This window comes from Kitasatospora sp. NPDC059160, assembly GCF_042755465.1.
Lineage (GTDB): Bacteria > Actinomycetota > Actinomycetes > Streptomycetales > Streptomycetaceae > Kitasatospora.
Window position 1 is genome coordinate 1 of record NZ_JBHZCN010000081.1, and the last position, 44345, is coordinate 44345.

The window sequence follows — 44345 nt, forward strand, 5'->3', positions numbered from 1 at the left end:
CCGGGGCGGGTGCCGCGGTCGCCGCGGTTGTGGCTGTTGCCCCCGGTGTTGTCGCCGGGGGGGGGGCGGGCCGCGGCGGGGGGGGCGCCCGGCCCGGTGCCGTGCCCGGCTCAGTCGGGCAGGTGCGGGGGCGCCGGTCAGGGCTTGAGGACGAGGCGGATGGGGTTGCCTTCCTTGCGCTCCAGGGCCTGGACGGCGCGGGCGGCGTCGGCGAGCGGGAAGGTGCCGCTGACCGAGCGGGCGAAGTCGAGGCGGCCGCCGCGGACCAGGTCGACCAGGTCGATGACGTCCTGGCCGTCGGAGCCGTAGTGGCCGAGGATTTGCTGGCGCAGGTAGCTGACCATGGTGCCCTTGGTGATGGTCAGCGGCTTGTCGGTGAGGCCGACCAGGACCAGGCGGCCGCGTTCGCCGAGGGCGGCCACGGCCTGTTCGCGGACGGCGGCGACACCGGCGAAGTCGAAGGCGGCGGCGAGGGGACGGCCGGCGGTGGCCGTGCGCAGGCGGTCGGCGAATCGGGGGTCGGTGGGGTCGAGGGCGGCGTCGGCGCCGAAGGCGAGGGCGCGCTCGCGGGCGGCGGGGAGCGGGTCGACGGCGACGATCGGGAAGGCGCCGATGGCGCGCAGCAGTTGGACGCCGTGGGCGCCGAGTCCCCCGACGCCCCAGACGCCGACCGGCTCGGCGGGTCGGACGGCGCCGGTGCCGGTGATGGCGGCCCAGGGGGTGGAGACCGCGTCGGGGATGAAGCAGGCCTGCTCGAAGGGGAGTTCGTCGGGTATCGGGACGAGCGTGGTGGCGGTGGCGAGGGCGTACTCGGCCCAGCCGCCGTCGTAGTCCACGCCGCGGGTGTGCACCCGGCCGTTGCGGGTCTCGCCGGCCTGGAGCAGCACCCGGTCGCCGACGGCGGCGGTGGTGACGCCCTCGCCGAGGGTGTGCACGGTGCCCGCGACCTCGTGGCCGAGGGTGACCTTGTCCCCGTCGAGGAGGAAGGGCTTGAGGGTGCCGTCGATGAGGTGGACGTCGGAGAGGCAGACGCCCGCGGCCTCGACCTTGATCAGCACCTCGCCCGGGCCGGGGGTCGGGACGGGCACCTCCTCGACGGCGAACGCGCCCTTGGTGACGTCGAGGCGGCCGGCGAGCATCGTGGCGGTCATCGGGACTTCCCTTCTGCCGGGGGTGGCGGGGCCGGGGGAGTGCTCCGTCATCCCAAACTTGCTTGTTGGCCAACAAGCAAGTTCAACCCTAGCATGGTGCCATGCCCACGCACGATGACCCGGACACCCGCGCGACCGCTCCGCAGGGGCCCCCGCCCCGCCGCACCCAGGCCGAACGGCGCGCCCACGCCGAGGCGGCGCTGATCGCCGCCGCCGCCCGGCTGATCGCCGAGCACGGCAGCACCGGGGTCACCCTGGCCAGGGTGGGGGAGGAGGCGGGTTTCAGCCGGGGGCTGGCCACCCACTACTTCGGCTCCAAGGCCGCGCTGCTCGCCCGGCTGCAGGAGGAGGCGCTGGCCGAGGCGATGGCGGCGGCCGCGCCCGAGCGCAGTGGCGCCGGGGCGGCGGAGGAGCTGTGCCGCTTCGCCCGGGGCGTGCTGGAGGGCGTGCGGCACCCGACCGACCTGGGCCGGGCCTTCGTGGTGCTGGGGGCCGAGGCGCTGGCGGGCACCTCCGAACTGACGCCGGCGGTGGCGGAGCTGGACGCCCGGACGCGCGGCTGGGTGGCGGACGTGGTCGGCCAGGGCCTGGCGGACGGGGAGCTGCGGGCCGGGGCGGGCGCAGGGGTGGAGGTCGGAGCCGGGGTCGGTCCCGGCGCAGGGGTGGATGCCGGGGCCTTCGCGTTCGCCTTCGTGGGACTGCTCAAGGGGCTGGTGGTGCAGGCGGCGGCCGCGCCGGAGGCCTTCGACGTGGCGACGGCGACGGTGGAGGCGGAGCGCTGGATCCGCTTGGCGCTCGGCGCGGCCTGAGGGCCGGCGGGGCTTTCGACGGAACTGCCGGCGGAACGGACTACCGCCCGGAGCGGCTGCGGGCCGGGGGCGTCGCGATGCGGACCCGGGTGGTGGCAGGCGCCTGCTCCAGGTCGTCCAGCTGGGCGAGGATGGTGGCGCGCAGCTCGTCGTCGTCCTCGAACCGGTGGTCCTGGAAGAGGGTGTAGCCCGTCCACATCAGGTTGGCGCACACCCGGGCCGGCACCCGGCCGGTCTGCGCGCCCATGCCGACCAGGGCCACCGACCGGATGCTGTCCGGCACGAGCAGGTTCTGCCGGTGGACGGCCTGGAAGGCGGCGGCGCAGGCGAGGGCGACGTTCAAGGTCTCGCTCACGTTCTGCGAGGAGGTCTGCATCGTGGGCGCCGAGATCAGGAACTTCGGGTTGACCGCACCGGAGGGCACGCAGACCGCGCTGCCCACCGGCAGCGTGCCCGCGTGGGCGCTGCGTATCCTCCGCTGCACCTTCAGCTGGATGCCCGCCCCCAGGTGGCGCTTGATCGCGGCGTCCGCCCCGCCGTCCATCCGGCCCTTGGAATTGGTCGGGCTGACCCAGGCGTCGACCTGCTCGGTGAGGATCGAGCCCTGCCGGATCTCGATGCCGGGGGTGTCGGCGAAGGCGGCCCGCCAGGACTCGACCACCGAGGCGTTGAGGTCCGTCAGTACCACCCTGAGCGGGGACTGCGCGCGGTCCGTCGTCATGCGGCAACTCCTTTCGTACGGGGAGGGGTTCTCCCTGTCGTTCTCCGTGTCGTTCTCCCGGTCGAATCCGACGCTAGCGGGTGCCACTGACAATCCGTCCGGGGCCGTTCGGGCTGGTGGAGCGCCGGGTGGACCGTCGGGTGGAGCGACGGGTCGGAATGTCGGTGCGGGCTGTTAGGAAGGTGTCGTCCGCCGGAGAGCTGACGGACCGTCATTCGACGCCTTTCCGTGACCCGACCAGCCCGGAGTACCACCATGAGCGCTGCCGACACCTCCGCCACCGACCAGCCCGGAACGAACGACCCGAACGACCCGTTGGCCCTCGCGGAGCTGTTCCGGGGCGGCGGCGAGCCGTGGCTCCCGGTGCTCAAGCCGGTGATCGAGGCGCAGCCCGGTGCGGCCTCGTTCATCGGCCCGGAGCGCGGGTCGGAGGTCGTGCCGGTCCGCGAACTGACCTTCCAGGCGCTCAAGCCGCACGCCCCGCACCGGTGGAAGGTGGTGGTCTTCGGGCAGAACCCGTACCCGCGCCCGGAGAGCGCCACCGGCATCGCGATGTTCGACAACGCCTTCCACGACTGGAAGGACAGCCAGTTCGGCCGGGTGATCAGCATTCGCTGCATCATCAAGGCCGCGGCGATGTGGAAGTACGGCATACCCAAGAAGACGCCGATCGCGGACATCCGCGCGCTGTTGAAGAAGGAGGAGACGGTCCAGCCGCCGGAGTGGTTCCAGGCGATGCTGACCCAGGGCGTGCTGCTGCTGAACGCGGCGCTGACCGCCAGCGCGGACGGCGCGATGGGCCCGGAGCAGCACACCGGGTTCTGGCGGCCGGTGGCCGAGCGGATCGTGGAGGAGATCCTGCGGGCCAAGCAGCAGGCGGGGGAGGAGGACCGGGGGGTGGTCTTCGCCTGGTGGGGTGCGCACGCGCGCAGCTTGAAGAGCGTGGTGCAGCGGTTGGAGAAGAAGTACCCGGGGGTCGAGGTCCGGCACATCGACCACGCCAACCCGGCGGCCCAGGGCGACATCTTCTGCGACAACGAGCACTTCGCCGCGGTGAACGCCGCGCTCGCCTCGCTCGGCGCGGACGGGATCGACTGGCTGCCGAGCAAGGGCTGGGACGCCGCCGCGGCCGCGGCCGGGGGCGCCGACGGCGGTGTCGCCGAGCGGATGGGCGCGTTCATCGCGTCCACCATGGAGCTGCACCAGCTGTACCTGGACCGGCTCGCCGGGGTGAAGGACGAGGGTCTCGATCTCCCGGCCATCAGCGGGGTGTTCGACACGCCGCTGATGGACTTCCGGGAGGCGGTGGCCCCGGTGGCCGAACTGCTGCGCGGGCTGGACCGGCACGTCACGTCGTCGCACGAGTTCGGCAGGCGGCGGGCGGACGAATGGGCGGCGGAGCGCGCGGCCGGGCAGGTGGCCGGTCGGGCGGACGGGCGCGGGGGCCCGGGGGTGCCCGACGGGCTGTCCGCGGACGCGATCGCCGCGCTGTACCTGTACACCTGCGAGTCGGCGTTCTACCGGGAGATCAACGCGGTGCTGCGCTCCCCGGACCGGGCCCGGCTGGTGCCGTACCTGCCGTACCTGCGGCTGCTGTTCGGGGCGGTGTCGCAGCTGCCGGTGCGGACGGAGCCGCTCTGGCGCGGGGTGGCCCTGGACCTGCGCAAGCAGTACCCGCTGGGGCGGACGGTGACGTGGTGGGGGGTGTCCTCCTGCACCTCCGAGCCGGGCGTGGCGAAGTCCTTCCTGGGCAGCCGGGGCAAGCGGACGCTGTTCGAGGTGCGGCCGCTGCGCGCCACGGGCATCCAGCGGTTCTCGGCGTTCACGGGGGAGGAGGAGTACATCCTGCTGCCCGGCACCCAGTTGGAGGTCACGGACGTGCAGGTTCAGCGCGGCGGGCTGTGCACCGTGACGCTGACCGAGGTCGCGGGGGCGCCGCTGGTGTCCTGAGCCCGTGGCCCGGACGCCCCGGACGCCCCGGACGCCCCGGACAACCCGGACGGCCCCGACGCCCCGGCGCGCCAACGCCCGTTCGCCGAGCGGCCGTCCGGGCGGTCGGGTTCGTGGACCGACCGCCCGGGCGGCGGGGGCCCTCGCCCGGTCCGGTCCGGCCCCCGCCCGGTCGGCGCCCGCCTGCCGCCGGGCCGTGCCGTACGGGGCGCCGCCGGATAAGCCAATGGGAGTTCCCCGCGAGTTGCGCCCCGATTCCCGGGCGCGGTGGGCGGGTTGTCGAATCGACCCATTCGGGAGGGGGCGCTGCCGCCCGCTGGCCGGTTATCGCCAACTATTGAGCGTGCTCACTCAGCTGAGGTACAGTCATCAGCGGTTGATCGGCACACTATTCATCATCCTCGATGGCAGAACCGACCAGGCGGCACGACCGGCCTCCGCAGAGCGGCGATCCAGTGACGGATCGAATGAGTTCTGACATCTTTTCCAGAAAGGCCGCTTCGGAGACCATGGACTTTCCGGACGACCTCGGGCCAAAAGCCGGACTTCCTGGATGGCGCCCGTGAACGGCCAGATACTCCCCGACAAATGGTTCGTTTCCCGAGAATTGCGTCCGGAGGCGCCGGTCAGGCTCGTCTGCTTCCCCTATGCGGGCGGCGCCACGTCCATCTACGCCCGCTGGCCGGCCGCGCTCGGCCCCGAGGTCGAGGTCGCCGCGCTGGCCCTGCCGGGCCGGGAGCGCCGCCTCGGTGAGCCCGCGGCCGTCGACGTGGAGCGGATCGCCGAGGCCGTCGCGGCCACGGCCGACCGCCCGTACGCGCTGTTCGGCCACTCGATGGGCGGCCTGCTGGCCTTCGAGGTGGTCCGGTGGCTGCGCCGGTCCGGGGCCGAACTGCCCCTCCACCTCTTCGTGTCGGGCTGCCCGCGGCCCGACCTGCCGCGGGGCGACGACATCTTCGACGGCCTGTCGGCACTGCCGGACGACGCCATGCTCCAGCGGCTGGTGCGCGGCGGTGGCCTGCCCGCCTTCGTACTGGACGAGCCGGAACTGCTGGAACTCGTCCTGCCCGTCTGCCGGGCCGACTTCGGCTGGTTGGACGCCTACGACTGCGGTGACGAACCGCCGGTGCCGGTACCGATCACCGCCTTCGTCGGCAACGAGGACGCCTCGGCCCGGCCCGAGGACGCGGCCGGCTGGGCCGCGCACACCACCGGACCGTTCGCCCGACACGTCCTGCCGGGCGGTCACTTCTTCCTCGACGACAACCTGGACGCGATCAGCCGGGCCGTTCGTGCCGGGATCGGGAGCCCCGTGGCGTGACGCCGCGGGCCCCGGCAGGGGGCCCCGAGACAGGCAGGCCCCAGTCCGCGACGGTTGGAACGACGAGGTCAGGAACTGCGATGGCGGATGGAACCACCGGGTCGGCCGGGCCCGGGGCGGAGGGGGCGCGGATCGCCCGGGCGGCCCACGGCCAGGAACTGGTCTGGCGGACCGGCCGGCGCTCCGGGGGCCTGCTGCTCCAGCACGTGGCCGACACCTTCCGGTTGGACGCCGCGGTCGACGAGGAGCAGGTCCGTTCGGCGCTGGCCGCGCTGACCGCCCGGCACACCGCGCTGCGGACCTCGGTACGGGTGCTGGACGGCGAGCTGCGGCAGGTGGTCCACCCGGGGATCGACCTGCCGGTGGAGTTCACCGACCTCAGCGGTCCGGACGACGGCAAGCGCGCCGAGCGGCTCGCCGAGATCGCCGACCAGGCTGCCGTGCTGCCCTTCGACCCGGCCCGGGCGCCGCTGTGGCGGGCCGTCGCCGTCCGGCTCGGTGAGGCGGACTGGGCGGTGGTCCTGGTCGCCCACCAACTGGTCTGCGACCCGGCCTCGTTGTTCCTGCTGAACGCCGAACTCGCCGAACTGTGCGCCGCCGAGGAGCAGGGCCGGGCCCCGGTGCTGCCGGACCGGCTGCTGGACTTCGCCGACCACGCGGACCGGCAGCACGGGCGGGACCGGTACGAGCGGGCGCGCCGGCGCGGGCGGGACCGGCGGTACGACCAGGACCGGCAGTTCGAACGGGACCGGCCGGAACCCCACGCGGACACGGCCGAGTTCTGGCGCTCCCGGCTGGCCGGACGGCCGTCCGGGCACGGCCTCCCGCTGGACCGGCCCCGCCCGGCCGTCCGCGCCTTCGCGGGCGCCGAGGTCCGCGCCGAGTTCCCGTCCGGTCTGGCGGCCGCGCTGCGGGCGGGCGCCCGCCGGCTCGGCGGGTCGCCGGCCCCGGTGCTGCTGGCCGGTTACGCGGCGCTGCTGCACCACCGCTCCGGCCGGACCGACCATCTGATCGGCGTGCCCGTCTCGGGCCGGCGCGGCCCCGAGACGCTGTCGCTGGTCGGGGCGCTGGCCGGCCAGGTGGTGCTGCGGCTGGACACCTCCGGCGACCCGTCCTTCGCCGCGCTGGTGGAGCGCGTCCGGGACGTCGCCTCGGCCGCCTGGCAGCACCAGGAGCTGCCCGTCGCGGAGTTGGCGGATCTGGCGGACCTGGAGGACCTGGAGGACCTGCAGGACGTCGCGGAGCAGGCGGAGCCGTCCGCCGGGCAGCCGCCGGGCGCGCCCGTCCACCAGCTGGCGTTCACCCTCGCCGAGGGCGAGCTCGGCGCCCCCTGCGGGTACGCCGAGGACGACCTGCTGCTCGAAGTGGCCGACCGCGCCGCCCGGTTGGTGTACGACACCGAGCTGTTCGCCCCCGCCACCGCGCGCGCCCTGCTCGACGACTACCTGGCGCTGCTCGCCGCCGGTCTCGCCGAGCCGGCCGCCCCGCTGTTCGGCCTGCCCGCGGCCGCCGCCGACCGGACACCTGCTGCCCGCCCGGCACCCGCCACCGGCCCGGCACCCGCCACCGGCCCGGCACCTGCCACCGGTCGGACCCCCGCCGCCCGCCCGGCATCCGGCGCGGGCGGGGACGGCCGGGCCGAGAGTTTCCCCACCGGCAGCCCCGGACCGGCCGGGCCGGAGGGTCCGGGCGAGGGCCGGTCCGCCCCATCGGTTCTTCTGAGGAGCACGCAATGACGGTGACCGGTCGGATCGTCGGCATCCCGAGCGAGGTGTGGCACGAGGAGGTGCTGGCACCCCAGTTCGCCTACGAGGCCGAGCACCTGCTGCGGCACTACGTGGCGATCGAGAAGGTGCTGCTGCTGGAGTACCGGCGGATGGAGCTGGTCGACGGCCCCGGCACCGCCGCGATCGCCGCCCGCCTGGACACCGTCGACCAGGACGGCATCCGGGCGAACCCGAGCGAGAACATGTCGGACATCTCCTTCGCCCTGGAACGGCACGTCGCGGCCGGCCCGGTCCCGCCGTTCGCCGCCTGGCACGCCGACCGCAGCCGCAACGACCTCCAGGTCTGCGCCCAGCTGCTGTCCGCCCGCGAGCAGGTCCGGGCGCTGGCCGCCGACCTGCTGGCCTTCGACGCGGCCGTCCGGGCGCTCGCCGCGGGCGCCGTCGAGGTGCCGATGCCCGGCTACACCCACGCCCAGGCCGCCCAGGTGATCAGCCCCGGCTTCTACCTGGCCGCGCTGTCCAGCGAGACGCTGACCGCCGTGCGCCGACTGCTGGCCGCGTACGACGAGATCGACGCCTGCCCGCTGGGCGCGGGCAGCATGGCCGGGCAGGAACTCGACTGGGACCGCTCCCGGATGGCCGGGCTGCTCGGCTTCGCCCGGCCCCAGCCGCACGCCCTGGTCGCCGTCGCCTCGCGCGGCTGGGCGCTGGCGATCGCGGCCGAGGCGGCGAACTTCGCCGTCGCGCTGAGCCGCTTCACCACCGACCTGATGGCCTGGGGCGGCAGCGCCCACGGCTTCCTCGACCTCCCGGACGAGCTGTCCGGGATCTCCGCCGCGATGCCGCAGAAGAAGAACTTCCCCGTGCTGGAGCGGATCCGCGGCCGCTGCGCGCTGGTCGCGGGCAGCGCGGCCGAACTGGCGGCGGCCCAGCGCAACACCCCGTACACCAACACCGTCGAGGTGTCCAAGGAGGCCGGCGCCCACCTGCGGGTGCAGACCGAGGCGCTGCGCTCGACCCTGCGGCTGGCGCACGCGGTGGTCACCGGGCTGGTGTTCCGCACCGACCGGATGCGGGCGGCCTGCGAGGGCGAGTTCCTCGGCGGCTTCACCCTGGCCAACCGGCTGACCCTGGACGAGGGCGTGCCCTGGCGGACGGCGCAGATCATCGCCGGGCGCTACATCAAGGCCGCGCTGGACAAGGGCCTGGCCCCGGCCGACGGGGACGCGGCGCTGCTGGCGGCGGTCGCGGAGGAGGCCGGGCACCGGCTGGCCGGGCCGCAGGCGCTGCTGGCGGCCTCGCTGAGCGTCGAGGCGGGCCTGCGCGCCAAGACCTCGGTTGGCTCGACCCACCCCGACCAGGTCCGCGCCACCCTCGCCGAACTCGATGCCGAGCAGGAGCGGTTGACCGAGTGCTGGGCGGAGCGGGCCGCGGTCGCGGGGGCGGCCGCGGACGAGGTCACGGCGCTGCTCGCGGCCCCGGCGGACTCCCCGGCGCAGCGGTGACCCCGCCCTCCGCCGCGCGCCCGCCCTCCGCCGCGCGCCCGGCCCCGGCGGCGGCCCCGTCCGCCGGCGCCGTCCCGCCGCCGCGCCGGCCGTCCTTCGCCTCCCCCCGCCCCGGCGTCGACCTGCGCACCGGCTCGGCCCGCGCCTTCGGCACCTTCGGCGAGCTGCTCCAGGGCGCCCTGCCCGGCGGCCAGGAGTTCCTGGTGACGCTGCCGGTGGACCGCTGGGCGCGGGCCCGCTTCCGGCTCGACCCGGGCGGCCCGCTGCGGGTGTTCCCCTCGCACAAGACCAAGACCCGGCGGGTGGCCGAGGCGATGCTCGCGGCCTGCGGGCGCCCGGCCGGCGGGGTGCTGCTGCTGGACGGCGACCTGCCGGTGGGCAAGGGCATGGCCAGCTCCTCGGCCGACCTGGTGGCCACCGTGCGGGCGGTCGGCGCCGCGGTGGGCCTGGACACCTCGCCCGCCGAGGTGGAGCGCTGGCTGCGCCCGATCGAGCCGACCGACGGGGTGATGCACCCCGAGGTGGTGGCCTTCGAGCACCGCGAGGTGCGGCTGCGCGAGCGCCTGGGCGGCCTGCCGGAGGCGACCGTGGTCGCGGTGGACGAGGGCGGGCTGCTGGACACGGTGGCGTTCAACCGGGTGCCGAAGGTGTTCTCCCCGGCGCAGCGCGCCGAGTACGCGGAGCTGCTGGCGGAGCTGGGTGCGGCGCTGCGGGCCGGGGACCTCGCGCGGGTGGGGGCGGTGACCACCCGCAGCGCGGTGCTGAACCAGCGCCTGGCGCCCAAGCGCAACCTGGACGCGGTGCTGGCGATCGCCGAACGGGTCGGCGCCGCCGGGGTGGTGTGCGCGCACAGCGGCACCCTGCTGGGCGTCCTGCTGGACGAGAACGACGCCGACCACGGGCCCCGGCTCGCCGCCGCCCTGGCGGCCTGTTCCACCCTGCCCGGCACCACCACCACGGTCCGGGCCCTCACCCTTCAGGACATGGAGCTTGCTGATGCGGCATGAATCGATCGTCGACGCCATCGGCCACACGCCACTGGTCCGGCTGCGGGTGCCCGCGCCGGAGGGCGTCGAGGTGTACGCGAAGCTGGAGCTGGCGAACACCTTCGCGATGAAGGACCGGGTGGCCCGGCAGGTCGTCACCGAGGCCCGCCGCTCCGGGGCCCTGCGGCCCGGGGCGCCGATCGTGGAGAGCTCCTCGGGGACGATGGCGCTCGGCCTGGCGCTGGTGGGCACCCACCTCGGGCACCCGGTGCACATCGTCACCGACCCGCGGATCGACCCGATCACCCTGGCCAAGCTGCGCACCCTGGGCTGCGAGGTGCACGTGGTGTCGGCGATGGGCGACCAGGGCTGGCAGTCGGCCCGGCTGGACCTGCTGGCCGAGCTGATGACCGGTCTGCCGGGCGCGTTCTGGCCGCAGCAGTACTCCAACCCGCAGAACCCGGCGGCCTACCGGGGCCTGGCCGAGGAGCTGGTGGACGACCTCGGCACGGTGGACGTGGTGGTGGGCTCGGTGGGCAGCGGCGGTTCGCTGTGCGGGACGTCCCGGGCCCTGCTGGAACGTTTCCCCGAGCTGACGGTGGTCGGCGTGGACGCCGTCGGCAGCGTGCTGTTCGGCCAGCCCGACGTACCGACCCGGCGCCAGTCCGGCCTCGGCAACAGCCTCTACCCGGACAACATCGACTACCGGCTGATCGACGAGGTGCACTGGCTCTCCGACGACGAGGCCTTCGACGCGACCCGGGCGCTGGCCCGGGAGCAGAAGATCTTCGCCGGGAACACCTCCGGCTCGGTCTACCGGGTGCTGACCCACCTGGCGGCGCACGCCGCGCCCGGCACCAAGCTGGTCGGCATCATGCCGGACCGCGGCGACCGCTACGTGGAGACGGTGTACGCCGCCGACGCCGTGGTGTCCGGCACCGCCGTGGTGTCCGGCACCGCCGCGGAGGCCGGCGCCGACCGGACCCCCGTGATCGCCACCGAGCCCACCCCCGTCCGCTACGGCGAGCTGGTCAGCACCTGGTCGTACGCGCGGATCTCCCGCCGGGAGCGCCCGCTGCTGTTCTTCGTGGAGTCCAACACCACCGGCACCGGCATGCTCGCGCTGACCACGGCCGTGCGGCTCGGCCTGGAGCCGGTGCTGTTCGTGGTGGACCCGGCCCGCTACCAGGGCCTGGCCGAGACCGGCGCCCGGGTGGTGGTCTGCGACACCGACGACCCGGAGGCGCTGCGCAAGGCCGCCGAGGTGGCCGCCGGCGACCGCGAGGTGGCGGGCGTGACCACGACCAGCGAGTACTACCTGGTCCAGTCGGCCGCACTGGCCGAGGGGCTGGGCGTGGCGGCCAACCCGGCGGCGGCGCTGGCCGCCTGCCGGGACAAGTCGGCGACCCGGCGCACCCTGCTGGCGCACGGGGTGCGTCAGCCCCGGTTCGCCGAGGTGCGCGACCCGGCCGAGGTCGAGGCGGCGGTCGCGGCGGTGGGCCTGCCCTGCGTGGTGAAGCCGGTGGACGAGTCCGGCTCGCACGAGGTGCTCTGGTGCGAGGACGTCGCCACCGTCGCCGAGCAGGCCCGCAAGCTGCTGGCCGTCACCCGCAACGTGCGCGGCCAGGCCAGCGCCGGGACGGTGCTGGTGGAGGAGTACCTGACCGGGCCGGAGTTCAGCGCCGAGATGTTCCGGGCGGACGGCGGGACCTCCTGCGTCGGCATCACCCAGCGCACCGTCAGCGAGCTGCCGTACTTCGTGGAGACCGGGCACCTGTTCCCGGCGGTGCTGCCCGAGGAGACGGCGGCGGCGATGGCCGACACCGCCCGGCGCGCCCTGGAGGCGGTCGGCCTGGAGCGCGGCCCGGCGCACGTCGAACTGCGGCTGACCGCCGACGGGCCGGCCGTGATCGAGATCAACGCCCGGCTGGCCGGCGGCATGATCCCGGAGCTGATCCGGCCCGCGACCGGCATCGACCTGCTGGACCAGCAGATCCGGGCCGCCGCCGGGCTGCCGTTGAACCTGACCCCGGAACGGTCCCGTTCGGCCGGGATCCGGTTCCTGATCGCCGCCGGGGAGGGCCGGCTGACGGCCGTCGAGGGCGTCGAGCGGGCGGCTGCGGTCGCCGGGGTGGAGCGGGTCACCGTGACGGCGGCCGCCGGGCGCGCGGTGCGGCCGGTCCGCGAGGCGTACGACCGGCTGGGGCACGTGATCGCGGTCGGGGACGGTCCCGAGGAGGTGGGCGAGGCGCTGGACGCCGCGCTGGCCGAGCTGACGGTCGTGGTCGAGGCCGAGTAGCCGGAGTACGAGTAGGCGGCGTACGAGGAATCGGCGTACGAGGCGTCGGAGTACGAGGAATCGGCGTACGAGGGAGGGCCGGCGGACCGCTCAGCGGCCGCCGGCCCTCCCGTCGTGGTTCAGGCCCCGGGCGTGGGCCGCGGGCCCGGGCGGCGCCGGCGCACCACGGCCGGCTCCTCGGCGGCGTCCGGCTTCGGCGTCCGGTCGACCAGGGCCGCCAGCGCCGCGATCGTCGGGTGCTCGAAGCAGGCGCTCAGCGGCAGTTCGACCCCGAGGTCGCGGTGGATCTCGGCGAGCATCCGGATCGCCGCCAACGAGTGGCCGCCGAGGACGAAGAAGTCGTCCTCGATCCCGATCCGCCCGGTCTCGAACAGCTGCTGCCAGATCGCGGCCAGCGCCCGTTCGGTGGCGGTGCCCGGCGGGGTGCGGTGGCCCTCGGCGCCCTCCTCCGGCGGGACCCGCAGCGCCTTGCGGTCGGTCTTGCCGGAGGGCAGCGTGGGCATCGCGCCGAGCACCACGAACCGGGCCGGCGTCAGGGCCTGGGGCAGCGAGCGGGTGCAGTGCGCCCGCAGTTCGGCCGGGGTGGGCCGGGCGGCCGGGTCGGCCGGGTCCGCCGGGGAGACGAAGGCGACCAGACGCGGCCCGGAGACCGCCGAACGGTCCACCACCACGGCCGCGTTGGCGACCTTGCGGTGCGCCCCGAGGACGGACTCGATCTCGCCGAGCTCGATCCGCACCCCGCGGATCTTCACCTGCCCGTCGCCGCGGCCCAGGTAGTGCAGCTCGCCGTCGGCCGTCCACCGGGCCAGGTCGCCGGTGCGGTACATCCGCTCGCCGGGCGCGCCGTACGGGCAGGGCAGGAAGCGGTCCGCGGTGAGGTCGGGGCGGCCCAGGTAGCCGCGGGCCAGGCTCGCCCCGGCGAGGTACAGCTCGCCGGTGACGCCCGGCGGGACGGGGCGCAGCGCCGCGTCCAGGACGAACAGCCGGGAGTCGGTGATCGGTTCGCCGAGCGGCGGCGCGGCCTCCGGGCGCAGCGGGCCGGACAGGGTGCCGAGCACGGTGGTCTCGGTCGGCCCGTAGGCGTTGTGCAGCCGGTGCTCGCGCCCCCACTGGGCCACCAGCTCGGGGCCGATCGCCTCGCCGCCGCTGACGATCGCGCGCAGCGCGGGGTAGTCGCGGGCGGGCAGGGCGGCCAGCGCCGTCGGGGTCAGCACGGCGTGGCTGATCCGCCGCTGTCCGAGCAGGACGGCCAGCTCCTCGCCGAGCACCGGGTGCGGGGGCGCCACCACCAGGACGGCCCGGGACCGGAAGGCCATCAGGAGTTCCATCACGTACATGTCGAAGGTGGGGGACACCTGCTGGAGCATCCGGGGCTGCTCGCCGCCCGCCGCCGCGGCGGCCGTCTCGGGCAGCAGGACGGCGCGGTGCAGCTGCTCGGCGAGCGGGGCCAGCCCGGCGTGGGTGACCACGACGCCCTTGGGCTGCCCGGTGGACCCGGAGGTGTACAGCACGTACGCGGCGTTCGCCGGGTGCACCGGAGCGGTGGCCGGGCGCTCGCCGGAGCGCTCGCCGAGCGCGTCCAGCAGGTCGGGGTCGTCCAGCAGCAGGGCCGGCGGGGCGTCGGCCGGCAGTGCGGCGGCGCCGTCCTCGTCGGTGACCACCAGCGCGGCCCCGGCGTTCGCGAGGATGAAGGACAGCCGCTCGACCGGGAACCGGACGTCCAGCGGCAGGAAGGCGCCGCCCGCCTTGGCGACGGCCAGCACGGCGAGCACCAGCTCCCCGCTGCGGGGCAGCGCGAGGGCGACGGTGCTCTCCGGTCCGACGCCGCGGGCGAGCAGTTCGGCGGCCAGCCGGTTGGCCTGCTCGTCCAGCTCGGCGTAGCTCAGGGTGAGGTCGTCGGTCTCCAGCGCGGGGGCGTCCGGCGCGGCCGCCACCGCCTGCTCGAACAGCTCGGCGAAGGTGGCCGCGCCGGGCCCGGGCAGGCCGGTGCTCCAGCTGCCGAGGACGGCCTCGCGCTCGCCGGGGAGCAGCAGCTCCCAGTGCGAGAGCGGCAGGTCGGGCTGCGCGGTGGCGGTCTCCAGGGCGAGCAGCAGCCGCTGGGCCAGGGCGGCCCCGGCGGCCTCGTCGAAGAGGTCGGCGCTGACCGTGAGCACGCCGCCGATGGTCGCGCGGGCGCGGTCCTCCGTCAGTTCCACGGTGATGTCGAACGGGGTGGCGGGGGTGCCGAGGTCGAAGGGCTCGGTGGGCAGTCCGCCGAGCGCCGGGACCGGCTCGGGCTCGCCGTTGAGGCTGGCCATCACCTGGAACAGCGGGTTGCGGCCGTGCCGGCGGGGCGGGTTGAGGGCGGTGACGATCTCGTCGAAGGGCAGGTCCATGTGGTCGTGCGCGGCCAGGTTGGTCTCCCGCACCCGGGCGATCAGGGTGCGGAAGCTCGGGTCGCCGGAGGTGTCGGCACGCAGTACGGCGGTGTTGATGAAGCAGCCGATCAGGTCGTCCAGCGCCTGGTCGGAGCGCCCCGCGGTGGGGGTGCCGAGCGGGATGTCGGTGCCGGCGCCGAGGCGGGTGAGCATCGCGGCGAGCGCGGCCTGGAGCACGATGAAGACGCTGGCGCCGTGCTCGTGGGCGGCGGCGGTGATCCGCCGGTACAGCTCGGGGCCGGCCTCCACCCGGGTGGGCAGGCCGCGGAAGGTCGGCGCGGCCGGGCGCGGGCGCGCCCCGGGCAGGGCGAGCTCCTCGGGGAGCCCGGCCAGGGTCTTGGTCCAGAACTCCAGGCTCCGGCCGAAGGGGCTGCCCGGATCCTCGGCCCGGCCCAGCTGCTGCGCCTGCCAGAGGGCGAAGTCGGCGTACTGGATCGGGAGTTCGTGCCAGCCGGGGGCCCGGTCGGCGGCCCGGGCGGTGTAGGCGGTGGCCAGGTCGCGGCAGAGCGGGGCGAGCGAGAGGCCGTCGCAGGCGATGTGGTGGACGTCCACCAGCAGCACGTGGGAGCGCGGGCCGGTGCTGAACACGTGCAGCCGCAGCGGGACTTCGGTGGTCAGGTCGAACGGGGTCTCCAGGGCGTCCCGCAGGGCCTGCTGGAGGCCGTTCGGGTGGATGGCGCTCGCCCGGACCACCTCGGCGACGGCCTCGGGCGGCTGCACCGACTGGCGCGGCGCGCCCGCGTCGGCGGGGAAGACCGTCCGCAGGATCTCGTGCCGGCGGCCGAGGTCCGCGGCGGCGGCGGCGAGCACGGCGAGGTCCAGCTCGCCCTCGATCCGCACCGCCAACGGCATGTGGTAGAAGGCCTGTTGCTGCCCCAACCGGTTGACGATCCAGATCCCGCGCTGGGCCATCGACAGCGGCAGCAGCTCGGGCCGGGGCCCGGTGGCGGCCGGGATCGCACTGCGGGCGGAGGTCTCGGCGGGGGCGGCGGCGGCCTCGTCCAGCAGCTTGGCCAGGTCGGCGAGGACCGGGGTCTTGAGGACGTGGCGGACGGACAGCTTGACCGACCACTGCCGGCGGATCCGGGCGACCAGCCGGGTGGCCAGCAGCGAGTCCCCGCCGTCGCGCAGGAAGTCGGTGTCCCGGCCGACCTGCTCGGTGCCCAGCAGCCGGGACCAGATCGCGGCCAGCGCCCGCTCGGTGGCGGTCGCGGGGGCGGCGGAGCCGTCGGTGGCCGGCCGGGCGCCCGCGGCCCGCTGCGGCGCCTCGACGGCGTCCTCGATCCGGCCGTCGGCCAGCACCCGGGCCCGGCGCCCGCTCGGCTCACCGGCCAGCAGCAGCTCGCCGTACACCCCGGTGGGCGCCCGGTTGCCGTAGCGGTCGCGGACCTCCGCCTCGGCGCCGTCCGCCTCGGCGGGGCCGTGGGCGCCCAGCGCCACCGCGCCGACGCTCGCCGCGCCCTCGGCCAGGAAGGCCTCCAGCAGGACCAGGTAGTCGGCGGCGAGCCGCTCCACCGTCTCCCGCTCGAACAGGTCGGTGGCGTAGTCGAAGGTAAAGCCGACCTCGTCCGCGGTGTAGCTCACCGCGAGCTCCAGGTCGAACTTGGCGGAGTCGTTGCGCATCTCGACGATCTCCACCGCCAGGCCCGGCAGCTGCGGCGGCGGCACCACCTGGTTGACGCTGCACATCACCTGGAACACCGGGTTGCGGGACGGGTCCCGGACCACGCCGAGCGCCTCCACCACCCGGTCGAACGGCACGTTCTGGTTCGACAGCGCCTCCGCCGCCACCGTCCGCACCTGGCCGAGCAGTTGGCGCAGGGTCGGATCGCCGGCGAGGTCCACCGGCACGGCCAGGGTGTTGGCGAAGTAGCCGATCACCGGCTCCCACTCGGCCTGCGGCCGGTTGGCCACCGGCACCCCGACGACCACCCGCTCCTCGCCGTTGTAGCGGTGCAGCAGCGTGGCGAGCACCGTCACCGCGGTGGCGAACAGCGAGGCCTCGTGCCCGGCGCCCCAGGCGGCCAGCCGCCGCTGGAGGTCGGCCGGGACGGGCACCGTGACGCTGGCGCCCTCGCCGCTGAGCAGCACCGGCCTCGGCAGGTCGGCCGGGATCCCGGCCTCCTCCGGCAGCCGGGCCAACTGCTCGCGCCAGAACGCCAGCTGGCCGCGGTAGAGCTCCACCGTGGCCGGCTCGGCCTCCCAGGCCGAGTAGTCGGCGTAGCGCACCGGCAGCGGCGCCAGGCCGGCCGCCGGGCCGCCGACCCGTTCGGTGTAGCAGGCGCCCAGCTCCTGGAAGAACAGCCCCTCCGACCAGCCGTCGGTGATCGCGTGGTGCATGGTGACGGCGAGGTGGTGGACCGGCGCCGCCCCTTCCGTACCGGAGCGGATCAGCTTCGCCCGGAACAGCGGCCGGCCGGCCAGGGCGAACGGGAGCCGGCTCTCCTCCTCGATCAGCGCGACCACGGCCGGTTCGCCGAGCTCGGTCAGGTCCCGCTGCTCCCACGGCAGTTCGTCCGGATCGAGGAGCAGCTGGAAGACCTCGTCCTCGTCGCCGGCGAAGGTGGTGCGCAGCCCCTCGTGCCGGGCCACCAGGTCGCCGACGGCCAGCCGCAGCGCCCCGGTGTCGAGCTCGCCGACCAGCCGGAGCCGGAACGGGACGTTGTAGGTGCTGTTGGGGCCGTTCAGCTGCTCCAGGAACCAGAGCCGCTTCTGCGCCAGCGACGCGGGCTCCCGCCCGTCGCCCTGGCGGGGGGCCGGGACGGCGGCGGTCGCGGGGGCGGCGGCCGCGGAGCCCGCCTCCTCCGCCAGCGCCTGGGCGAAGACGGCGTCCAGCGTGGCGCGGCCGACCGCGTCGGTGTCGTTCAAGAGACCTTCCTGGCCTTCCTGGTCGTGGGGGCGTACGGGTGCCGGGCACTGCGGTCCGACGGGGGGTCAGGCGGCGGCGGGGGCCGGGGCGGGGAGCTCGGTGGGGATGCCGGTGGCCCTGCGGACCGGGGAGAGCGCCAGCAGGACGGCGGCGATGCCGATGCCGCCGGCGCAGACCACGATCGCCCACTGGGTGCCCAGCCAGGTGCCGAGCCCGCCGCCGGCCATGGCGCCGAACGGCGTGCCGGCCATCACGATCATCCGGGTGGAGGCGTTCATCCGGCCCTGCATGGCGTCCGGGGTGATCGCCGAGCGGTAGCTGCGGATGTTGACGGCGCTGGCGATCACCAGCACGGCGTAGGCGACCTGGACGAACATCAGCATCGCGAAGGCGACGGCGGTGGGCATCACCGTCGCGGCGGGGATGACCAGTTCGACGCCGGTCATCGCCACGGTGCACCAGACCACCATCCGGCCGAAGGGCAGCAGCTTGCCCAGCCGGGCCGCGAACAGGGCGCCCATCAGCGAGCCCACGCCGGTGCCGGCCAGCAGTGCGCCGACCAGGATGCCGGGCAGGTCCAGGGTGCGGGTGATGAACACCAGGAACACCGGGTCGATCGCGATGGCGGAGAAGTTGATCAGGAAGGTGACCAGCACCAGGGTGCGCAGGGTCGCGTTGCCGAAGATGAAGGAGAGGCCCTCGCCGATCTCCTTCCACATCGAGGACGGCGGGCCGTCGGCCGGGCGCTCCGGCACCGGCTCCTTCTTGCGGATGCGCAGGGTGCAGGCCGCCGCCAGCCCGAAGGCGAAGACGTTGACCATGATGACCACCGGGCCGGTGAGCAGCTGCACCAGCAGGCCGCCGAAGGTTCGGCCGCCGATGTTGGAGACCGAACTGCTCATCTCCAGCTTGCTGTTGCCCTCGACCAGGTCCTCGCGCTCGACCAGGGCGGGCAGGATGGAGGCGTTGCCGATGTCCGAGACGGTGCTGCAGGCGCCGGTGCCGAACACCACCACCAGCAGCAGCGGGACGCTCAGCAGGTCCGCCCAGGACAGCAGCGGGACGGAGAGCAGGATCAGCGAGCGGACGGCGTCCGCCGCCACGATGATCATCTTCTTCGGCCGCCGGTCCAGCCAGACCCCGACGAACAGGCTGATCAGCAGGTAGGGCAGGAACTCGGTGGCCAGCAGCAGGCCCATCTGGAACACCGAGGCGCCCAGGCTGACCGCGGCGATCAGCGGGACGGCCACCGCCACCATGTTGGTGCCCAGCATGGAGAGCGTCTGGCCGGCCCAGAGTCTGCGGAAGTCCGCGTGGTCCCACAGTCCGTTGAGCTTCATGCCGCGGGTCCTTCCGAGGTCATCGCGCGGCCCATCAGGTCCAGCAGCGGTTGCGGGGCGGCGAGGAAGGCGTGGTGGCCGCCGTCCAGGAGGTGTGCGTGGTGCCGGGCCGCCGGGACGTACCGGCTCCAGCCGCCGAGCTGTTCCGGGCGGATCTCCACGTCGTGCTGCCAGCCGACCGCGTGCACGGCGCAGCCGAGCGGCTCGGGGGCGTCCAGCCGGTAGCGGCGCTGGGCGGCGAGGTCCTCCTCCAGCACGTCCAGGGCCACGTCGAGGAAGTCCGGGTCCATCCTGGTCCCGGCCGCCTCGGCGAGGACGTTCAGCTCGACCGCGAGGTCGTCCCGCTCCAGCCACAGCCAGCGGCCGAACGGGGCCTCGTCGGGGGCGAGTTGGGAGGACATGAAGAGCGCGGTCAGCTCCTTGCCGTGGACCCGCTCCAGTTCGAGCGCGGTGGCGAAGGCGGAGAGCGCGCCGCCGCAGTGCCCGAAGAAGCCGGTCGGGCGGTCCACCAGCGGGGCCAGCGCCGCGGCGGCGGCGGTGGCCAGGTTCTGGTAGGTGACCGGGTGCGGCTCGCGCAGGCGGTTCTCCCGCGCGGGCAGCTGCACCAGGCACACCTCGACCTCGCCGATCCGCTCGGGCCAGGCGCGGTACATCGACGCGCCGGTGCCCGAGTACGGGAAGAGGAAGATCCGTGCCGGGGCGTCCTCGGATGGGGGGCGGAACAGCCATTTGCCCGCGTCGGTCTGCATGGCGCCGTGAACTCCTTGTTCCCGTCGATTCGGTGGTGGGGCGGTGGTGCCGGGGGTGGTGCCGGTCAGCCGCCGAGCGCGGCGGCGCCGAGGACGTCCGCGACGGCCCGTACGTGCGGCTGCCGGACCAGGCCGTAGTGGTCGGTGTCGAGGCGGTGCAGCCGGAACCCGCCGGCCACCACCGCGCGCCAGGCCTCGGCGCTGCCCAGGGCCCGGCCGTCCCGGCTCTCCAGGTAGACCACGTCGCCGGGGTGGCGGCGCGGCCGGTAGGCGTGGTGCGCCCGCAGGTTGGCGGCGAAGACGCGGTGGCGCGCCTGCCAGGCCTCGCTGCCGGACTCGTCCGGCGGGGCACCGGTGAGGGCCAGGGTGTCCTGGAGCAGCGCCTCGGTGGTCCGGTCGTCGTCCAGTGCGTCGAGCTGTCCGGGCGCGGGGAAGGCGGCGTCGACCATGCAGAGCGTCACCTCCCGCCCGGCCGTGGTCAGCAGGCCCGCGGCCTCGAAGGCCAGCACCGCGCCGAAGGACCAGCCCGCCAGGTGGACCGGCCCGGCCGGGTGGTCCCGGACGATCCGGGCCACGGCGGCCGCGGCCATCTCCTCGACGGTGCTCCCGACCGGCTCGGCGCAGTCCAGCCCGGACACGGCCAGCCGCGGGTCGAGGGCGCCGGCCAGGGCCAGGTAGCCCAGGGCGCTGCCGCCGACCGGGGGGAACAGCCACAGCGGCTCGGCGGGGCCGGGGCGCAGCGCCAGCACCTCCCAGCCGTTCCCGGCCGCGGCCGGTGCTGGCGCGGTCAGCAGGGCCGCCAGGCGTTCCACCGTGTCGTGGGTGAACAGCTCGGCGACGCCCAGCCGGCGGTCGAAGTCCCGGCGCAGCCGCCCGATCAGCCGGACGGCGGCCAGCGAGTGCCCGCCGACCTGGAAGAAGCCCTCGTCGGCGCCGAAGTCCGCGGTGCCCAGCACGTCCGTCCAGGCGGCCGCGACCAGGGCCTCGGCCGGGTCGAGCGGACGGGCGGGCGCGGCGCTGCGGGCGGCCCGGCCGGGGGCCGGCAGCCGCTTGCGGTCGACCTTGCCGCTGACGGTCAGCGGCAGCTCGGCGAGCGGCTCCCAGAGCGCGGGCACCATGTGCCCGGGCAGCAGGCGCTCGGCGTGCCGGCGCAGCTCCGCGGGCGGCAGCCCGGCGCCGGGCCGGGCGGTGTAGTAGCCGATCAGCCGCTCGCCGTCGAAGGTCACCGCGGCCGAGCCGCAGTCCGGGTGCGCGGACAGCACGGCCTCGACCTCGCCGGGCTCGACCCGCATGCCGCGGACCTTCACCTGGGCGTCGCCGCGCCCCAGGTACTCGATCGCGCCGTCCGGGCGGCGCCGGGCGAGGTCGCCGGTGCGGTAGAGGCGTTCGGTGCCGCCGTCCGGCCAGGTGTGCTCGACGAAGCGCTCGGCGGTGAGGTCCGGGCGGCCGTGGTAGCCGTCGGCCAGGCCGACGCCGCCGATGTGCAGCTCGCCGGTGACGCCGACCGGGACGGGGTGGCCGGCCGGGTCGAGCAGGTGGATCCGGGTGTTGGCGATCGGCCGGCCGATCGGCACGGTGTCCGCGTCCTCGCGCACGCAGTGCCAGTACGTCACGTCGACGGCCGCCTCGGTGGGGCCGTACAGGTTCGCCAGGGCGGCCTTGGAGCGGTCCAGGAAGTCCCGCTGGAGTTCGGCCGGCAGCGCCTCGCCGCTGCACACGACCTGGCGCAGCGCGGTGGCGGCGGACAGGTCGGCGGCGTCCAGGAAGGCCCGCAGCATCGAGGGGACGAAGTGCGCCACGGTGACGGACTGCCGGGCCAGCACCTGTTCGAGGTAGCCCGGGTCCCAGTGGCCGCCGGGCTCGGCGACGACCAGCGCGGCGCCCTCGCGCAGCGGCCAGAAGAACTCCCAGACCGAGACGTCGAAGGTGTACGGCGTCTTCTGCAGCACCCGGTCCTCGGCGGTGAGCCGGAACTCCTCCTGCATCCAGTCCAGCCGGTTGGCGATCGCCCGGTGGGAGACCACCACGGCCTTGGGGCGGCCGGTGGAGCCGGAGGTGTGGATGACGTACGCCGGGTCGCCGGGCCGCACCCCGACCTCGGGGGGCGCGGCGCCGGGCGCGAGGTCGTCCGGGACGAACTCGACCCGGACGTCGGGCAGTTCGAAGCCCTCGGTGCCGGCGGCGGTGAGCACCACCCGGCAGCCGGACTCGGCCAGCAGGGCGGCGGTGCGCCCGGCCGGGTCGGCCGGGTCCAGCGGGACGTAGGCCCCGCCGGCCTTGAGCACGGCGAGCAGCGAGACCACCAGCTCCGGGGAGCGCTCCTGGACGATCCCGACGTGGTCGCCGGGCCGGACGCCGAGGGCGGCCAGCCGGTGCGCCAGGGCGTCGGCCCGGCCGTCCAGTTCGGCGTAGTCCAGCACCCGGTCGCGGAACAGCACAGCGGGGGCCTCGGGCCGCTCGGCGGCCCGGCGGGTGATCGCCTCGTGCAGCAGGTGCGGGCCGGGGCGGTCGCGCTCCGTCCGGTTCCACCCGTCCAGTTCGGCGAGTTCGGCCGGGGCCAGCAGCGGGGCGGCGGTGGGGGAGGCGGCCGGGTCGGCCAGCATGGCCCGGAGCACGGCCACGTGGTAGCCGAAGTACCGGTCGGCGTCGGCCGCGGCGATCCGGTCGGCGTCGTAGCGCAGGCCGAGCCCGATCAGGTCGGTCGAGGTGTCGCGGTAGAACTCCGAGCCGAGCAGGAAGTCGGTGGGGGTGTGGCTGTACTCGTCCAGCACCTCCACCTCGTCGGTCGGGACGTCCGACTCGTTGCGGAAGTGGGTGTAGTTGAAGAAGGTCTCGAAGGAGGCCGCGCCGGCCACCCGGCCGCGCAGCTCCGGCATCGGGAAGCGGCGGTGCGGCTGGATCGCGAGGTCCGTGGCGGCGACCTGCCGGATCAGCGCGGACCAGCTCTCGGCGGCCACCCGGCAGCGCACCGGGAGGGTGTTCAGGAACAGCCCGACCACCCGGTCCCCGTCCGGCTCGGCGATCCGGCCGTTGTAGACCGCGCCGGAGACCACGTCCTCGGAGCCGGTCAGCAGTGCGATCACCCGCAGGTGCGCGGTGAGCAGCACGATCCGCACCGGGACCTGCAGGCGGGCGGCCAGCACGCCGAGCCCGGCGGACAGTTCGGCGGGCAGCTCGCGCGGCACCACCGTCATGTCCGGTACGCCGGTGCCCGGGGCGGCCGGCACGGAGCCGAGCGCCAGGCCGTCCAGCTGCGCCTGCCAGAAGGCGAGTTGCTGCGGGTCGCGGACGGCGGCGCGCTCCAGGGCGACGAAGGAGCGGTAGTGGGCGCGGGGCGGCGGCGGCAGGGCGGCCGGGCCGTCGGCGAGCGCGGCGAGGTAGAGCGAGAGCAGCTCGCCGAACAGGATCCGCTCGCTCCAGCCGTCGATCACGGCGTGGTGGACCACCGTCCACAGCTGGACCTCGTCCTCGGCCAGCCGGGCGAGGTGGTAGCGGATCAGCGGCGGGCGCTCCCAGTCGAAGAGGTCGCGGCCCTCCCAGTCGGTGCGCTGGTCGATCAGGGCCCGCTGCTCCGCCTCCGGCAGCCCGCGCAGGTCCTCGAAGCTGACCGGCGGGTGGGCGATCCGGGCGTGCACCACCTGGAGCGGTTCGGTGAAGCCGCCGGGCGCGAAGGAGGTGCGCAACAGCTCGTGGCGCTCCAGCAGTCGGGCGACGGCGGTGCGCCAGGCCGCGGCGGAGAAGGCCACCCGCAGCTGGCTCACCAGCACGTCGTGGTACATCGCGGTGTGCGCCTGCTGGCCGCTGCGGTAGAGCATGCCGGACTGCAGGGCGGTCAGCGGGTACGCGGCGACGGCGTCGGCGGGCAGCCGGGGCCGGTCCTCGGCCGCCACCAGGTCGAACGGTCCGGTGGCGGGCGTGCCGGCGCCGGCGGGCTCGGTGGCCCGCACCAGCGGGGCCAGCTCGCGCACGGTCTGGTTGCGGAGCAGGTCGCGGACCCGGAAGCCGAGGCCGCGGGCGCCGGCCCGGGCGACGATCTGCACGCTGCTGATGGAGTCGCCGCCGAGCTCGAAGAAGTTGTCGTCGATGCCGACGGCGGGGCGGCCCAGCACCTCGGCCCAGACCTCGGTGAGCACCCGCTCGGTCTCGTCGCGCGGGGCGGTGTCGGCGGGGGCGGCCTCGGGCTGAGCGGAGGCGGCCTCGGTCTCGGGGTTGATCTCGGTGTTGGTCTCGGTGAAATCGCTTGCGGGAGAGGTCAGTTCGGCGGCTGCCGACGCGGTGTCGGAGCCGAGGAAGTCGGTCAGCGGGCGGTCCGGCTGCTCGGCGGCCAGCTCCAGCACCCGGGCGTAGCGGGCGCCGAAGTCGGCGATCCACCCGGGCGAGAAGCGGTCGGCCCGGTACTCGAACTCGGCGACCGCGCCGTCCGGGGTGCGGTTGACCTGGAGGGCGAGCTGGTACTTGGCGGTGACCGACGGCACCTCGACCGGCCGGAACTCCAACTCCCCGGCCCGGACCGGCTCGAAGAAGTCCTCGCCGACGGTGAAGGCGACCTGGAAGACCGGCGAGTGGTCCTGGTGCCGGGTCGGCCGGACGTCCTTGACCACCGTCTCGAAGGGCACCGCCTGGAGGTCCTGGGCGCGCAGCACGGCGGTGCGCACCCGTTCCACCAACTCGCGGAAGGTGCGCGGGCCGTCGAGGTCGGTGCGGACCGCGACCATGTTGACGAAGCAGCCGACGGTCCGCTGGAACTCGGTCCGGCTGCGGTTGAGCGCGGGGGTGCCCACGATGACGTCGCGCAGGCCGGTGCGGTCGGCGAGCAGCAGGTCGTAGGCCGCCAGCAGGACGGTGAACAGCGTGGTGCGCTGCTCGGTCGCGAGCGCGGCGAGCCGTTCGACGGCCGGGCCGGGCAGCGGGAGGTCGGCGGTGCCGCCGGGGGCGGTGGCGGCGGCCTCCCGGTCGGCGGCGGTGGTGCGGCCGGTGGCGCGGTGGGTCGGCCGGACGTCCCCCGGCAGTTCCAGCACGGGGAGTTCGCCGGCGAGCAGTTCGACCCAGGCGCGCCGGGCGCGTTCGCCGGCCGGGCTCTCCAGCCACTCGTCGTGCCAGAGCGAGTAGTCGCCGTACTGGTACTCGACCTCGGGCAGGTCGGGCTCGGTGCCGGTGGTGAACGCCCGGTAGTGGGCGATCAGTTCGTCGCGCACCAGCTTGGCCGACCAGCCGTCGAAGACGGCGTGGTGGCAGCAGAGCGCCACCACGTGGCTGCCGTCGGCGCAGCTGAGCACACCGGCCCGGACCAGCGGGCCGCGTTCCAGGTCGAAGGGGGCGCGGGCGGCGTGCGCCATCCGCTGTTCGCGCTCCTCCGCGTCCCGGCAGGTGGCCAGGCGCCATTCCAGCCTGGGTTCCGGATGGACGACCTGGAGGAGTCCCTGTTCGTGAATGCGGAAAGTGGTGCGCAGTGCCTCGTGCCGTGCGAGCACGGCGGTCACGGCATTCCGGAGTGCACGGATGTCGACCGGTCCCCGGACTTCCCAGAAGCACGGGATGTGAAAGGTCGGTGCGTCACCCACGGTCTGCTGTGCGAGGAAGAGTTGCTCCTGGACCTTCGACGCCGGGAACGGATCCTCGTCCGCGGCGTCCGATTGGGCGGGGAACTCGCTGTCCACGGCTCGTAGACGCCCTTTCCTCCTGGGTATGGAGACACCTCCGCGTCCCCCAGGAACGTCAGCATACAGGCGGGAAATGGCTCGGCAAGGGGCAAGATCTTGCCTCGCCCGTAAGGGATTTGACCTCTGTCATGATCGCATCGAGTAGGGTAGTCTCGCGGCATCTTGCAGTGATGAGAGCGGGGGATCAACCCATGCCCGAGCGTGTCGTTCCGATCTCGCCGCAACAGCGCAGGCTGTGGCTCCTGCACAGCCTGCATCCGCGGCTCCCGCTCTACAACGGCCCGGTGGCGCACGAGATCAGGGGGGGACTCGATGTCCCCGCACTGGAACAGTCAATCCGTGCACTGATATCCCGGCACGCCGCGCTGCGGACCGGATTTTCCGTGGTCGACGACCAGCCCGTGCAAGTGGTCGTGGACCACCTGGAGTTCAGCCTTCCCGTGCACGACCTGAGGGGGGACCCCGATTCCCTCCGGGCCCGGGTGCGGGAGGCCGCCGCGGAGCCGTTCGACCTGGAGCGCCCCGGAGTCTTCGACTTCCGACTGTTCCGGTCGGCGGACGCGGAGTGGACGCTGCTCCTGAACCTGCACCACATCGTCACCGACGGCTGGTCGAACGCGGTGATCGCCGCCGAGATCGGCCGCGGCTACGCGGAGGTGCTGGCCGGGCGCCCGCCGGTCGCGGGGGAGGCCGGGCACGACTACGCCGAGTACGGCGCCGCGCTGGCCCGGCGGCTCGCCGACGGCCTGGCGGAGCGCCAACTCTCCTACTGGGCCGATCACCTGGCCGGCGCCCCCGACCTGCTGCGACTCCCGCTGGACCGGCCCCGGCCGGCCCGCCAGCGGTTCCGCGGCGAACTGCTGGACTTCGCGCTGGACGCCGGCCTCGCCGAGCGGGTGCGGCAGACCGCGGCCCGGCACCGCACCACCGACTACGTGGTGCTGCTGGCCGCCTTCACCCTGCTGATGCACGCCTACAGCGGGGAGCGCGACGTGGTGGTGGGCGCGCCCGTCACCAACCGGGACGACTCCGCCCTCGACGAGACGATCGGATTCTTCGTCAACATCCTTCCGCTGCGCAGCCGGAGCCGGCGCGGGGAGAGCTTCTCGGAGTATCTCCAACGCTGCCGCGCCACCTTCATCGGGGGATTCCGCAACCAGTCGGTGCCTTTCGACGAAATCGTCAAGGTGACGGACAGTCAGGGTGCGGTCAGCCACTCGCCGCTGGTTCAGGCGGTATTCGGATACCACCAGGAGTCCCCGGCCCCCCTCCCGCTGGAGGGCCTGCGGACGAGCCGCTGGAACGTCCCGACCGGATTCGTCCAGACCGACCTGGAGTTCGACCTCGCACGAGCCGCGGACGGTTCCGTGGCCGGTGTCATCGCCTATGACAGCGACCTGTTCGACGAAGCCACCGTCGCCCGGCTCGGTGCGAATTACCGCGCCCTGCTGGAGGGGGCGTTGGCCGATCCGCAGGCACCGCTGGCCCGTATCGAACTGCGTTCCGCGGCGGAAATCCGGCTCGACCGGGAGGTGAACGGAACCACCGCCGAGTTCCCGGCCGACGCCTGCCTGCACGAGCTGTTCGAGGCGCAGGCGGCGCGCACCCCGGACGACGTCGCGGTGGTCTCCGAAACGGCCCGGCTCAGCTACCGCGAGCTGGACGAGCGGGCCGAGGCGCTCGCCCGGGAGCTGCGGGCGCGCGGCGTCGGCCCCGAGCACGCGGTCGGCATCTGCCTGGAGCGCTCGGCGGAGATGGTGGTGGGGCTGCTCGGCATCCTCAAGGCCGGCGGCGCCTACCTGCCGCTGGACCCGGCCAGCCCGCCGGCCCGGATCCGGCAGATCCTGGCCGACGCGGGCGCTCCGGTGCTGCTGGCGGCGCGGGCCCTGGCCGAGGAGGTCGACGCGGCCTCGGTCGGCGCGGTGACCGTCGACCCGGTGGACCTCGACCTCGCGGACCTCGACCCGGCGGACCTCGATTCCGCGGCGGTGCCCGGCGCGCCGGCCGGAGGCCCCCGTCCGCACCCCGAGAACCTGGTCTCCGTCTACTACACCTCCGGCTCCACCGGCATGCCCAAGGGCGTGGCCAGCCGGCACCGCGGCTGGGTCAACCGGATGGTCTGGATGCAGCGCAAGCACCGGTTGGCCCGGGGCGAGACGGTGCTCCACAAGACCACGCTGACCTTCGACGACGCCGCCCTGGAGATCTTCTGGCCGCTCTCGGTCGGCGGCCGGGTGGCCGTGCTCGAACCGGGCCGCCACCGGGACCCGGTGGCGGTGCTGGAGGCCGCCACCCGGTACGAGTCGGTGTACCTCCAGGTCGTCCCGAGCATGCTGAACGCGGTGCTCGACCTGGTGGAGCAGGTGCCCGAGCGGGTGCCGCCGCTGCTGCGCAACACCACCTCCAGCGGGGAGGCGCTCACCCCGTCGACGGTCGAGCGCTTCCACCGGCTGATGCCGGGCGCGCTGCACAACACCTGGGGCGCCACCGAGGTGTCCATCGACTCGACCTGCCACACCTGCGGCCCGGCCGACGGCAGCGCCACCGGAGCGGTCAACCTGGGCCGCCCGTTCGACAACAACACCGTGCACGTGCTGGACGACGAACTGCGGCCGGTACCGGTCGGCGTGGTCGGCGACCTCTACATCGGCGGCCTCGGCCTGGCCCGCGGCTACCTCAACGACCCGGCCCGCACCGCCGGTGCCTTCCTGCCCGACCCGTTCCGCCCCGGAGAGCGGCTCTACCGCACCGGCGACCAGGGCCTGCTGCACCCCGACGGCGGCTTCCGCTTCGTCGGGCGCAGCGACCACCAGGTCAAGATCCGCGGCATGCGGGTCGAACTCGGCGAGATCGAGACGGCGCTGCTCGGCCACCCGCAGGTGAAGGAGGCCGTGGTGGTGATCGCGGCGCAGGGCCCGGCGCAGCGGCTGGTGGCCTTCGTCACCGCCGTCGACCCGGCCGACCCGCCGACCCTCGACGCGGTCCGCGAACACGCCAAGGAGTGGCTGCCGCAGTACATGATCCCCGCCCAGCTGGTGGTCGAGCGGGCCTTCCCGCTGAACGCCAACGGCAAGGTGGACCGCAAGGCGCTCACGGTGCCCGAGCCGCCGGCCGGTTCGCAGGCCTCCGGCGGCGAGGCGCCGCGCACGCCCTCCGAGCAGTTCGTCGCCGGGGTGTGGCGGGAACTGCTCGGGGTGGAGCGGATCGGCGCCGAGGACGGCTTCTTCATGCTCGGCGGGCACTCGCTGATCGCCACCCGGTTCACCGCGCGGGTGCGCCAACGGCTCGGCGTGGAGTTCCCGCTCGTCACGCTCTACTCGGAGCCGACGGTCCGGGCCACGGCGCGGACGCTGGAGGAGCTGGTCGCGGAGAAGCTGGCCGCCGCCCAGGCGCAGCCGCCCACGGAGGCGCAGGCGCAGCCCGCCGGGGCCGAGCGGTGAGCGGCGGCTGGGACGCCGTGGTGGTGGGCGCCCGGGTCGCGGGCGCCGCCACCGCCCTGCTGCTGGCCCGGGCCGGCCGCAAGGTGCTGCTGATCGACCGGGCCGCCTTCCCCTCGGACACCATGTCCACCCTGTTCATCCACCAGCCGGGCGTGGCCAAGCTCTCCGAGTGGGGCGTCCTCCCGGCACTGCTGGACTCCGGCTGCCCGGTGCTGGACACCATCAGCTACGAGGTCGGCGGCGTCCGGCTGGCCGCCCCGGCGCCGGTGATGCCGGGTGCCCCGGCCGCCTTCGCCCCGCGCCGCCAGGTGCTGGACCAGCTGCTGGTCGACGCGGCCGTCAAGGCGGGCGTCGAGTTCGTCGACCGGGCCAACCTCCAGGAGCTGGTGCACTCCGACGGCCGGGTCACCGGCGTCCGCTTCCGTACCGCCACCGGTGTGCGCACCGAGTACGCCCGGCTGGTGGTCGGGGCCGACGGGATGCGCTCCCGGGTGGCCCAACTCGTGGACGCGCCAATGGAGGTGAGCGACCCGCGGGCCAGCTGCGTCTACTACACCGCCTGGACGGGCATCAGCACCGGCTTCGGCTTCCACGAGAGCCCCGGCAACTGGATCGTCCGGATCCCCACCCACGACGACATCACCCTGATCTCAACCTACTTCCCGCAGGACCGCTTCGCCGAGGTCAAGCAGGACCCGTTCCGCCACCACCTGGCGGCCGTCCGCTCCACCGCGCCGGAGCTGTACCAGCAGGTCGCCGAGGCCGACCAGGTCGAGGCGATCATCGGCACCGGCGACCAGCAGAACTACTTCCGCCGCGGGCACGGCCCCGGCTGGGTGCTGGTCGGCGACGCCGGGCACCACCTGGACACCATCAGCGCCCGCGGCATCACCAACGCCCTGCTCCAGGCCGCCTTCCTGGCCGAGGAGCTGGCGGTGGGGACGGCCGACCCGGTCCGGCTGGACGCCGCGCTCGCCCGGTTCACCCGCCGCCGGGACGAGGAGCTGACCGAGCCGTACCAGAGCACCCTGGAGCTGGCCAGGCTCACCGTGACGCCGTCCCGGCTGGAGATGCTGCGCACCATCGCGGCCTCGCCCGAGCTGACCGGCCGCTACTTCGCCGTCGTCGCGGGCATGCTCGGCATCGACGAACTCTTCGACGACGACGCGCTGTTCGACGACTTCGACGACTTCGACGACGAAGACCAGTTCTGACCCCCTTTATCAGGAGGAACCGCATGAGTCCCGCTCCACTCTCGCTCTGGGGCGGCGAGTCCCACCCGCCCTGCCTGCTGGCCGCGTTCGAGGAGCAGGCCCTCGCCACGCCCGGCGCGACCGCCGTGGTCGACGGCGAGCTCAGCCTCACCTACGGCGAGCTGCTGGCCCGGGTCAAGGGCATCGCCGACGGCCTGGCCGCCGCCGGGATCGGCCCGGAGGACCGGGTCGCCGTCACCGGCCGGCGCAGCGCCGCCGTGGTGGCCGCGCTGCTGGGCACGATGTGGGCGGGCGCCACCTACCTCCCGCTGGACAGCGAGTACCCGGCGGCGCGGCTGGCCCACATGCTCAAGGACAGCGGCGCCGGCCTGGTGCTGTACGCGGACGCGCCGCCGGAGTTCGAGGTGCCGGTGCCCGCCCTGCCGATCGCCGGCCTGCCGACCGCCGGCACGGCCGCGAAGGTGGACTGCCGCCCCGAGCTGTGGACGTACATCATCTACACCTCCGGCTCCACCGGCCTGCCCAAGGGCGTGTCCGTGCCGCACAGCTGCCTGGACGTGATGGCCGACTGGCAGCGCAGCCACTCCGTCCGCCGGGACCTGCGCACCGGCCAGTTCGCCCCGCTCAACTTCGACGTCTCCTTCCAGGAGGTGCTCGGCACCCTGGGCGGCGGCGGCACGCTCGTGGTGGTGCCGGAGGAGCTGCGGCAGGACCCCTTCGAACTGCTGGAGTGGCTGGGGGAGAACCGGATCGAGCGGCTCTTCCTGCCGTACGTCGCCCTGCAGATGCTCGCCGTGGCGGCGGCCGAGGAGGAGTCGCTGGAGCACCTGGCGCTCGCCGAGGTCAACGCGGCCGGCGAGCAGCTGGTCTGCACCCCGGACATCCGCGAGCTGTTCGCCCGGCTGCCGGGGTGTCGGCTGAACAACCACTACGGGCAGAGCGAGTCGGCGATGGTGACGGCCCACACCCTGACCGGCCCCAGCGCCTCCTGGCCCGCGCTGCCGCCGATCGGCGTGCCGCTGCCGGGCTGCGAGCTGCTGATCGACCCGCTGGACGCGGCCGAGCCGAACGTGGGCGAACTGCTGGTGGCCGGCGCGCCCTTGTCGCCCGGCTACCTCAACCAGCCGGAGCTGAACGCCAAGCGCTTCGTCACCGTCGACCCGACCCCGCAGGGGCACACCGCGGCCTTCCGCACCGGCGACCTGGTCCGGCTGGAGGACGGCGCCGTGACCTTCCTGGCCCGCCGGGACAAGGACGTCAAGATCCGCGGCTACCGGGTCAACCTGCTGGAGATCGAGGTACGGCTGCTGGACCTGCCGACCGTCTCCGCCGCGGTCTGCGTCGCCCTCGACGACGGCCAGGGCTCCCGCTCCCTGCACTGCGCGGTGACTGTCGACGCGGGCGCCGCCCCGCTGGACCCGGCCCTGGCGGCGGACGAACTCCGCCGCCACCTCCCGGACCCGTACATCCCCCGCACCTTCACCACCGTCGCCACCCTGCCCCGCACCCACAGCGGCAAGGTCGACCGCGACGCGGTGGCCCGCACGCTCGCCGAGCGGCACTGAACGTCCGACCGAGAGGAGGGGCCGTCCTGCGCTGGACGGCTCCTCCCCGGTGCCGTGACACGAGTTCCCTCAGCGGCCGGTCTCAGCCCGCGCACCTCGGCCACGTGATGGCCTGGCCCTCCGGCGTGACGAGGATCCCGAAGGCCTCCAGCCCCGGGGACCCGTCGGTCAGCCACCGTGTCAGGTGCTCCTCGATGTCGTCCCAGAGCCGGGCCGGCCCGCCCTGGCGGACGGTCCACCGGTTCCCCTCCCGGGTGAGAGCGGCCCATGCACCGGCCTCGACATCGATGATGACGGGCCGCTCCTGGCCGCCGCCGACGCCGAGCATGACCCTCTGAGCTCGGGGAGCCGCGATCTGGGAGACGAAGCGGGCCGTCCAGTCGCGCAGGACGTCGGGCCCGTGGACGGCGGCGCGCTCGTCCCCGGCGTCCAGGTCGGGCAGCATGCCGAGTCGCGGCGGCAGTTGGGGGCGGGCGAGCATGAACGAGATCTGCCCCCCGAGGAAGCCGCCGTGTGCGGTGCCGTCCTCGCTCACCGTGAGCCGGGCGAGCTCCGAGGAGTACATCCAGCCGCACACGGTGGCCAGGATGATCCCGCCCGGTCGGGTCTGCTCGATCCAGGCGGGCGGGATCGTGAGGACACCGCAGGTGGAGATGACCCGGTCGAACCGATGGCCTCCGGCGACGCCGGCCAGGGCGTCGCCGACGACGAGCTCGGGGAAGAACCCGCAAGCTCCCAACGACACGCCGGCCCGTGCGGACACCTCCGGATCGACCTCGACGGAGACGATCTTCTCCTCGCCCAGCCGGTGGCAGCCCAGCGCGGTCGAGTAGCCGGTGCCGGTGCCCGCTTCGAGAACCCGGTGGCCGTCCTCGACCCGGAGCTCCTCCCACATGCGCACCACCAGGTTCGGCATGGTGCTGGAGGACGTCGGGGTCCGCATGATCTCGCCCCGCAGGTCGCCGGGCACGATCGTCCCGGCGACCTGGGTGACCAGGGACTCGTCCCGGTAGCACTGTTCGAGCCAGCCCGGTGCGTCCGGCATGACGGGACGCCAGGCGGTCGGCGCGGAGCCGGGGACGGCGTCGAACCATCCGCCGCGCAGGAACGCCTCACGGGGCACGGCCTCCACGGCCTCGCGCCACGGCCCGGTCCTCAGGGCTCCGAGCTCGGCCAGGCTGTCGGCGAGCGCCCGGCGCAAGGGGGCGCTGTCGCCGGCGGTCCGGGTCATCCGGTCCTCCTCTCCAACAGGTCGGCCATCGCCGCGAGCATCGGCAGGCCGGTCTCGGGCTCCAGCCAGTACCACTGGCCGGACGGATTGCACTCCAGGAACCACCATCGACCCTGCCGGTCCACCGCGAAGTCGAAAGCACCGAAGACCAGCCCGAAGCGAGCGAGGTAGGTGTGCAGGGCCTCGCTGATACCGGAAGGCAGCGCGACGACGGAGTAGGTGAGCTTGCTGTAGTCGGTCCGCCAGTCCAGCAGGTCACAGTCGATCCGCACGGGAAAGACCTGGTCGCCGATGACGGTGACGCGGACGTTCGCCTGCTTGTCGATGCGCTGCTGGAACAGATGGGCGGTGCCGGCCACCGAGCCGTCGATCTCGTCCGCGGTGACCTCCGCCACCTCGACGGTGCACGAGACACCACCGACGCGGTAGAGCGGCGCGGACAACGGCTTGTGGATCACCGCACCGTGGCGCCTGATGAACTCCCTCGCGGCATCGGGCTCCGAGGTGACCAGCGTCGGTGGGACCCGGAAGCCGGCGGCGGCTGCTGCGGCGAGCCCGGAGGGCTTGAACTCGGCGTCGCCGATCCGGTGCGGGTGGTTGACGTACAGACAGCCGGGCAGGGACGCCAGGACACCGCCAAGGCCGTATCGGGCCTGGGCGACGGCGAAGCGGGCGTCCTGCCCGTCCAGCGGGAACGTGAATCCGGACGGACGCCTGTAGTACAGCGACCGGACCGCCGACAGGTCGGCGGTCCGGGAGGGCGTCGTGATCGAGCCCTCGACGCCGGCGGAGGTGATCGTGGCCGCGACCGACAAGGCATGGGGGAAGTCCCCGGAGTCGAGCCGCACGACCGGGACACCCCGGTCGTGCAGCTCGACGATCACCAAGTCGGCCGTGGGGTCGTCCTTGACGGTGACGACCAACACCGGGCCGACGGCGGTCACTGGTCTCCGTCGTTCCCCGTGTCCTGGTCGCCACCACCGGCCCCGCCACCGCTGGAACCGTCGGACGGGTTGCCGGTGTTGGTGGGCGGGTTGGTGCCGGTGCTGGTGCCGTGGCCGGGCATCTCCATCACGGCCCCGGTGGCGTCGAAGTAGCGGCCGGCCTGGGTGGCCGGGTCGATCTCCACCCGGGCGTACCCGGGCGAGAACGTTGGGTACGGTGCCATCCTGCGCACGCCCCACGGCACGGGGGTGGCGACGCCGACAGGCAGCGGACTTCCGGTGGGAAGCCGGTCGGAGTGAGCGAACATCAGGCTGTACCTCCTCGTAGATGATGCTGATGGCCGTGCTGGTGGCGCCGGGCCTCCCGACCGGCTCCGGAACGATCACCTCGGCGGGCTCCGTCGTCATGGTCACAGTCCCGGTCGGTATCGAAGTGGTGACGTTGTGTCATTTCGACTGTAGGGCGGACCAGACGGAGGTAGGACTGACCGGCAGTACGTATTGGGTGCCGTCCGGAAGGAGTGCACGCTGTGACCGGAACCCTCGCCGGGTTCGTGCTGCGCCTCTGCCGGGAGTCCGCCGGGCACACGCAGAGTGGGATGGCTGAGATTCTGGTCGTGGATCTGGCGACAGTTCAGGGCTGGGAGTCGGGCCGTCGGCCGCTGGCGAACATGAAGGCGGGGGCCCTTCTGGAACTGCGGCGCAAACTGCCCGTACTCGGTGCGGATACCGTGCTGGTGGCGCTGCTGGACCCGGCGATGGACGCGGACCGGATCATCGCCGCTGCGCTCGATCCCCCGCGTGACGCTCTGCTTCACCCGCTCGCCGGGTGGGTGCACGATCGGGCCGTGGCACACATGATCGGCTGGGCGATACAGGGAACACCACCTCCGGTGGTTTCTGCTCGGCCGCTTGCTTCTCGGCGCGGCGCGGCACCGAAGTCCCCGATGCTGACGGCCGTGGATCGGCAGCAGCTTTTCGCTCACCTGCGTCAGGTTGCCGAGGAGTCACATCGGGCCGGGACGGCAGCGCCCCTGTTGCGGCGCCAGGCCCTCTACCTCACCAGCTACGACCGGACGCCGGAGGCCCGGGCCTGGACCGCGCACACCCTCTACCGGGGTCGGGGAGTGCTGGGACTGCGGGGTTGGTCGGAACGGTGGGCGGAGGCCCGGTCCATGGCGACCGCGCTGGCGAGGCAGGGCGACCAGCAACCACTGATCGACTTCATCGAACGAGCGCTCGTCGACGACGACGAGGGCGAGGTCGCGAACCTCAACTACTGGGCGCACTGGCTCGGCGCGGGCAGCGGACAGCAGGCGGACGACCGGTTCATGGCCGATCGCAACCTGTCCGGTCTGGACCCGGTGCGCCTGTTCCGGCTGCTGGTGCGCGGCGTTGACGAGGCCCCGACCTACGCCGAGCTGTATGCGCACACCCTGTGGGCGCTGCTGCGCCTCCATCCGTGGCTGCCTCTGGCGGCTCCGGACACCGCCGGTTTGCTGGCCTCGCAGTCGGAAAGGCTGCTCGATGGCGCCGGCCCGGTCCTATCCTCAAGATCTCGGCGTGAGTTCGCCGCTGTGCACGAGCAATCCGTACGAAGGAGTACCTGATGGCAGAGGACATCACCGCCGAGGCCGCGGCCGGTACGGCGACCTTCGTGGCGGAGATGGGGGTGCTCAAGCGGGTGCGCCGTACTGGCTGGTGGCACGCCGGGGTGCGGGATCCGGAGTCGATCGCTGAGCACTCCTGGCGCACGTCGGTGATCGCGGCGGTGCTGGCGATGATGGAGGGCGCCGACCCGGCGAAGGCATCACTCCTTGCGACGTTCCACGACAGCCAGGAGACCCGGATCGGGGACATTCCGCACATCGGTCGGCGGTACCTCTCGGCGTCCCCCAACGAGACGGTCACCGCGGACCAGGTGGCGACCGCGCACCCGGCGGTGCGGGCAGGTGTGCAGCGGATCGTGGAGGAGTACGAGCAGGGTGACAGCCTGGAGGTGATCTGCGCCCACGACGCGGACAAGCTGGAGTGCCTGGTGCAGGCCGTGGAGTACCGGGAGTCCGGGTACCCCCATGTTCAGCCGTGGATCGACTCCAGCCTGGCCAAGTTGAAGACGGCGTCCGCGCAGGCCTTGGCGGAGGCGGCGTTGACCATGACGACGCTGGAGTGGCGGGAGACCTATCTGCGCTGATTCAGACAGGACGGAGGCCCGCCCCGGCGAGGCGGGCCTCTGTCGTCAGCGCAGGGAGGGGCGCTTGCTGGTGCCGCGGCGTTGGGTGACGATGGCGGCGACTGCGGCTACGGTGTCCGCCGTGATCAGGTCGGCGACCTTCAGTGCGGTGCCGAAGCGGCGGTTCAACCGGCCGACGACCTGGATGGCGGCGAGGGAGTTGCCGCCGAGGTCGCTGAACGAATCTGCGGCGCCGGGGAGTTCGGGCAGGCCCAGCACCTCGTGCCAGGTTTCGCCGACGGCGGTGCGGACGGCCGGGTCGGAGTCGGGTACCGGCGCTGCGGCCTCGGCGGCGAGGCGTTCGAGCTCCGGGCGGGCGATCTTGCCGTTCTGGTTGACCGGGAGCTCGGCGAGGGCGAACACCCGGGCCGGGACCATGCTTTCCGGCAGCCGCTCGCGCAGGTGGGCGCGGAGGTCCTCGACGGAGGCCTGGCCCGCTACGGACACGTAGGCGGCCAGCGACTGGGCGATGCCCGCCGAGTCGCGCACCGGCACCACGACGGCGTCCGCCACCGCCGGGTGCTCGCGCAGGCAGGACTGGATCTCGCCGAGCTCGATCCGCACCCCGCCGATCTTCACCTGGTGGTCGACCCGGCCGATCAGCTCCAGTTCGCCGTCCGCGCGCAGCCGGGCCAGGTCGCCGGTGCGGTAGAGCCGGGCGCCGGGGACGGCGGAGAACGGGTCGGGCAGGAAGCGCTCGGCGGTGAAGGCGGGCCGGTCCTGGTAGCCCCAGCCGACGCCGAGCCCGCCGAGGAACAGCTCGCCGAGCTGGTCCACGGCCGCCGGTGCGCCGAAGGCGTCCAGCACGTGGGCGCTCTGGTTGGTCATCGGCCGCCCGTACGGGACGGAGCGCCAGCGCGGGTCGACGGCGGCCACGTCGTAGTAGGTGCTGTCCACGGAGACCTCGGTGGCGCCGCCCAGGCTGATGAACCGGGCCTGCGGGAAGGCCGCGCGGACGGCGTCGGGCTGGGCCAGCGGGATCCAGTCCCCGCCCAGCAGGAAGGCCCGCAGCGCGCCGGTGCGGCCGGTGCCCCAGGTGCGCAGGAATTGGGCCAGCGAGGACGGGACGGAGTGCCAGACGGTGATCCCGGCGTGCTCGACCAGCTCGGCCCAGTGCTCGACGTCGTTCTCCCGGCCGCGCTCCGGCAGGACGAGCGTGGCGCCGGTCATCAGCGCGGCGAACACGTCGTACACCGTCATGTCGAAGCTCGGCGAGGAGACGCCGAGGATCCGGTCGCCGGGGCCCAGCTCGTAGCGGGCGCTGAGGTCCAGGATCATGCTGGTCCGGCCGACGTGGTCGAGCAGGGCGCCCTTCGGCTCGCCGGAGGAGCCGGAGGTGAAGATCACGTAGGCGAGGTCGCGGCCGGTCACCGGCACCGACGGCAGCGAACCGGCCGGGGCGGCCGGCAGCTCCTCGACCGGGCCGAGGACGATCAGCGGCACCCCCGTGCTGCTGTCGGCGCCGTTCGCGGCGCCCAGGGCGTCGGCGACCACCACGTCGACCCGGCCGAGGCGGTGCAGCACCTCGCGGCGGTGGGCGGGCAGCATCGGGTCCAGCGGGACGAAGGCGGCTCCGGTCTTCAAGGCCGCGTACGCCGCCACCACCAGCTCCGCGCTGCGGGTCGCGGCCACCCCGACCCGCCCGCCGACCCCCACGCCGAGGGCGGCGATCCGGGCGGCCAGGGCCTCGGCCTTGGCGTCCAGTTCGCCGTAGGTCAGGCTGAGCCCGCCCTGCACCACGGCGATCCGCTCGGGGGCCTCGGCGGCCCGCCGGGCCACCCGCTGGTGCAGGCAGACCGGTTCGGTCAGCGGCGGCCCGGGCCGGTTGACCTCGGCGACCAGCTCGCGCTCGGCGGGGGTGAGGTGGTCGACCAGGTCGATCCGCTGCCCGTCGGGGGCGGTCAGGAAGGCGGCCAGGTGCGCGGCGACCCGGTCCAGGGCGTGCGCGTCGTCCGGCCGGGCGGTGGCCCGCACGCGTAGCGTCCAGCCGCCGTCAGGGGCCGGGGTGAGGGCGAACACGGCGGGGGAGGAGTCCGGGTGGACGGACAGCTCCAACGGGCGCCCGTCCGGGAACCCCTCGCAGTGCCGGGCCAGGGCGGCCCGGCAGGCCGCCAGGGTGGGCGCGGATGATCCGGTTCCGGCCAGTTCGGCGGGCTCGATCCGCCAGGCCGTCCACTCCTGCTGCCCCTCGGCGCGGCCCCACACGGTGACCGGCCGCAGGCCGCCGTAGCGCAGCACCAGCGCGCCCAGTCCGGCGGCGAGGTCCGCGGGCGCGGCGGCCGGCAGGCCGGTCAGCGGCCCGGACTCGACGGCCTCGGGCCGGTCACCCCACAGCACCGGGAGGACGGGGTCGGCGTGCTCGGTCATGAGGAGGCTCCCTGGTGGGGTTCGTGACGGGTGTACGGGGCCGCGGCCAGCAGGTCGGAGCCGCGGGCGCCCGGGCGCTCCAGCGCGGCCCGGAGCAGGGCCTGCAGCTGTTCGGCCAGGCCGGCCGCCCAGGCCGGGTCGAAGGCCTCGGTGGAGTACTCGATGCTGAGCAGGAAGTCCGGGCCGTCCTCGATGAAGGTCACCGTGGCGTCGAAGGCGTGCCGCCCGGGATAGAGGTCGACGTCCTCGCAGCTGACACCGGGCAGCTCCGGGCGCCCGGGGGCGCTGCCGCCGGTGCGCAGCTGGAGGGTGACCTGCGCGAGCGGGTTGCGGCCCGGGCGGCGGGCCGGGGCGAGCCGGCGCACCACGGCGCCGAACGGCACCTCGTGGTCGATGGCGGCCAGGGTCGCGGCGTTCAGCCGGGCGGCGAGCTGCTCGACGGTGGGGTCGTCGGCGAGGTCCGCCCGCAGCACCACCATGTTGACGAAGTAGCCGATCAGCGGTTCGAGTTCCGGCTCGCCGCGGCCGGCGAACAGGGTGGCGAAGGCGGTGTCGGGGCGGCCGGTGCGCTCGGTCAGGGCGAGCGAGAACGCCGCGCCGAGCAGCGGGAACAGCGAGAGCCGGGCGGCCCGGGCCCGTTCGGTCAGCGCCCGGTGCAGCTCCGGGTCGAGCCGGACCACCAGCCGGTCGGCGGCGAAGGACGGGCGCCGGGGGCGGCTGCGCCCCGCCGCCAGGTCGACGGCCGGGAGGTCGCGCAGGGCGGCCTCCCAGTGGCCGAGCAGCTCCTCCAGCTCCGGCCCCTGGAAGCACTCCCGCTGCCACCGGGCGTACCGCCGGTACGGCACCGGCAGTTCGGGCAGCACCGCCTCCGGGTCCTTGCCGGCCAGCAGTGCCGCGTACCCGGCGGACAGTTCGTCGGTGAGCACCCGCAAGGACCAGCCGTCGGTGGCGATGTGATGCATCACCAGGCTGAGCACATGCTCCTCGGGGCCGAGCCGGAACAGCCGGAGCCGGAACGGCCGACCCGCCGCCAGGTCGAAGGGCTCACGCGCCTCCCGGTGCAGGGCGTCCGCCAGCTCGGCCCCGTCGGCGACCTCGCACAGCGGCAACTCGGCCTCGCCGGGCGGCAGCACCAGCTGGTACGGGTCGCCGTCGTCCGCGCGGAAGGCGGTGCGCAGCACCTCCTGCCGGCGCACCACCAGGGTCAGCGCCCCCCGCAGCAGTTCGGGCCGCAGCGGGCCGCGCAGCCGGAAGGCCAGCGGGACGTGGTAGGCGGCGGTGCCGGGTACCAGTTGCTCGAACATCCACAGCGCCTCCTGGCCGGAGGACAGTTCGTACCGCTCGGCCGGGTCGGCCGCGCCGACGGAACCGGGCATCGTGCTCCCATCGAAGTGTCGGAACGTCGGGGGCGAGGTCGGAAGGTGGCGGGGGTGGCGCGGAGCCGCCCGCAATGCCTCGGCCGCGCCGGGAGGGAGTGCGCCGGCGGGCGGGCGATCATCGGTCCAGTCTGTCAGCCGTACGCACTCTGCGGAAGATCCTCCCCGGGGGTGGGCCGGAAAGTCCCCGGAAAAGTCCAACGGGAAAGGCAGTTGGTTGTCATACCTCGGCCGGTGCGGTATCCCTTGATCTCGAACCTGTCCGGTGCATGCTCACTTCCGGGAGTCGCGAATGACCGGCACACACGTGGCCGGCGGCCTCGTCACGACGGCGGCCGTGGGCCTGGTGCGGTTGCCGTGCGACCGGTGGCTCGCCAATCATCCGACCGAACGCGGCAGTTCGCGTACGCATCCGGTTCCGGAACCGGTCCTGGAGCGATTCCTGGGCCTGGCGGAGGAACCCGGCGGCGGCGCGGACGCGGTGCTCGCGGCCGTGCTCGCGGTCCTGCTGCACCACTACGCGGGCCAGCAGGACGTCGAGTTGACGCTGGACGGGCCCGGGTCGGTGCGGATCTCGGTCGACGAGGACGCCGACCTGCGCGGGGTCCGGCAGCAGGTGGAGCGTCAAGTCGCCGGAGCGAGCGGCCCGGTGGACGGGGCCGAGGTCCCGCTGACCGTCAGGCTGGGCCAGGCCGGCCCCGGCGCCCTGCTGGAGGCCGCGTACGACCCGGCGCTGCTCGACGAGGCCACCGCCGCCCGGGTGCTGGAGCACACGGCCCGGCTGCTGGCCGCGCTGGTCGCCGACCCCGACGGAGCGGTCCGCCGGGCCCGGTTCGGCTCGCCGCAGGAGCGCGAGCGGATCCTCACCGAGTGGAACGGCGACGGCACCCGGACGCCGTACCCGGATTCGACCGTGGTGGCGGCCTTCGAGGAGCAGGCGCGGGCGACCCCGGCCGCGCCCGCGGTGGAGTTCGAGGACGAGGTGCTCAGCTACGCCGAACTCGACCGGCGGGCCGCCCTGGTGAGCCGCCGACTGACCGCGGGCGCGGGCTCCGGCTTCGTCGGGATCCACCTGGAGCGCTCGGTCGAGCTGGTGGTGGCGATCCTCGGGGTGCTCAAGGCCGGGCTCGCCTACGTGCCGCTCGATCCCGAACTCCCCGCCGACCGGGTGCGGTACATGGTCGAGGACTCCGGCGCCGCCACCGTGCTCTGCCGCCCCGAGGACGTCGAGGCGCTCGCCGGGCCCGGTGTCACCGCCCTGACCGTCCAGGAGGCCGTCCGGGAGGGCGCGCAGGCGCCGGAGGCCGGACGCCCGGAGATCACCGGCGACACCCCCGTCTACCTGATCTACACCTCGGGCTCCACCGGCCGCCCCAAGGGCGTGCTGAACCGCCACGCGGGCGTGTTCAACACCGTCCACTGGCGGCGCCGGCGCTTCCCGCTCGGCCCGGACGACCGGGTGCTGCAGAAGACCCCGTTCGGATTCGACGTCTCGGCCTGGGAGTTCCTCTGGCCGCTGGTCTCCGGCGCCTGCCTGGTGGTCGCCCGCCCGGGCGGGCACCGGGACACCCGCTACCTCAAGCGGACCGTCCGGGACCGGGGCGTCACCGTGATCCACTTCGTGCCCTCCATGCTGGACGCCTTCCTGGAGGAGGACGACCTGGCCGGGCACTGCGCCGGCCTGCGGCTGGTCTTCGCCAGCGGCGAGGCGCTCACCCCGACCACCGTCCGGGCCTTCTTCCGGCAGCTGGACTGCGAACTGCACAACCTCTACGGGCCCACCGAGGCCTCCATCGAGGTCTCGCACTGGCAGGCCGCGCCGGACTTCGCCGGGCGGGACGTGCCGATCGGCCGCCCGATCGCCAACACCGGCCTGTACGTCGTGGACGAGCGGCTCGAACCGGTGCCGGTCGGCGTGGCGGGCGAGCTGTGCATCGGCGGCGTCCAGGTCGCGCTCGGCTACCACCGGCAGCCGGAACTGACCCGGGAGCGGTTCGTCGCCGACCCCTTCGCCCCGGGCGGGCGGCTGTACCGCACCGGCGACCTCGCCCGGTACCGCACCGACGGGCAGATCGAGTACCTCGGGCGGCTGGACGACCAGGTCAAGATCAGCGGCTTCCGGATCGAACTCGGCGAGATCGAGACCGTGTTGCGCGCCCAGCCGGGTGTCGGGCAGGCCGCGGTGCTCCCGGTCGGGGAGGACGATGCCCGGCGGCTGGCCGCCTTCGTGGTGCCCGCCGGGCCGGGCGCCTTCGACCCGGAGAAGTGCCGCTCCGCGCTGTCCGAGGTGCTGCCCGCCTACATGGTGCCCAAGCAGTTCACCGAGCTGGCGGCACTGCCCACCTCGACGAACGGCAAGCTCGACCGCCGTGCGCTGGCCGGCCCGGCCCAGGCCGCCCCCGCTGCCGCCGTTCCCGCCCCCGCCCCCGCCGCCGTCCCCGCTCTCACCCCCGCCCCCGCCGACGGCGCCGGGGACGCGAAGGGCGCCGAGGACACCGGGTCCGACCTGGAGAGCACCCTGCGCGCGCTGTTCGCCCAGTCGCTGGGCATCGCCGAGGTCGGCCCGCACGAGGACTACTTCGAGCTGGGCGGCCACTCGCTGGCCGCCGTCAAGCTGGCGACCCGGATCCGGGCCGCCCTCGGGGTGGACCTCGACGTCTGGACCCTGTTCGACTTTCCCACCGTGGCCGAGTTGGCACGCGAACTCGCCCGGCCGCTCTGACGAAGGACGGTCCCATGTCAGTTTCACCCGCCCCCGGCCGCGCCCCGGAGGACGCGGACGAGACCGAGGACACCGTGCGCGACCTGCTGGTCGCCGGTGCCGAGAAGCTCGCCGCCGACGACCCGGAGCTCCACCGGGTGCTGGCCCGTGAGCAGGCCCGGCAGAACGCCACCCTGTCGCTGGTGGCCTCCTCCAGCGTGGTCGACCCCTCGGTGCTGGCCGCCCAGGCCTCGACCGCGGTCAACGTGACCGCGGAGGGCTACCCGGGCCGCCGCTACCACGCCGGCTGCGGCGTCATCGACGACATCGAGAGCCTGGCGATCGAGCGCGCCAAGAGCGTCTTCGGCGCCCGCTACGCCAACGTCCAGGCGCACTCGGCGACCACCGCCAACTACGCGGTGCTGTCCGCCCTGTTGAACCCCGGGGACACCCTGCTGGGGATGAACCTGGCCGAGGGCGGCCACCTCACCCACGGCAGCCCCGCCGCGTACGCCGGACAGTACTTCGACGCCGTCGGGTACGGGCTGGACGCGGACGGGCTGATCGACTACGGCCAGGTGGCCGAGCTTGCCCGGGAGCACCGGCCCCGGGTGATCATCTGCGGGGCCACCGCCTACAGCCGGATCGTCGACTTCGCCCGCTTCCGGGCCATCGCCGACGAGGTCGGCGCCTACCTGATGGCCGACATCTCGCACGTCGCCGGACTGGTCGCGACCGGCCTGCACCCGAGCCCGGTCGACCACGCCCACATCACCACCGCCTGCACCCACAAGCAGCTGTTCGGCCCGCGCGGCGGCCTGATCCTGGTCGGCCGGGACCACGACGCCCCGGCGCCCAAGGGCAACGGCGACCTCGGCACCTTCCTGAACCGCGCGATCTTCCCGTACTACCAGGGCGCGCCCGCGCTCAACAGCATCGCGGCCAAGGCCCGCGCCCTCGCGATCGTGGCGACCCCGGCCTTCGCGGCCACCACCGAGCGGATCGTCTCCTTCTCCCGCGGCATGGCGGCCGAACTCGGCCGGCGCGGCTACCCGATCGTCTCCGGCGGGACGGACAACCACACCGTCCTGGTCGACCTGCGGACCCGCGGCCTCAGCGGCCTGGTGGCCGAGGAGGCGCTGGAGGAGTGCGGGATGGTGGTCAACAAGAACCGGGTGCCCGGCGACACCACCCCGCCGCTGGTCGGCGGCGGCGTGCGGCTGGGCTCCAACAGCGCCGCGCACCGCGGGATGTCCGGGGCGGAGGCGGGGCGCTGCGCCGAGCTGATCGACACCGTGCTGTCCGCCGTCACGCCGCTCGGGCCGCGCAGCTACGAACTGCCCGACGACGTCCGCTACTCGGTCGCCTCCCAGGTCGCCGAACTGGCGGCCAAGTTCCCCCTGCCCGGCTACGCCACCGCCTAGGCCCCGCCTAGGCCCCGCCCAGGCTCTGCCCAGGCCCGGCCCAGGTCCCACCCAGGCCCCAACGGAAGGACGAACATGAGCGAGCCCGACGACGACCGCCGGTACCTGGTGGTCCTCAACGACGAGGAGCAGTACTCCGTCTGGCCGGCCGACCGGGAGGTCCCGGCCGGCTGGCGGGCGGAGGGCTTCGAGGGGACCCGCCAGGCGTGCCTGGAGCACGTCTCCGAGGTGTGGACCGACATGCGCCCGCGCAGCCTGCGGCGGGCCATGGAGGGCAGCCAGGGCAGCAAGGGCTGACCTGCGGCCCGGCCGCGAACGCCGGAGGCCCGGGGTGGTGGTTCACCAC

The 44345-nt window shown here is 74.3% G+C and carries 26 protein-coding genes; 15 read left to right on the plus strand and 11 right to left on the minus strand.

Annotation, left to right across the window (positions count from 1 at the left end; genetic code table 11):
• Nucleotides 1-137: 137 nt before the first annotated feature.
• Nucleotides 138-1151 (minus strand): zinc-binding dehydrogenase, encoded by a 1014-nt coding sequence (locus ACFXOZ_RS29720; RefSeq protein ID WP_380531836.1) that lies wholly within the window; start codon nucleotides 1149-1151, stop codon nucleotides 138-140.
• A 101-nt stretch (nucleotides 1152-1252) separates the two neighbouring features.
• Here ACFXOZ_RS29720 and ACFXOZ_RS29725 point away from each other — a divergent pair, with 101 nt between their 5' ends.
• Nucleotides 1253-1960: a TetR/AcrR family transcriptional regulator gene (locus tag ACFXOZ_RS29725; protein ID WP_380593316.1), complete on the plus strand. Its 708-nt coding sequence runs from the start codon at nucleotides 1253-1255 to the stop codon at nucleotides 1958-1960.
• A 40-nt stretch (nucleotides 1961-2000) separates the two neighbouring features.
• Here ACFXOZ_RS29725 and ACFXOZ_RS29730 read toward each other — a convergent pair whose 3' ends face one another.
• Entirely contained in the window at nucleotides 2001-2681 is a 681-nt protein-coding gene (locus ACFXOZ_RS29730; RefSeq protein WP_375890546.1) for a macro domain-containing protein, read from the minus strand.
• A 255-nt stretch (nucleotides 2682-2936) separates the two neighbouring features.
• Here ACFXOZ_RS29730 and ACFXOZ_RS29735 point away from each other — a divergent pair, with 255 nt between their 5' ends.
• The 6 genes from ACFXOZ_RS29735 to ACFXOZ_RS29760 all read left to right on the plus strand — a co-directional run bounded on the left by ACFXOZ_RS29735 (nucleotide 2937) and on the right by ACFXOZ_RS29760 (nucleotide 12469).
• Nucleotides 2937-4631 carry an ADP-ribosyltransferase domain-containing protein gene (locus ACFXOZ_RS29735; RefSeq protein ID WP_380593317.1) on the plus strand — a complete coding sequence of 565 codons (1695 nt, stop codon included), beginning with the start codon at nucleotides 2937-2939 and terminating at the stop codon, nucleotides 4629-4631.
• 562 nt (nucleotides 4632-5193) lie between these two features.
• A complete protein-coding gene (locus ACFXOZ_RS29740; RefSeq protein WP_380593318.1) occupies nucleotides 5194-5952 on the plus strand; it encodes a thioesterase II family protein in 759 nt (252 codons plus the stop codon).
• 80 nt (nucleotides 5953-6032) lie between these two features.
• A complete protein-coding gene (locus ACFXOZ_RS29745) occupies nucleotides 6033-7688 on the plus strand; it encodes a condensation domain-containing protein (RefSeq protein ID WP_380593319.1) in 1656 nt (551 codons plus the stop codon).
• Nucleotides 7685-9184 (plus strand): lyase family protein, encoded by a 1500-nt coding sequence (locus ACFXOZ_RS29750; RefSeq protein ID WP_380531851.1) that lies wholly within the window; start codon nucleotides 7685-7687, stop codon nucleotides 9182-9184. Before ACFXOZ_RS29745 ends, ACFXOZ_RS29750 begins: the two co-directional genes overlap by 4 nt.
• A complete protein-coding gene (locus ACFXOZ_RS29755) occupies nucleotides 9181-10191 on the plus strand; it encodes a kinase (RefSeq protein WP_380593320.1) in 1011 nt (336 codons plus the stop codon). The genes ACFXOZ_RS29750 and ACFXOZ_RS29755 overlap by 4 nt, the downstream gene beginning before the upstream one ends.
• Nucleotides 10181-12469, plus strand: coding sequence for a pyridoxal-phosphate dependent enzyme (locus tag ACFXOZ_RS29760; protein ID WP_380593321.1), 2289 nt, complete (start codon nucleotides 10181-10183; stop codon nucleotides 12467-12469). The genes ACFXOZ_RS29755 and ACFXOZ_RS29760 overlap by 11 nt, the downstream gene beginning before the upstream one ends.
• Before the next feature lie 119 nt (nucleotides 12470-12588).
• Here the strand turns inward: ACFXOZ_RS29760 and ACFXOZ_RS29765 are convergent, their stop codons facing one another.
• The 4 genes from ACFXOZ_RS29765 to ACFXOZ_RS29780 all read right to left on the minus strand — a co-directional run bounded on the left by ACFXOZ_RS29765 (nucleotide 12589) and on the right by ACFXOZ_RS29780 (nucleotide 25501).
• The gene (locus tag ACFXOZ_RS29765; RefSeq protein ID WP_380593322.1) at nucleotides 12589-17754 is read right to left on the minus strand and encodes an amino acid adenylation domain-containing protein; all 5166 of its coding nucleotides are present in this window, start codon (nucleotides 17752-17754) and stop codon (nucleotides 12589-12591) included.
• A 66-nt stretch (nucleotides 17755-17820) separates the two neighbouring features.
• On the minus strand, nucleotides 17821-19095 hold the full coding sequence (locus ACFXOZ_RS29770; protein ID WP_375890533.1) for an MFS transporter: 1275 nt from the start codon (nucleotides 19093-19095) through the stop codon (nucleotides 17821-17823).
• Nucleotides 19092-19844 carry a thioesterase II family protein gene (locus tag ACFXOZ_RS29775; protein ID WP_380593323.1) on the minus strand — a complete coding sequence of 251 codons (753 nt, stop codon included), beginning with the start codon at nucleotides 19842-19844 and terminating at the stop codon, nucleotides 19092-19094. Before ACFXOZ_RS29775 ends, ACFXOZ_RS29770 begins: the two co-directional genes overlap by 4 nt.
• A gap of 65 nt (nucleotides 19845-19909) precedes the next feature.
• Nucleotides 19910-25501, minus strand: a complete 5592-nt coding sequence (locus ACFXOZ_RS29780; RefSeq protein WP_380593324.1) for an amino acid adenylation domain-containing protein — start codon at nucleotides 25499-25501, stop codon at nucleotides 19910-19912.
• Between the two features lie 194 nt (nucleotides 25502-25695).
• Between ACFXOZ_RS29780 and ACFXOZ_RS29785 the strand changes: the two genes are divergently transcribed.
• The 3 genes from ACFXOZ_RS29785 to ACFXOZ_RS29795 are packed head-to-tail and all read left to right on the plus strand — an operon-like array spanning nucleotide 25696 to nucleotide 31723.
• Complete coding sequence (locus tag ACFXOZ_RS29785) at nucleotides 25696-28944, plus strand: amino acid adenylation domain-containing protein (RefSeq protein ID WP_380593325.1); 3249 nt, start codon at nucleotides 25696-25698, stop codon at nucleotides 28942-28944.
• Nucleotides 28941-30158 carry an NAD(P)/FAD-dependent oxidoreductase gene (locus tag ACFXOZ_RS29790; RefSeq protein WP_380530116.1) on the plus strand — a complete coding sequence of 406 codons (1218 nt, stop codon included), beginning with the start codon at nucleotides 28941-28943 and terminating at the stop codon, nucleotides 30156-30158. Before ACFXOZ_RS29785 ends, ACFXOZ_RS29790 begins: the two co-directional genes overlap by 4 nt.
• A 23-nt stretch (nucleotides 30159-30181) precedes the next feature.
• On the plus strand, nucleotides 30182-31723 hold the full coding sequence (locus ACFXOZ_RS29795; RefSeq protein ID WP_380593326.1) for an AMP-binding protein: 1542 nt from the start codon (nucleotides 30182-30184) through the stop codon (nucleotides 31721-31723).
• Nucleotides 31724-31805: 82 nt separating this feature from the next.
• Here ACFXOZ_RS29795 and tgmC read toward each other — a convergent pair whose 3' ends face one another.
• Genes tgmC through tgmA form a run of 3 tightly spaced genes read right to left on the minus strand, consistent with a single transcriptional unit; the run spans nucleotide 31806 to nucleotide 34206 of the window.
• On the minus strand, nucleotides 31806-32954 hold the full coding sequence (gene tgmC / locus ACFXOZ_RS29800; RefSeq protein WP_380593327.1) for an ATP-grasp peptide maturase system methyltransferase: 1149 nt from the start codon (nucleotides 32952-32954) through the stop codon (nucleotides 31806-31808).
• Nucleotides 32951-33898, minus strand: coding sequence for an ATP-grasp ribosomal peptide maturase (gene tgmB, locus ACFXOZ_RS29805; RefSeq protein ID WP_380593328.1), 948 nt, complete (start codon nucleotides 33896-33898; stop codon nucleotides 32951-32953). Before tgmB ends, tgmC begins: the two co-directional genes overlap by 4 nt.
• On the minus strand, nucleotides 33895-34206 hold the full coding sequence (tgmA, locus tag ACFXOZ_RS29810; protein ID WP_380593329.1) for a putative ATP-grasp-modified RiPP: 312 nt from the start codon (nucleotides 34204-34206) through the stop codon (nucleotides 33895-33897). The genes tgmB and tgmA overlap by 4 nt, the downstream gene beginning before the upstream one ends.
• A gap of 222 nt (nucleotides 34207-34428) precedes the next feature.
• Between tgmA and ACFXOZ_RS29815 the strand changes: the two genes are divergently transcribed.
• Both ACFXOZ_RS29815 and ACFXOZ_RS29820 read left to right on the plus strand, forming a co-directional pair.
• On the plus strand, nucleotides 34429-35508 hold the full coding sequence (locus tag ACFXOZ_RS29815) for an XRE family transcriptional regulator (RefSeq protein ID WP_380593330.1): 1080 nt from the start codon (nucleotides 34429-34431) through the stop codon (nucleotides 35506-35508).
• The gene (locus ACFXOZ_RS29820; RefSeq protein WP_375890515.1) at nucleotides 35508-36092 is read left to right on the plus strand and encodes an HD family hydrolase; all 585 of its coding nucleotides are present in this window, start codon (nucleotides 35508-35510) and stop codon (nucleotides 36090-36092) included. Before ACFXOZ_RS29815 ends, ACFXOZ_RS29820 begins: the two co-directional genes overlap by 1 nt.
• A gap of 45 nt (nucleotides 36093-36137) precedes the next feature.
• On the opposite strand, the gene ACFXOZ_RS29825 is transcribed toward ACFXOZ_RS29820, so the two are convergent.
• Both ACFXOZ_RS29825 and ACFXOZ_RS29830 read right to left on the minus strand, forming a co-directional pair.
• Nucleotides 36138-38498 carry a non-ribosomal peptide synthetase gene (locus ACFXOZ_RS29825; protein ID WP_380593331.1) on the minus strand — a complete coding sequence of 787 codons (2361 nt, stop codon included), beginning with the start codon at nucleotides 38496-38498 and terminating at the stop codon, nucleotides 36138-36140.
• Complete coding sequence (locus tag ACFXOZ_RS29830; protein ID WP_375890511.1) at nucleotides 38495-39874, minus strand: condensation domain-containing protein; 1380 nt, start codon at nucleotides 39872-39874, stop codon at nucleotides 38495-38497. Before ACFXOZ_RS29830 ends, ACFXOZ_RS29825 begins: the two co-directional genes overlap by 4 nt.
• A 292-nt stretch (nucleotides 39875-40166) precedes the next feature.
• On the opposite strand from ACFXOZ_RS29830, the gene ACFXOZ_RS29835 reads away from it, so the two are divergent.
• The 3 genes from ACFXOZ_RS29835 to ACFXOZ_RS29845 all read left to right on the plus strand — a co-directional run bounded on the left by ACFXOZ_RS29835 (nucleotide 40167) and on the right by ACFXOZ_RS29845 (nucleotide 44296).
• The gene (locus tag ACFXOZ_RS29835) at nucleotides 40167-42596 is read left to right on the plus strand and encodes an amino acid adenylation domain-containing protein (RefSeq protein ID WP_380593332.1); all 2430 of its coding nucleotides are present in this window, start codon (nucleotides 40167-40169) and stop codon (nucleotides 42594-42596) included.
• A gap of 14 nt (nucleotides 42597-42610) precedes the next feature.
• On the plus strand, nucleotides 42611-43999 hold the full coding sequence (glyA, locus tag ACFXOZ_RS29840; protein ID WP_380527725.1) for a serine hydroxymethyltransferase: 1389 nt from the start codon (nucleotides 42611-42613) through the stop codon (nucleotides 43997-43999).
• Between the two features lie 75 nt (nucleotides 44000-44074).
• Nucleotides 44075-44296 (plus strand): MbtH family protein, encoded by a 222-nt coding sequence (locus ACFXOZ_RS29845; protein WP_375890505.1) that lies wholly within the window; start codon nucleotides 44075-44077, stop codon nucleotides 44294-44296.
• Nucleotides 44297-44345: the final 49 nt, after the last annotated feature.

Coding starts and splice junctions, on each gene's coding strand:
- ACFXOZ_RS29720 (WP_380531836.1), bottom strand. CDS start 1,151: ATGACCGCCACGATGCTCGCCGGCCGCCTCGACGTCACCAAGGGCGCG.
- ACFXOZ_RS29725 (WP_380593316.1), top strand. CDS start 1,253: ATGCCCACGCACGATGACCCGGACACCCGCGCGACCGCTCCGCAGGGG.
- ACFXOZ_RS29730 (WP_375890546.1), bottom strand. CDS start 2,681: ATGACGACGGACCGCGCGCAGTCCCCGCTCAGGGTGGTACTGACGGAC.
- ACFXOZ_RS29735 (WP_380593317.1), top strand. CDS start 2,937: ATGAGCGCTGCCGACACCTCCGCCACCGACCAGCCCGGAACGAACGAC.
- ACFXOZ_RS29745 (WP_380593319.1), top strand. CDS start 6,033: ATGGCGGATGGAACCACCGGGTCGGCCGGGCCCGGGGCGGAGGGGGCG.
- ACFXOZ_RS29750 (WP_380531851.1), top strand. CDS start 7,685: ATGACGGTGACCGGTCGGATCGTCGGCATCCCGAGCGAGGTGTGGCAC.
- ACFXOZ_RS29760 (WP_380593321.1), top strand. CDS start 10,181: ATGCGGCATGAATCGATCGTCGACGCCATCGGCCACACGCCACTGGTC.
- ACFXOZ_RS29770 (WP_375890533.1), bottom strand. CDS start 19,095: ATGAAGCTCAACGGACTGTGGGACCACGCGGACTTCCGCAGACTCTGG.
- ACFXOZ_RS29775 (WP_380593323.1), bottom strand. CDS start 19,844: ATGCAGACCGACGCGGGCAAATGGCTGTTCCGCCCCCCATCCGAGGAC.
- ACFXOZ_RS29785 (WP_380593325.1), top strand. CDS start 25,696: ATGCCCGAGCGTGTCGTTCCGATCTCGCCGCAACAGCGCAGGCTGTGG.
- ACFXOZ_RS29795 (WP_380593326.1), top strand. CDS start 30,182: ATGAGTCCCGCTCCACTCTCGCTCTGGGGCGGCGAGTCCCACCCGCCC.
- tgmC (WP_380593327.1), bottom strand. CDS start 32,954: ATGACCCGGACCGCCGGCGACAGCGCCCCCTTGCGCCGGGCGCTCGCC.
- tgmA (WP_380593329.1), bottom strand. CDS start 34,206: ATGTTCGCTCACTCCGACCGGCTTCCCACCGGAAGTCCGCTGCCTGTC.
- ACFXOZ_RS29820 (WP_375890515.1), top strand. CDS start 35,508: ATGGCAGAGGACATCACCGCCGAGGCCGCGGCCGGTACGGCGACCTTC.
- ACFXOZ_RS29825 (WP_380593331.1), bottom strand. CDS start 38,498: ATGACCGAGCACGCCGACCCCGTCCTCCCGGTGCTGTGGGGTGACCGG.
- ACFXOZ_RS29830 (WP_375890511.1), bottom strand. CDS start 39,874: ATGCCCGGTTCCGTCGGCGCGGCCGACCCGGCCGAGCGGTACGAACTG.
- ACFXOZ_RS29835 (WP_380593332.1), top strand. CDS start 40,167: ATGACCGGCACACACGTGGCCGGCGGCCTCGTCACGACGGCGGCCGTG.
- glyA (WP_380527725.1), top strand. CDS start 42,611: ATGTCAGTTTCACCCGCCCCCGGCCGCGCCCCGGAGGACGCGGACGAG.
- ACFXOZ_RS29845 (WP_375890505.1), top strand. CDS start 44,075: ATGAGCGAGCCCGACGACGACCGCCGGTACCTGGTGGTCCTCAACGAC.